General features: G+C 36.3%; 35 protein-coding genes (1 of these 35 running past the window's edge). 29 read left to right on the top strand and 6 right to left on the bottom strand.

Annotation, left to right across the window (positions count from 1 at the left end):
- From N3I35_09720 to N3I35_09690, 7 genes are all read left to right on the top strand, one after another.
- Positions 1–915: phenylacetate--CoA ligase (locus N3I35_09720; GenBank protein ID MCX8130363.1), on the top strand; the 915-nt coding region annotated here is incomplete at its 5' end.
- A gap of 102 nt (positions 916–1,017) precedes the next feature.
- Entirely contained in the window at positions 1,018–1,227 is a 210-nt protein-coding gene (locus tag N3I35_09715; protein ID MCX8130362.1) for a hypothetical protein, read from the top strand.
- 24 nt (positions 1,228–1,251) lie between these two features.
- Positions 1,252–3,003: an indolepyruvate ferredoxin oxidoreductase subunit alpha gene (iorA, locus tag N3I35_09710; protein MCX8130361.1), complete on the top strand. Its 1,752-nt coding sequence runs from the start codon at positions 1,252–1,254 to the stop codon at positions 3,001–3,003.
- Positions 2,990–3,562, top strand: a complete 573-nt coding sequence (locus N3I35_09705; protein ID MCX8130360.1) for an indolepyruvate oxidoreductase subunit beta — start codon at positions 2,990–2,992, stop codon at positions 3,560–3,562. The genes iorA and N3I35_09705 overlap by 14 nt, the downstream gene beginning before the upstream one ends.
- 175 nt (positions 3,563–3,737) lie before the next feature.
- On the top strand, positions 3,738–5,039 hold the full coding sequence (locus N3I35_09700) for a phenylacetate--CoA ligase (GenBank protein MCX8130359.1): 1,302 nt from the start codon (positions 3,738–3,740) through the stop codon (positions 5,037–5,039).
- 162 nt (positions 5,040–5,201) lie between these two features.
- Positions 5,202–5,633, top strand: a complete 432-nt coding sequence (locus N3I35_09695; GenBank protein ID MCX8130358.1) for an acetolactate synthase — start codon at positions 5,202–5,204, stop codon at positions 5,631–5,633.
- Between the two features lie 94 nt (positions 5,634–5,727).
- Positions 5,728–5,925, top strand: a complete 198-nt coding sequence (locus N3I35_09690; protein ID MCX8130357.1) for a PspC domain-containing protein — start codon at positions 5,728–5,730, stop codon at positions 5,923–5,925.
- A 65-nt stretch (positions 5,926–5,990) separates the two neighbouring features.
- Here the strand turns inward: N3I35_09690 and N3I35_09685 are convergent, their stop codons facing one another.
- The 4 genes from N3I35_09685 to N3I35_09670 all read right to left on the bottom strand — a co-directional run bounded on the left by N3I35_09685 (position 5,991) and on the right by N3I35_09670 (position 12,142).
- The gene (locus N3I35_09685; protein MCX8130356.1) at positions 5,991–8,606 is read right to left on the bottom strand and encodes a transglutaminase-like domain-containing protein; all 2,616 of its coding nucleotides are present in this window, start codon (positions 8,604–8,606) and stop codon (positions 5,991–5,993) included.
- A gap of 3 nt (positions 8,607–8,609) precedes the next feature.
- On the bottom strand, positions 8,610–9,809 hold the full coding sequence (locus N3I35_09680) for a DUF58 domain-containing protein (GenBank protein ID MCX8130355.1): 1,200 nt from the start codon (positions 9,807–9,809) through the stop codon (positions 8,610–8,612).
- 35 nt (positions 9,810–9,844) lie between these two features.
- The gene (locus N3I35_09675; protein ID MCX8130354.1) at positions 9,845–10,804 is read right to left on the bottom strand and encodes a MoxR family ATPase; all 960 of its coding nucleotides are present in this window, start codon (positions 10,802–10,804) and stop codon (positions 9,845–9,847) included.
- A gap of 387 nt (positions 10,805–11,191) precedes the next feature.
- Positions 11,192–12,142, bottom strand: coding sequence for an L-lactate dehydrogenase (locus N3I35_09670; protein MCX8130353.1), 951 nt, complete (start codon positions 12,140–12,142; stop codon positions 11,192–11,194).
- A 267-nt stretch (positions 12,143–12,409) separates the two neighbouring features.
- On the opposite strand from N3I35_09670, the gene N3I35_09665 reads away from it, so the two are divergent.
- The 4 genes from N3I35_09665 to N3I35_09650 all read left to right on the top strand — a co-directional run bounded on the left by N3I35_09665 (position 12,410) and on the right by N3I35_09650 (position 17,164).
- The gene (locus tag N3I35_09665) at positions 12,410–13,645 is read left to right on the top strand and encodes a competence/damage-inducible protein A (protein MCX8130352.1); all 1,236 of its coding nucleotides are present in this window, start codon (positions 12,410–12,412) and stop codon (positions 13,643–13,645) included.
- Between the two features lie 37 nt (positions 13,646–13,682).
- Positions 13,683–15,293: a murein biosynthesis integral membrane protein MurJ gene (gene murJ, locus N3I35_09660; GenBank protein ID MCX8130351.1), complete on the top strand. Its 1,611-nt coding sequence runs from the start codon at positions 13,683–13,685 to the stop codon at positions 15,291–15,293.
- Positions 15,294–15,387: 94 nt separating this feature from the next.
- Positions 15,388–16,437 (top strand): recombinase RecA, encoded by a 1,050-nt coding sequence (gene recA, locus N3I35_09655; protein MCX8130350.1) that lies wholly within the window; start codon positions 15,388–15,390, stop codon positions 16,435–16,437.
- 103 nt (positions 16,438–16,540) lie between these two features.
- Complete coding sequence (locus N3I35_09650; GenBank protein ID MCX8130349.1) at positions 16,541–17,164, top strand: RecX family transcriptional regulator; 624 nt, start codon at positions 16,541–16,543, stop codon at positions 17,162–17,164.
- Positions 17,165–17,224: 60 nt separating this feature from the next.
- Here the strand turns inward: N3I35_09650 and N3I35_09645 are convergent, their stop codons facing one another.
- Together N3I35_09645 and N3I35_09640 are read right to left on the bottom strand one after the other, a co-directional pair.
- On the bottom strand, positions 17,225–19,093 hold the full coding sequence (locus N3I35_09645; GenBank protein MCX8130348.1) for an LTA synthase family protein: 1,869 nt from the start codon (positions 19,091–19,093) through the stop codon (positions 17,225–17,227).
- 175 nt (positions 19,094–19,268) lie between these two features.
- On the bottom strand, positions 19,269–21,137 hold the full coding sequence (locus N3I35_09640) for an LTA synthase family protein (protein MCX8130347.1): 1,869 nt from the start codon (positions 21,135–21,137) through the stop codon (positions 19,269–19,271).
- Between the two features lie 251 nt (positions 21,138–21,388).
- Between N3I35_09640 and murA the strand changes: the two genes are divergently transcribed.
- The 18 genes from murA to flgB all read left to right on the top strand — a co-directional run.
- Complete coding sequence (gene murA / locus N3I35_09635) at positions 21,389–22,324, top strand: UDP-N-acetylglucosamine 1-carboxyvinyltransferase (protein ID MCX8130346.1); 936 nt, start codon at positions 21,389–21,391, stop codon at positions 22,322–22,324.
- A 38-nt stretch (positions 22,325–22,362) separates the two neighbouring features.
- Positions 22,363–23,205: an FtsQ-type POTRA domain-containing protein gene (locus N3I35_09630; protein MCX8130345.1), complete on the top strand. Its 843-nt coding sequence runs from the start codon at positions 22,363–22,365 to the stop codon at positions 23,203–23,205.
- Positions 23,206–23,390: 185 nt separating this feature from the next.
- Positions 23,391–23,747 (top strand): small basic family protein, encoded by a 357-nt coding sequence (locus tag N3I35_09625; protein ID MCX8130344.1) that lies wholly within the window; start codon positions 23,391–23,393, stop codon positions 23,745–23,747.
- Positions 23,748–23,807: 60 nt separating this feature from the next.
- Positions 23,808–25,043: a cell division protein FtsA gene (gene ftsA / locus N3I35_09620; GenBank protein MCX8130343.1), complete on the top strand. Its 1,236-nt coding sequence runs from the start codon at positions 23,808–23,810 to the stop codon at positions 25,041–25,043.
- 358 nt (positions 25,044–25,401) lie between these two features.
- Complete coding sequence (ftsZ, locus tag N3I35_09615; protein ID MCX8130342.1) at positions 25,402–26,499, top strand: cell division protein FtsZ; 1,098 nt, start codon at positions 25,402–25,404, stop codon at positions 26,497–26,499.
- A gap of 335 nt (positions 26,500–26,834) precedes the next feature.
- Complete coding sequence (gene spoIIGA, locus N3I35_09610) at positions 26,835–27,722, top strand: sigma-E processing peptidase SpoIIGA (protein MCX8130341.1); 888 nt, start codon at positions 26,835–26,837, stop codon at positions 27,720–27,722.
- Positions 27,723–27,806: 84 nt separating this feature from the next.
- Complete coding sequence (sigE, locus tag N3I35_09605) at positions 27,807–28,538, top strand: RNA polymerase sporulation sigma factor SigE (GenBank protein ID MCX8130340.1); 732 nt, start codon at positions 27,807–27,809, stop codon at positions 28,536–28,538.
- Positions 28,539–28,775: 237 nt separating this feature from the next.
- Positions 28,776–29,549, top strand: a complete 774-nt coding sequence (gene sigG, locus N3I35_09600) for an RNA polymerase sporulation sigma factor SigG (GenBank protein ID MCX8130339.1) — start codon at positions 28,776–28,778, stop codon at positions 29,547–29,549.
- Positions 29,550–29,734: 185 nt separating this feature from the next.
- The gene (locus N3I35_09595; GenBank protein MCX8130338.1) at positions 29,735–29,995 is read left to right on the top strand and encodes a YlmC/YmxH family sporulation protein; all 261 of its coding nucleotides are present in this window, start codon (positions 29,735–29,737) and stop codon (positions 29,993–29,995) included.
- 100 nt (positions 29,996–30,095) lie between these two features.
- A complete protein-coding gene (nrdR, locus tag N3I35_09590; GenBank protein MCX8130337.1) occupies positions 30,096–30,551 on the top strand; it encodes a transcriptional regulator NrdR in 456 nt (151 codons plus the stop codon).
- Between the two features lie 193 nt (positions 30,552–30,744).
- A complete protein-coding gene (locus N3I35_09585) occupies positions 30,745–32,601 on the top strand; it encodes a DUF115 domain-containing protein (GenBank protein MCX8130336.1) in 1,857 nt (618 codons plus the stop codon).
- A 188-nt stretch (positions 32,602–32,789) separates the two neighbouring features.
- Positions 32,790–34,325, top strand: coding sequence for a YifB family Mg chelatase-like AAA ATPase (locus tag N3I35_09580; protein ID MCX8130335.1), 1,536 nt, complete (start codon positions 32,790–32,792; stop codon positions 34,323–34,325).
- A gap of 153 nt (positions 34,326–34,478) precedes the next feature.
- Positions 34,479–34,928: a CrcB family protein gene (locus N3I35_09575; GenBank protein ID MCX8130334.1), complete on the top strand. Its 450-nt coding sequence runs from the start codon at positions 34,479–34,481 to the stop codon at positions 34,926–34,928.
- A gap of 3 nt (positions 34,929–34,931) precedes the next feature.
- On the top strand, positions 34,932–35,288 hold the full coding sequence (crcB, locus tag N3I35_09570) for a fluoride efflux transporter CrcB (GenBank protein MCX8130333.1): 357 nt from the start codon (positions 34,932–34,934) through the stop codon (positions 35,286–35,288).
- 79 nt (positions 35,289–35,367) lie between these two features.
- Complete coding sequence (dprA, locus tag N3I35_09565) at positions 35,368–36,489, top strand: DNA-processing protein DprA (GenBank protein ID MCX8130332.1); 1,122 nt, start codon at positions 35,368–35,370, stop codon at positions 36,487–36,489.
- A 169-nt stretch (positions 36,490–36,658) separates the two neighbouring features.
- Positions 36,659–38,737 carry a type I DNA topoisomerase gene (gene topA, locus N3I35_09560; GenBank protein ID MCX8130331.1) on the top strand — a complete coding sequence of 693 codons (2,079 nt, stop codon included), beginning with the start codon at positions 36,659–36,661 and terminating at the stop codon, positions 38,735–38,737.
- Positions 38,738–38,826: 89 nt separating this feature from the next.
- On the top strand, positions 38,827–40,134 hold the full coding sequence (gene trmFO, locus N3I35_09555) for a methylenetetrahydrofolate--tRNA-(uracil(54)-C(5))-methyltransferase (FADH(2)-oxidizing) TrmFO (GenBank protein ID MCX8130330.1): 1,308 nt from the start codon (positions 38,827–38,829) through the stop codon (positions 40,132–40,134).
- A 475-nt stretch (positions 40,135–40,609) separates the two neighbouring features.
- Positions 40,610–40,701, top strand: the beginning of a protein-coding gene (gene flgB, locus N3I35_09550) for a flagellar basal body rod protein FlgB (protein ID MCX8130329.1). 316 nt of this gene lie beyond the right edge of the window; the window shows 92 of its 408 coding nt (coding positions 1–92); it begins with the start codon at positions 40,610–40,612; the stop codon falls past the right edge of the window.

The raw sequence follows: 40,701 nt of genomic DNA, 5'->3' as shown, positions 1-40,701 counted from the left end.
GCTCAGGTTGTATTTGGCTATGGCCTCTTTACCGGTGGTTTTGGTCTTCATTATGGTCTTGAAAAAGTAGGCATAACTGTTGTACCAGCGTCCAGTGGAAATTCCGAAAGGCAAATGATGCTTATGCAGGATTTTGGTACTACCATATTGGTTGGCACACCATCCTATGCTCTCTATTTGGCAGAAATTGCGGAGGAAATGGGAATCAGAAAAGGAATGCATAAGCTTAGACTTGGTTTCTTTGGTGGGGAGGGTCATACTCCGGAAATGAGAGCGGAAATAGAAAAGAGATGGGGGATTCTTGCCACTGAAAATTATGGTTTGAGTGAGATTGTAGGTCCTGGAGTATCTGGAGAATGTTTCTGCCAATGTGGAATGCATATTAACGAGGATCTTTTCTATCCGGAAATAATAGAATCTGATTCAGGAAAAACTTTGGATTATGGAGAAAAAGGTGAATTGGTTCTTACAACTCTTACAAAAGAGGGAATACCAATGTTAAGATATAGAACAAAGGATATTACTATCCTTAATCCCGAGCCTTGCAAATGTGGAAGATCCAATGTGAGAATGAACAAGGTCCTTGGAAGAACAGACGATATGCTGATTATTAGAGGGGTAAATGTATTCCCTTCGCAGATTGAAAGTGTTCTCGTAGGTATGGAGCATATAGGACCACATTATCAGATAATTGTTACAAAGAAGGGGTATATGGACGAAATTGAAGTCCACGTAGAACTGATAGATGGTAAAGTGCTGGAAAAATTCAGCGAATTGGAAAAGATTGAAAAAACCATTAGACACCGCATAAAAACCATACTTCAAATAGATGCAAGAGTAAAACTGGTAGAACCAAAATCAATTGAGCGATCTCTTGGAAAAGCCAAAAGAGTTATTGACCTAAGAAATAAATAAATCGATTTACAATAAACTATTTATATTTTATAATTGTAATAATGAAAAAACCGTAAATTACGGTTTTTTTATTAATAATTTTAAAGGTGGACATTTTTTAGTATGCAAAGTAACATATTTAACAGTTTCTTCAGTTTCTATATGATTTTCAACTACTTCATACAACCGATATTTATGGTTATAGTAGTTGTTTTTCTGTACAGGATTGTTAAGCATCTAGGAAATATTGACAAACAGAATAAAGATGTTGCAGAAAAAATTCAAAAAGAAAAATCTGTAGATGAAGCAGAAGTAAACGACAATATTCAATAACCTTTATTTCAGGAGGGAAAGTAAATGAAAAAGTTAATGCTTGGTAACGAAGCTGTTGCCAGGGGGGCATATGAGGCGGGAGTGACAGTGGCTACTGCATATCCAGGTACTCCTAGTACGGAAATACCTGAAAACATAGCGAAATATGAGGAAATATATTCAGAATGGTCACCGAATGAAAAGGTATCATTGGAGGTTGCCATTGGTGCTTCGATTGCAGGAGCAAGGACTATATGTTCTATGAAGCATGTTGGCCTTAATGTAGCTGCTGATCCATTATTTACTGTATCATACTCAGGCGTAAATGGTGGACTTGTCATAATGGTTGCAGATGATCCGGGAATGCACAGCTCTCAGAACGAGCAGGACAGCAGGTTCTATGCAAGATTTTCAAAGGTTCCTATGTTGGAGCCGGCGGATAGTCAAGAATGCAAGGATTATGTCAAAAAGGCATTTGAAATTAGTGAAGAATTTGATACACCTGTACTAGTGAGGCTTTCTACAAGAATTGCACACTCTCAGAGTATAGTTGAAGAGGGTGAAAAGGTAGATTTCCAATTGAAGGATTACAATAAGGACTTCAGTAAATATGTAATGATGCCTGCTATGGCAAGAAAAAGACATGTTGAAGTAGAAAAAAGAATGGCTGCATTAAGGGATTATTCTAACTCAAGCAGTATTAATACCATTGAGTGGGGAAGTAAGGAAATAGGCGTAATAACAAGCGGTATTGCGTATCAATATGCAAGGGAAGCCTTCGGAAACGTATCCTACCTGAAGATCGGAATGGTACACCCGCTCCCCGAAAAGACCATTGAGAAGTTTGCAAAAGAGGTAAAAACTCTTTATGTAATAGAAGAACTCGAGCCATTTATGGAAAATCAGATAAAAAAAATGGGAATAAAAGTGATAGGAAAAGATGTCCTTCCGGTTATTGGTGAGTATAGCGCGGCTTTGATCAAAGAAAAGATATTATCCGAATCAGGTGAAACAAAAGCTATAATAAATGAAACTATCCCTGTAAGGCCTCCCGTCATGTGTCCAGGGTGTCCGCACAGAGGAATGTTTTATGTGCTTAAGAAACTAAAACTGGTTGTAAGTGGTGATATTGGATGCTATACGCTAGGGGCGTTACCTCCTACTGAAGCAATGGATGTGTGCATATGTATGGGTGCAAGTGTAGGTATGGCTCACGGTATGGAGAAAGCAAGGGGTATAGAATTCGGTAAAAAGACAGTAGCCGTTATCGGAGATTCAACTTTCATACATTCAGGTATTACCGGTTTAATAGATGTAGTATATAACAAAGGTAACTCAACCACTATTATACTGGATAACTCTATAACAGGAATGACAGGTCACCAGCATAATCCTACTACAGGGTATACTATAAAAGGTGAACCAACAAGGCAGGTTGATCTTGTAAAACTGGCTAATGCTGTAGGAATCGACAGAGTTAGAGTTGTTGATCCTTTCAATATTAAGGAATTTGAAAAGGTAGTTAAAGAAGAAATACAGGCTGAAGAGCCTTCAGTTATAATATCCCAGCGTCCTTGTGCTTTGCTGAAGAGTGTAAAATTTGAAGGAGCACTGAGGATTAACAATGAAAAATGCAAAAAGTGTAAGATGTGCCTGGCTATAGGCTGCCCTGCCATAGTTGACAAGGGTGAGTGTATAGAAGTAAACGAAGCACTTTGTGTAGGGTGTAAATTATGTACAAAGGTATGTAACTTTGATGCTTTCGAAAAGGCTGGTGATAATAATGGAAAAGCTTAATATAATGCTGGTAGGTGTCGGCGGTCAAGGATCTCTTCTTGCCAGTAGGGTTTTAGGTAATGTAGCAATGAAGATAGGCTTTGATGTGAAAGTTTCTGAAGTGCATGGAATGTCACAAAGAGGCGGAAGCGTAGTTACTTATGTAAAAATGGATAAAAAAGTATACTCACCCCTGGTTGATAAAGGTGAAGCTGACATAATAATTGCATTTGAGCAGCTTGAAGCAATGAGGTGGGTGGAATACCTTAAGAAAGACGGCAAAATGATAATCAGTGAGCAGAAGATTAATCCAATGCCTGTTATAATCGGAAGAGCAAAGTACCCAGAAAGTATAATAGAAAAAATCAAGAATGTATGCTCAAACATACTGGCTATAGATGCTCTTCATTTAGCAAAAGAATGTGGGAATATAAAAGCTACTAATATCGTATTACTAGGCTTGATGGCAAAATCTACGGGAATAGAAAAGGAAATATGGCTTGAAGCCATGAAGGAAGTTATTCCGCAGAAGCTGCTGGATGTAAATGTGAAAGCTTTTGAAGCAGGGTATGCCAGCTAAAAAAATATTTACCAAAATTATTTTTTGCCTATGTTTTGCTTTTGTGTGGGGCGGGGTGGCCCGTAATCCCTGGAAGTCCTCCCAGGTGGGAGAGATGGGCGCTTATGTAATTGAAAATGGACGATTATTCAAGTTCAATTGTCGACTGTCAATTAAATAACTGGGGGGATAAGAAATGCAGTATTGGAATCCGACATATGAGTGTATGTCTAGGGAAGAAATGGCGAGGGTGCAATCGGAAAGACTTGTAAATACGGTAAAAAGGATTTATCATAACGTACCGTTTTATAGGGAGAAAATGCAGAAAAAAGGAATTGAACCTGGCGATATCAAATCAGTTGAGGATTTGAAGAAGCTACCGTTTACCTATAAGCAGGATCTGAGGGATAATTATCCTTACGGATTGTTTGCTGTTCCTATGAGTGAAATAGTAAGAATACACGCATCATCCGGTACAACAGGCAAACAGACTGTTGTAGGCTATACAAGGAGAGATATTGATACATGGTCGGAAGTTATGGCCAGAACCCTTGTAAACGCAGGCGGAAGCAAAGAATCCATAATACAGGTTGCCTATGGTTATGGCCTTTTTACAGGTGGTTTGGGAGCTCATTATGGTGCTGAAAGAATAGGTGCGTCTGTTATTCCTATATCAGGAGGAAATACAAAAAGGCAGATTCAGATTATGAAGGATTTTGGCACAACTATGATTGCCTGTACGCCTTCATATGCTCTATATATGGCAGAAGAAATGGAAGAAATGGGTATAAAGAGGGGCGAACTGAAACTCAAATCAGGAGTATTCGGAGCTGAACCCTGGTCATACAAAATGAGAGAGGAAATTGAAGAGCGTCTTGGAATTATTGCAATAGACATATATGGTTTGAGCGAAATTATCGGACCTGGTGTTGCAAGCGAGTGTTCATGCAAATGTGGGCTTCATATCCAAGAAGATCATTTCATACCGGAGATAATTGATCCTGATACGGAGGAAGTTTTACCACCTGGCTCAAAGGGTGAGATAGTATTCTCTACCGTTACTAAAGAAGGCTTACCCTTACTGAGATATAGGACCAGGGATATATCCTCTTTAAGTTATGAAAAATGTGGATGCGGAAGAACAACGGTAAGAATGAACAAGGTAACAGGCAGAACGGATGACATGCTGATAATAAGAGGCGTAAATGTTTTTCCTTCACAGATAGAGAGTGTATTGCTGGAAATTGGTGAGACAGCTCCACATTATTTATTGATAGTGGATAGGGTTGATAACCTCGATACCCTTGAAGTCTGGGTTGAAATGACGCCTGCTTTATTTTCTGATGAAGTAAGGAAAATTGAAGATCTGGAAAGAAAAATAAGGCATGAAATAGAAGGAATCCTTGGCGTAAGTGCTAAGGTTAAGCTGGTAGAACCTAAGACTATAGAGAGAAGTGAAGGAAAGGCAAAGAGAGTAATCGATAAAAGAAAAATATAGAAGCTGTTTATAAGATTGTTATTTCATTATTATTTTAATTTTGAAATATTAATGAAATAACATAATTAAGAGTAATTAATTATGTTATAATAACTTATAATATATTAATTAGATTTGCAATTCCTATTATTATTCTGACAACTTAAATGGAGGTGTTTTCCTATGCTAGTAAAACAGATTTCAGTGTTTTTGGAAAACAAGTCAGGAAGGCTTGCTGAGGTAACGAAGGTTCTCGGGTCTAATGATATCGACATCAGTGCTTTGTCAATCGCTGATACTACTGATTTTGGAATCTTAAGACTTATCGTAAACAAACCTGAAAGAGCTGAAGAAATACTTAAAGACAGTGGTTTCACGGTAAGCTGTACGAGCGTAATTGCCATTGCAGTTGCAGATGAGCCGGGTGGTCTGGCTAAAGCTTTGGAAATACTGGACAATGAAGCAATAGGAATAGAATATATGTACGCTTTTGTTGGAAAGACATCAAATGAAGCCCTTGTAATTCTTAGAGTTGAAGAACCCGATAGAGCTATTAAGTCATTATCCGGTAAAGAAATCAAAGTGCTCCCATCGGATACGGTGTATAAGCTCTAAAAATTTTCTATATTTTCAGACATATTTGATCACTATCAGTATAATTAAAGTGAAAAGAAATTTATACAGACTGATAGTGAAAGAGGGGATTTAGATGAATAGAAGGATATACCTTTCTGATACAAATAAAAAAGTCGGTGGCGTATGCGGAGGAATAGGTGAGTATTTTGGGATTGATCCCACTCTTATAAGACTCCTCACAGTTGTATTGACATTTTTTACTGGTATTGTGGGTGGGGTAGTCGCCTATATAGTAGCATGGGCAATAATACCTCAAAGTCCAAAGTTTTAATTTTACACAAAAACTAAAAAACACACTGAAGATTCCTTCGGTGTGTTTTTGTGCTGCTTTTTAGTTTAAATCCTTCCAAGTAAGAATCGGTATACAAAGAATTTGTATTTTCCCATTTCATCCTTAGCATGCTTTATTATACTTTCGTAAAAGCTGTATACCAGCTGCTTATCTTTATCAGTAACCTTGTTGTCACTATATCTTGCCAGCATAAATTTTTCAGTTACAGCTTTAAAGGAGTCTTTTTTATTGAAAACGATAAAGGAGTCAATTCTTTGACTGAATTGTGCAGGAGTTTCTCCTGTTTTGATAGGGTAGCCAAGTACAGATAAAGCCTTGATATAGTATGCGTACATATCAAGTACACCATTTCTGGGTTCCTTCTTTTTAAGCTTGAATAACCTGTATTTGACTTTATATGCATTAGTTATTACCAGGAATAATAAAGTAAGTATCATAAGACCTATGACAACTAAAGCAATTATTATCACATATATCATTTTATCAGATTTCTTGGCATTTTTTAGTTCCTTAGGATCTAAATTTAGATTTATGTCTGTATTACCATAGCCTAGCAGACGCCTTAAGTATTCCTCATATGAGGAGTTTGCGGAAAAAGTATCACTGAGTATGGCTTTTGGCTGAGAAGCATTATAAAATACAGATTTGAAAGGAGCTGTTGGTTCAAAAGGTACCCAGCCGAATCCTTCAAAGTAAACTTCTACCCACGCATGTGCTTGTTCATTTGTTACACTATATATGTTTCCTGTAGTGGGTTGCGGAGGCAGGATATAGCCTTCCACATACCTCGCGGGAATACCGATGCTGCGTACCATTACAGCCATAGCTGTAGCAAAATAAGTACAATACCCTTCTTTTGACTCGAAAAGGAAATGGTCTACAAAATCCCTATTGCGTGGAGTAGGCTTTGGCGTAAGAGTATAGGCATATGTTTTTGATAAATAATTTTCTATGGCCTTAACCTTGTCATAATTACTTTTTTGTGAAGAAGTTATTGAAGTAGAAAGGTTTTTAATCCTTAAAGGCAGCTTCTCAGGCAATTGAATGTAATTTGCATAAATATTCTTTGATATTTCCGAAAGCTCACGGAGATCTTTACTGCTTAATAGGTTTACACTGCCCAGCACAGGGTCGGGTATCAGATTGTTTTGAATTATGTAATTATTTAGCAGGTCATTTCTTGAATTAATAATACTATCTACCCCGCCGGCATCATCAAGTAAAGTCTTGAGTTCATCAAACGACAGGTTATAAAACAAGCTCGTCTTATTTGCAGTCACTTTGTCTGAATCTGCAGAGGCTTCGGTATTACTGTTAGAAGATAAATATGCTTTTTCAACTATTGATTTATTAAGCATATCTATCTTGTTTATTATATCATCATATATACCTGGCTTGCTTTCCCTGAGAATATCCTGAAAAGCTTCATTATTCAGATCGATATTATAAGCTTTTGTTTTGTAAGTGAAATTTTTTACAGTTACATTCTTTGAGGTAATAATACTGTTCTGATCAACAAAGGCTTGAAAGTTTTTATTACTGGGAAAATCAAGATTAAAAGACTTTGCGGGCGTGAAGAGTGTTTTTAATAAAAGATTTTTATACGACACCTTAATCTCATAGGGTAAATAATATTTGTCCATATAATCTGCTTCGCTTGTAAGAACTTTCGGTCCGGATAACATTTCAAATAATCCATCGTCAGAGAAATCACCATTATCTATTATTTCGGATTGCTTTTTATCCAGGTTAGCCCACCTTGTGCCTGTATATACTTCACGGCTGCCACCTCTGAGATAGGCAATCTTTGGTGATTCTACCTTCATTACCAAAGTTTTGTTGAGCTTAACTTTGCCGCCCAATCTGCCGCCATCTTCACCAAAGCCTGTCGATTCTAGGGAGAAAAACTCATAAGATTTAAAATTGTTATATACATTTGTAAAATATTTGTATACAGAGTTTATTTTTTTATCCAACCAAGGGAACTGGATAGGGGTATTCTTAGTAGGAAAAACTAAGCATATGAGAATAACAATCAGGCTTATGGGAATCATCCAAAGTGAAAAAATTGATTTATTGACATAATCATTTGATTCTCTTAAACTATTCCTTTTATGGATGTATAAGAAGTAATACAATAGAATAACCGTTAGAAAGACATAAAAAGCAGCATAGCTAACAAAAATATTGTTTATCCACTGTATACAGAAAAGAATAATCCCCCCGGCAAGGATAACAATAAAGTTGAATTTCTTTAAAGTAAAGATATAAATCAATAAAGTAACTATTATTAGAATTATTAAAGTCAGATATGGCTGGTAGACTTTGTTAATCATATCATAGTCTTGTGAATAGTCTATTATCCAGGTAAAAAATGAAGACAAGGTCAATGCGAGCTTAATAAGATTGCCGGTAGCTGCCAGATATGTGGTTCCGGCAATAGTCAAAACTCCTAAAATAATACCCGATATCTTAAGTGAAAGCTTATTATAAAAAACTGCATACCATATAGTGGTTAATAGTAAACCGGCCAGAAAAAGCATATACGGCTTGTAATCAAATAACAGGGAAGTAGTTAATGCATATATGAGGCTGAAGCTCAAGAAAGCCGAAAAGGTAATTTCTATTAACTTAATAAATAACTTTTTTGCTTCAATCATAAATTAACGCTCCAGTACTTGTTTAATATTATCATTTATATTTACCTTGTATATATTTACACCGATTTCGGGAAGGAAAGACAAGACATTGTCGGCTTCTTCGTTTACTTCTCCGGTTAAATCCTGGGGAGAGACATAAATAAGGCTTATCTGGTATCCTGAGGAGTTTATCCGGTATAACTCATTATACAAATCATAATTGACATTGGAAGTAAAAATAACTATATTTGTCTTTTTGATATTATTTGCAAGGTGTATCTCTAACATATCTTTGAGTGCAATATTTTCAGTAAAGGAAATCTTTGAGAGGGTTTTGTATATATCTTCGAAATCGAGAGGGTTTTTTGCTTCCATATTTACTATACCTGAACTGTAATATACAAAGTCAAGAGGAATCCAGTTCATCAGGCAGTAGTATGTAACTGCTACGGCACACTCTATAACTTTGTCTTCCACAATAGTCTTGTAGTCAAAGGGCATATTGTTTTTTTTCAGGTCCAGATACATAATAGCATTGGTCTGTGAAGTGCTTTGAAAGTTTTTTACAAACAACTCATTCATTTTTGCGGAAATTTTCCAGTGAATTCTTTTGTATCCATCACCGTGTGTATACTTTCTTATGCTGGAAATAGTACTCATATCCTCTATATTATTGTTTAAAATAGTATGTGAATCAGACAAATAGTTAGCTTTCAGCAGGAATTTATCAAGGAAAACAATCTTTGGGTAAACTGTAATTTCCTTATTTTCATTAAAATTGTATGTAAGCTTGAAAATCCCCAGGAGATCTTCTATATCGAAGGATTTGATCCCTATTGGATACTGGCCTCTATAATTGCATTCCAGTTCAAATGCAAAAGTGGTCTTTTTAAAAGGTTTTAGAGAAAAACACTTTGAATGAAACTGGTTAGCAAAAAAGGTATCGGTCCCGTAAAAGTTAACTCTTATATATGGATATAGAAAAATATCTTCGTTAATAATATTTATAAGAAAATTTACTTTCTCTCCCTTTATTATTGTTTTCTTGTCAACTTCTTGAGTAAATTTGAAGCGCAGGAAAATAACTGTTGTATATAAAAGCGATACAAGCGGAAGAGTAAGCACTACAAAAAACAGCATATACGGAATTTTTCCACCATAAAAATAAATAAACAAAAATGAACTTATAAGAAGTGCTAAATATATTTTTCTGTTTCTATTCATCCTATCCTCCCATTAGCCCAATGTGTCCTTTGCTATTATGGCGATACTTCAAAGTAATCAACAACCGGAACATTGACTTTATTCAGTATAGAGAGAAGTATGTCGGACGAAGTAATCTTCTTAAGTTTTGCTTCCTGTTTAAGAATAATTCTATGGGATAATACAGGGATAACCATCTTTTTGATGTCGTCAGGTAGAACATAATCTCTTTCATTATAAAATGCCCATGCCTGAGCAGCTCTGAAGAGGGACATAGAACCTCTAGGGCTTGATCCCAAGGTAATGTCAGGATGCCTTCTGGTTTGGTTTACTATATCAACAATATAATTATTCAGGCTCTTATCCACGTGTATATTCTTGATCTGTTCCTGCAGAGACATAATATCTTTGCTGTCGGCAACCGGCTGGAGGCTTTCCAGTGGACTTGCATGCTGGAATCTTGATAACATATAGCTTTCTTCACCGGGTAGTGGATAGCTGAGAGAGATTTTCATAAAAAACCTATCGATCTGAGCTTCAGGAAGAGGGAATGTTCCAAGATATTCAATAGGGTTCTGAGTAGCTAAAACCATAAACGGGTTTGGTACTTTATATGTAATTCCATCTACTGTTACCTGACCCTCCTCCATTACTTCAAGAAGGCTGGCCTGTGTTTTTGGAGAAGTTCTGTTTATTTCATCAGCAAGTATTATTTGGCTCATTATAGCTCCGGGACGGTATTCGAATTCTCCGGATTTTTGGTTATAAATTGAAAAACCTGTTATGTCTGAAGGTAGTATATCAGGTGTGAATTGTATTCTTTTGAAAGAAGCATTCAGGGACTTCGCTATAGCAGAAACAAGACTGGTTTTTCCTACTCCGGGTACATCTTCAATAAGTATGTGGCCTTTACATATCAGTGCTATAAGGGCAAGTTCTATACAATTTCTTTTTCCGACTATAACTTTTTCTACATTGTCAGTAATTCTTTTAAGTACCTTTGCTGATTCACTCATAACATCCATCCTTTACATTCGATTTTTACATACTAATTGTATATGCGGGTAATCAATTTTATTTCCTATATGTTAATATTAACATTATGGTAATCTAAAAAAAAGTAGTTCTTTTTCGGTATAATAGTGTCTTTTTTTCGGAAAACGCAGTTAAGCTGCTTGACTCAGCCTGTAGTAACAGCAAACAGGAACGGTACATTGGATTTATTCTAAAAGCTCTAGGAGAAAATATTTATGTATACCATGACTGAATTGGTATCATATGTGAAATGGCACGAGAAATAAATATGTACAAATTATTTTTATGTTTTTTATGTTAACAATGTTCTTGCTAAAATAAAAGTTCTGACGTTGATTTCGGCAGAACTTTTATGGTGTTATTCTGGTTTATAAGTCAAGAGCATTTATCACTTCTTTTAAAGAATTACCTGATTTTTGCAGCAGCTCGATTTCTTTTTTATCCAGGGGAATATCAATAATTCTGTCTATACCGTTTCTGTTCACTACAGTCGGAAGACTGAGGCAAACATTTTCAAGTCCATAATGGCCATTCAGCAGGCTTGATACTGTCAGTATAGAATTTTCATCTCTTACGATTGCTTCAACAATTCTTCTTACAGCGAGTGCCACTGCATAATACGTCGCACCTTTTCTTTCTATAATATGATATGCGGCATTTTTTACATTCTCATATATATTAAATTTTGAAAGATTATCCTTACAATTCCCGCATTCCTCACAGTATCTGTCCATTGGGATTCCGGCAATATTGGTAAGACTCCAGGTGGGGACCTCGGTATCTCCATGTTCTCCGATTATGTATGCATGAACGTTGCGGGTATCGATACATACATGATCGCCCAGAAGATATCTGAAACGTGCTGTATCAAGTACAGTACCTGAACCGATGACCTTGTTTTTTGGAAATCCGGAAATTTTAGAGGTTACATATGTAAGAATATCAACCGGGTTAGTTACTACAAGAAGTATGCAATCATTATTATGTTTTACTATTTCACTTATGATATTCTTAAATATGGCTGTATTTTTTTGTACAAGATCTATTCTTGTTTCGCCGGGCTTCTGATTTGCACCTGCAGTTATTATGACAATATCCGAGCCTGTACAATCTTCATAACTTCCTGAATATATCTTAACCGGTCTTACAAAGGGCATACCGTGATTCATATCCATTACTTCACCTTCGGCTTTGCCTGCATTGACGTCAATTAAAACTATTTCCGAAATGAGACCGCTTAACATTAGTGTGTATGCAGTAGTTGAACCTACAAAGCCGGCACCCACGACAGTTACTTTACTTATGGATTTATTGGTCATTATTATTCCTCCTTTTCATATGTTACAGGGAGCATGTTTTGATAAAAGAGCAATATTTATCTGGTATATTCAATACTATTATACCTCATAAGTGAGAAGTCAAAACAAAATTCTTGGTTTATAAAGTTTATTGATTAATTATTTATTGAACTGATATAATATATTAGAATTATGTCATTGTAATTATGATATATTGATAACTTTGATGCTGATAGAAGTTCTTAACTAATATATTGTTGTTAATACTATTTTGATAGGAGATAAATTATGAATGCAGAAATTCTGGCAGTTGGGACTGAGCTGCTTATGGGGCAGATTGCCAATACTAACGCACAGTACATATCTTCAAGACTTCCGGATGTAGGTGTCGGTGTTTATTATCACAGCGTAGTCGGAGATAACCCGGGAAGACTCAAGGAGTGTCTTAATATCGCTCTAAATCGTTCTGATGTAGTCATTATGACAGGAGGCCTCGGTCCTACACAGGATGACCTGACAAAGGAGACTGTTGCGGAACTTTTCAATAAGAAGCTTGTATTGCATAATGAAAGTTTGGAAAAGATCCAACAGTTTTTTTACAGACTGAATCGTCCTATGAGTGATAATAATATCAAACAGGCGTATTTACCCGAAGGCTGCATTGTCATGGAAAACAATAACGGAACGGCTCCGGGCTGTATATTCGAGTCAGATGGGAAAACGGTAATAATGCTTCCAGGACCTCCTTCAGAGATGAAACCTATGTTTGAAGATACTGTTATCCCATATTTTAGAGAAAAAGCAAGTTATCTTCTGGTCTCAAAATATGTAAGAATATTTGGGATAGGGGAGTCTGCCATGGAGGAAAAAATTATCGACCTTATTACAAAGCAGACAAATCCTACAATAGCCCCATATGCCAAAGAGGGAGAGGTTACACTAAGGCTGACTGCAAAATGCAGCAATGAAGAAGAAGCGGAAAGCATAATAAATCCTGTAATAAATGAAATAAAGAAAAGACTTGGAAATACAGTATATTCAGCCGATAATAAGAGTATGGATGAAGTAACGGGTGAACTTCTTCTCAAGCATAATATCACCATAGCTTTTGCGGAATCCTGTACCGGTGGACTGGCAGCAGGAAGACTGACTTCCGTGCCGGGTATATCAAGAATATTCAGTAGAGGCATAGTATCGTATAGCAATGAATCCAAGGTTGAGAATCTGGGAGTAAAGCCAGAGACTCTCGATAAATACGGTGCGGTTAGCAGGGAGACAGCGATAGAGATGGCGGCAGGGGTAAGAAAACTTGCAGGTACTGATTTGGGATTATCGATTACTGGAATTGCCGGACCGGGCGGGGGTACTGAAGAAAAGCCGGTAGGACTTGTATATGTGGCACTTGCCAGTGATAAAAATGAAGAGTGTAAAGAATTGAGGCTGTGGGGTTCCCGTGAAAGAATACGTAACGTTACTATTCTGCACGCCTTTGATATGATAAGACAACACATTGTAAACAGATAACTGCACATAGTCAATTATACTTTTGGGAGGAACTACTTTGGGTAATACACAAAAGAAAAGAGTGGCAGGCGCAGCACTCATAGTGATGTCTGCTCTTGCTTTAAGCCGTGTGACGGGATTCTTAAGATCAACATTCATACCTAATCTTATAGCGGATAAACACCAGACAGATGCATTTTTTATGTCCTTCAGAATTACTGATTTTATGTACAATCTTTTACTGGGAGGCGCTATTTCGGCGGCACTCATTCCTGTCCTGACCGGGTATATTGCTAAAAAGGAAGAGGAAGATGGCTGGAAAGCAGTAGGTACATTTATTAACGTTACCTTTATCGGAATGACTATTATCAGTTTACTGGGTATTATTTTTTCTCCACAGATTGTAAATTTTATGGCTCCGAGATTTGATGCGCAGACAAAAGCGCTGACAGTAACATGTACAAGAATTCTTTTTCCTTCTGTTGCTTTTATCATGCTTGCAGGGTTAATGAACGGGGTGCTTAATTCATATCAGAGGTTTGCAGCAGCTGCTTATGGACCGTCACTATATAACGTAGGGAGCGCAATAAGCATTTTATTGCTGGGTAGATACGGAGTAGAAAAAGTTGTTACAGGGATAATGTGCAGTGCAGCCGTTTATTTCCTCTTTCAGTTATCCTTTGCTTTTAGAAACCTGAAATACTATAGATTTAGAATCCATATAAAACACTCCGGATTTATAAGATTATACAAGCTTGCCATACCGTCCTTTCTATCATCAGCAATATACCAGATAAATGTTCTTGTTTCCTCGTATTTTACGGCACTACTTACAGCAGGCAGTGTTTCTGCATATACTATGGCGAATGATGTATGGCAGATGCCTTTCGGTATATTTGCCGTAGGCATAGGGACGGCCTTACTTCCGTCACTTTCAGAAAAACTGGCTCTTAAAGATGTTGACGGGTATAAGAATCTCCTGGTAAAAGGACTTAAATCAGTATCCTTTTTCACCATTCCTTCAGCAGTCGGGATTGTAGCATTGAATAAACCTATTATAAATGCAATCTACAAGTGGACTGATGGGATTGACAGAGTATTGCTTTCAGAAACCGGCAAGATTCTTTTGTTTTTTTCTATAGCTGTTATATCACATTCAATGCTTGCCATAATCAACAGGGCATTTTATGCAAGCAATGATACAAAGACGCCTTTGTATGTGGGAGTAGGCACCATATTTCTAACAGCTGTTCTTAACTATACATTTATCAATATGACAAACCTGCATGCTGCAGGCATGTCCCTTTCGTACTCAATTGCAAGCATATTGAATGTTGTCATACTGACAAGCATTTTGAACAAAAGAATGAAAGGGTTAGGTTTGGATAAAGTTTTCACTTTTATGGGGAAAATTGCATTTGCTGCTATTATTATGGGTGTAGTCTTGTTTCTGATAAATAATGCATTGCCTGTCCAATATACCGGGAAAATCAGTACGTACGGAAAGTCAAAAGAACTGTTAATACTTTTTGGAGAAGTAACGCTGGGGGTGTTGACTTACTTCACAATGGTTACTGTAATGAGGATTGAGGAAGCTACCTACACCCTTAATAAAATAAAGGGAAAAGTGCATTCATTTTATAAAAAATTATTTGGCAGAGACAGGTAAAATAATACAAAAATATGTTGACTCAGGTATTAATATAATATATAATAAATAAGAACAGATGTTCGATTAACTCTTTAGGAGGTTAACATATATTATGATGGAAAGAAAAAAAGCTTTAGAAATGGCACTGGGCCAGATAGAAAAGCAGTTTGGTAAAGGTGCGGTTATGAAACTGGGAGAGAGTACACATATGAATGTGGAGGTTATCCCTACTGGCGCATTAGGCCTTGATATAGCTCTCGGTGTAGGTGGTGTTCCAAGAGGAAGGATAGTCGAAATATTTGGACCTGAGTCTTCTGGTAAAACGACAGTTGCTTTGCATATTGTAGCAGAAGCACAGAAAGCAGGCGGTGAAGCTGCATTTATTGATGCCGAACATGCGCTTGATCCTGTATATGCAAAGAAGCTTGGTGTGGATATAGAGAATTTAATCGTATCTCAGCCTGATACAGGTGAGCAGGCTCTAGAAATAGCAGAAGCTCTGGTAAGAAGCGGTGCTATAGATGTAATAGTTATTGACTCTGTTGCAGCACTTGTGCCGAAAGCTGAAATTGACGGCGAGATGGGTGATTCACATGTTGGGCTACAGGCAAGACTTATGTCTCAAGCCCTTAGAAAACTTGCAGGAGTTATAAATAAATCAAAAACTACAGCAATATTTATTAACCAGTTAAGAGAAAAGGTAGGAATAATGTTTGGAAATCCGGAAACAACTCCAGGAGGACGGGCATTAAAGTTCTATTCCTCAGTAAGGCTTGATGTAAGAAAAATTGAAACAATAAAACAGAACAATGAGATGGTAGGAAACAGAACAAAGGTAAAAGTAGTAAAGAATAAAGTAGCACCTCCGTTTAAAGAGGCTGAATTTGACATTATATACGGTGCAGGGATATCGAGGGAAGGAAATATTCTTGATGTAGCAGTGAATCTTGATATTGTTAATAAGAGCGGAGCATGGTTCTCATATAGTGGACAGAGGATCGGACAGGGAAGAGAGAATGTGAAGAACTTCCTCAAGGAAAACAAGGATATGACAAATGAAATAGAAGCTAAAATTAGAGAAAACTACAGTAAAGCCTTTCTACAAAGTATGGAAGCTCATACAGCAGATGACGATGAAGAGGATTTTGAACTGGAGGATTAAAATTCAAATTAAGGTATTCGCAAAAAGCCTATGGTATGATGATACTGTAGGCTTTAAATTATAAGCCGGCAATAAACAAACGAAGTAGTAAGGGTGTGAAGGTATGCAGATTACATCAGTAGAAAAGCAAAAGAATAAAGGCAGATATTCAGTTTATGTGGATGGCAGCTACTCATTTTCTATCTCTGAAGAAGAGTATTTCCGTTTGAATTTGTATGAGGAGAAAGAAATTTCACCTGAAGATATTGAGTATATAAAGCAGAATGTTAATTTTAACTCAGCTAAATTCGCGGCTATAAAATTTCTATCTTTGAAAATCAGAACAACAAAGGAAGTAGAGAGTAGACTGAGTGATAATGGTTTTGACATAGAAACAATAAACGGTGTAATCGAAGAGCTTAATTCAATGGGATATCTAAATGACAAGATTTATGCACAGAAATACATATATGATAGAAGTAAACTTAAACCCAAATCAAAAAAACTGCTGAAATCAGAACTGCAGAGCAAAGGTATTGAAGCGTGGGTAATAGATGAGATACTTGATAGCTGGGAGCTTGATGAATACAGTCTTGCAGAAGTACTGATAAGAAAGAAGTTTGGCAAGTATGATTTGAATGATGAGAAAATAACTAAAAAAGCGTATTCCTTTCTAATGCATAGGGGGTTTAGTCGCGGACTAATAGAGCAGGTAGTGAGAAAAGTAGCAAAAGGGGGAGATTATTAGCATCAGCCCCCTTTAATCAAATAGAATGTCTTAAACTTCACTAGTTCTTAAAAAGACCGATTACTTCTTTTTAAATGCATTCTTCTGTAATATGATATCCGATATTTCCAACTCCTGCTGATAGGAGCGAAATTCTTTTCTGTATTTTTCAGTATCCAGTAATTTGCCACTCTTAGAATCATACACTTTTGTTGTTTCACTCAAGTACATATATTCATCTGTTATTACAGATCCGTCTCTCAATACTGCGTAACCTTTGACAGAATTGAACAGATCCTTGCCCAGAGCATAAGGAACTTCAAACCCCATAAGATTTGCTATAGTAGGAAGGATATCAACCTGTCCACCGGTTATACCGAGAGTTTGTCCATTTTTCAGACCAGGGTAGTGAATTATTAACGGAACCTTTTGGAGTCTTGTCCATTCATAAGGTGTAAAGTTTTTCCCGGAAAAATCCATCAGTTGGCTGCCCGCTTCAAGTCTAGGTATTCCATAATGGTCACCATATATGACTAAAAGCGTATTATCATAGATTCCCCGGCTTTTTAGCTCATCGATAAGTATACCGATACAACTGTCTGCATAGTTTTCACCTTTCAGATAATTACCAAAGAATGTGTTTTCATATTTACCTACATTAAAATCAAAATCTTTAAAGAAATCAAAAGGGTAATGGCTCGAGAGTGTAACCATAAACGCATAGAATGGATCTTTGCCGCTGAGCTTATCCAAAGATTGTCTGAAAAATGATTTATCGCTAAGTCCCCAGCTGATAGTGTCATCATTGACAAAATCCTTTTTGCTAAAGAAATTATTGAAACCCAGAGAACGGTACATAACGGTTCTGTTCCAGAAGCCCGGGTCATATGCATGGAAAGCATATGATTTATAATTTTGGTTTTTCAGAATATTTGCCAGTGAGTAATAGTCATTGTTTGGGAACCTGATGTACGCAGTGCCTGTTTTTGCAGCGTAGAGGGAGTTGTTGGTTATGAATTCGGCATCGGCAGTTTTTCCGGTTGCAGACTGATAGTAAATATTATCAAAAAAAGCACTATCCTTTATTAACCTGTTTAGATTAGGAGTAATCTCTTTACCGTTTATTGTGGTGTTTATAAGGAAAGTTTGCAGTGCTTCTGATTGGATAACAATAATATTTTTACCTTTTGAAAGCTCATGAAAATTCTTTTCCTTATTATCTTTGGAAGCTTTATTTTTGAAGAAACTGTCAAATACTTTACTCTCACTGCTTGTGAGAGATTTCTTGGTAAATACGTTTTCTTTCAAAAATAATTTTATATCTTCAACATGGAAGGTCATAATGCCGCGTTGTTTAATCGTATAGTTCTGATCGAATCTGGACATGGTAGTGTTAATCTGCATAACAACAAGCTGATATAGTATAATGCCTGTCAAAGCTAAGGCAAAAGTGGAAATCAGCCTCTCTTTTACATTGATTTTCCTTACTCCGTTCTTCAAAATGAATATCAATCCTGCAATAAAAACTGGGATATCAATAATAAATACTGCATCCTTTTTATATACAAGATTCAATATACTTTCACCTAGTGAATCAAGAAATGTTGCCTGGTATAGCACTGGGATAGTGATAGCATTATTAAAATACCTGAAATAGAGCGTATCTGAAACCAAAATAAGGGTAAGAAACATATCAAGTATAAAAAGTGCTGCAAACCGGTATTTGCCGAAAAGCATTACAAATGATGATATGATAAGTAAAACAGCAAAAGAAACAGAAAGCATCTTTATATTGGCTATGTGTGAATAAGGTCTGATGCTGGCACCTGATGAAAACTGGAAGTAAAAAAACTTTACCATTATGCTGGATAAAAATAGAAAATAGTATGATAATTCTGCAAAGAAAAGTATTTTTTTACTATTGATATGGTTTATCTTAAAATTTATCATCAATGCAGGACCTCCATAATCCTATATACACTTGGTGATTTATATAAACTCTGCAAAAACATGGCGTATGACAGTTTTACATAAACTTAGCCAAAGTTAAGTTTATACTATCGGAGTAGACTTTTCAACAATAAATAAATGGCATAATGTGGGAATCGCTTTGAAGTATAAATAATCAAGGCAGGTTTTTAAAAGCATTCTTTTCCAGAACTATATCTGAGATTTTCAACTCTCTCTGGAAATGAAGTATTTCAGTTTTATATTTAAAGAAGTCAAGGAGATTTCCATTGTCAATATCATACACAGAAGAGTTTTCATTTAAAAAGAGATACCTGTCTGTGACTACAGATCCGTTCCTCAGAATTGCGTATCCGGTTTTTGCGTTTAGAAGATCCTTTCCAAAGACGTATGGTGCATTAACTCCTAGAAGATTTGCTACAGTAGGCAGGATATCGATTTGCCCTCCGGTAGTATCGACCACTTTTCCTGGATTCAATCCGGGACAGTGAATTATTAGCGGAACTTTTTGATTTTTGATCCATTCAAAATCATTATTATTAATGCCTAAAAAATTGATTAAGTCCTCAGCATGGCTTTTCGGAAACGAGTGGTGGTCACCGTAAATAACCAGAAGAGTATTATCATACAAGTTTTGTTTTTTTAGTTCTTCTATCATTACTTGAATGCTCTTATCTACATAATGTGCAGCTTTGAAATAATTACCCAGGTCAGTATTCTCATAGCGCCCGACATTAAATTCATAATATTTGAACGGTGCATAGGCATAGTGGCTTGACAAGGTTACAAAAAAACCATAAAAAGGTCTATTTCTTTCTATTTTTTTCAGTGACTGCCTGAAGAATGATATGTCGTTTAGGCCAAAACCGATTACTTGATCCGATTTATAGTCCTTGTCGCTTACAAAGGTATCAAAGCCAATAGTTTTATACATTACAGTCCTGTTCCAGAAACTGGGGTGGTATGCATGAAAAACATATGAGGAATAACCATTGTTTTTCAGTATTTTTGGCAGTGTATGGTATGTATTGACAGGATACCTGAAATAAACAGCCCCTTGTTCTGCCGGGTATTGAGATGTGTTACAGAGGAATTCCGCGTCGGAAGTATTGCCTCCTCCAACTTGATAATACAAGTTTTTAAAGTATATACTATCCTTTATAAGCCTGTTAAGATTGGGAGTGATTTCTGCGCCTTCAATCTTCCTGTTTATCAGGTATTCCTGCATGGCTTCCATCTGAATGATGATAACATTTTTTCCTTTTGCTACACCTCTATAGTTGCCAGCAGCGTTTATCCTGTTTTCAAAAAAACTATGAACTTCCTTTTTTTCATCTTCTGATAAAGCTTTATTCTCAAAAAGGTTTTCACTAATATAAGTCTTTGTATCATGAAAGTGAAAATAAAATATTCCAAGATCCTTTATTATGTGGTTCTTGTCATAATCAAACCATAGTGTGTTAATATTGTTAAGATTAATAATATAAATCGAAAAACCAAGTATTACGGTTACAAAAAAGCAGATCAACCTATAGGAAATGTTTAGTTTTCTTACTCCTTTAATTGTTAAGAAAATAAAACCCAAAACCATAAAAGGTAAATCTGAAAGAAAGATAAGATCGCTGCTTTTAAGTAGTCCTTTGATACTTTCCCCCAACGGACCAATAAGGCCTATTTGAAACAAAACAGGTACTGTGATGGCATTGTGATAGTATCTGAAATAAACAGTATCAGAAATAAGGATGAACGTCAGTAATATGTCGAGTATTAAGAGGGCTAAAAATCTTTTTTTATTAAAAAATAAAAAGACAATTGATATCAGTATCAGAATAATTGCAAAGGTGGAAACCATCATGTAAATATTCTGTGAAGAATTGAGAGGGAAGGAATTTAAGCCGATAGTTATTTGGAAATACAGACATTTTATAAAAAGCGATATGGTAAAAAACAGCCAAAAACATATTTCAATATACTTTACTATGTTTGTACCGAGTGTATTATTTCTTAATTTACTGAGTTCTATCAAAGATAATGCCCCCAATCAACTTTTATTATCAGTTTTTGATTTTGCTTTGCATCACGAACAGTTTCTGCCTGAGGCATTATTAATGATGATTATAGCATAAAAAACTGGATTACACATAGAGAATTTTCAGGAGGAAATTTCCCAATAAGTAGAAAATAATAATTTACAATTGATACAGGAAAAACGAAGTGGTAAAATTATAAAAGCATTTGAAAATGTATTATCGGCTGCTATTTTTATGAGCCAATGCTATAATACATCCAGGTGGATGTGAAATAGGACCAAGACCGATAGATTTACATTTAAAAGCCCTTAGAAAAATGGGGGCAAAGATACATGATGCACATAGAGGATTTATACACTGTGAGGTAGAAAAGTTCAAGGGTTGTGATATTCAGCTGGATTATCCAAGTGTCGGAGCAACTGAAAACATTATGCTGTCCGCTGTATTTGCCGAGGGGGAGACCTTCATAAAAAATGCAGCAAAAGAACCGGAAATCATAGATTTGCAAAATTTTCTTGTTGCGCTTGGAGTTAATGTATCGGGAGCAGGAACAAGTGTTGTCAGAATAGTAGGGAGCGAAAACAAGTTAAGGAATGTCGAACATAATGTCATTTCTGACAGGATTGTAGCAGGTACATATATGGTTGCATCAGCCATAACTGGGGGAGATGTATATCTTAAAAATATCATTCCGGAGCATCTTGGTTCGATTATTTCAAACCTAAGGGATAGTGGATGCAGAATAAACACTAAAAAAAGCTCCATACACGTATCGGGACCAGCAAGACCAAAGGCAGTCGATATAATCAGGACTTTACCTTATCCGGGTTTCCCAACTGACATGCAGGCACAGATGCTGGCTATGCTTACTATTGCAAGAGGAACAAGTATTATAGTAGAAACTGTGTTTGAGAGCAGGTATAAGCATGTAGACGAACTTATAAGGATGGGTGCAAACGTAAAGCTCGAGGGCAGGATAGCAGTTATAAAAGGAGTAAAGAAGCTTACAGGAGCAAGTGTGTATGCCAGAGATCTTAGAGGAGGCGCTGCTCTCGTACTTGCGGGCTTGATAGCAGAAGGCGATACCATAGTTAGCGGAACGAAATACATTGATAGAGGATATGAGTGCCTGGAAGATAAACTCAAACAACTTGGCGCATTGATTAAAAGAATAGAGGACTAAGAGTGAACCCTAGAACAACACGTATGGGGGAATAAGATTTGAAAACACAAGAGATAAATAATAATAAAGTTAATGAACATAAAAAAAATAAAAAAAGAAAAAAGAATTTTAAACGATTGTTCTTTTGGATAAAATTTATCTTGATTACTGCATTATTAGTGACCACTATAGTCTTGCTAGCGCTATCTCCATTGTTCAACATAACAAGAGTCGAAGTGAAAGGGAGTCAGCGCTATGAGCAAGGCGATATAATATCTACTTCTGGAGTAATTATCGGAAACAACGGCTTCAAAACAATAGGGAGTAATATTAAGAATTTCTTTACATTCAGGTATGGAAATGCAGAGGAAGAGATTCTGAAAACATATCCTTATATTAAGAGTGTAATAGTGAGATTTATTGTTCCAGGCAAGGTAAGAATAAGCATAACAGAGAGAAAACCTGAAGCAGTTGTAGAAAGTGTGACTTCCAATCTGATAATTGATAATGAAGCATATGTTTTGGAGACCATTGGGAAAAAAGTGATAAAAGGTATGCCTCTAATAAAAGGATTGAAATTCAGTAGCTTTGAAATTGGTAAAAGTTTAAATATTGCTGATTCCGGGGCGTATAAAGATGCTTTCAGATTAATAAATCAAGTAAAGGAGCTTGATAATAAAGGCGGCGAAAAGCTGTACAACCATATTTATTCTATAGATGTAGCAGACAGGCAAAAAATCCGAGCTTCCATCGATTCAAGAATAACTGTCAATTTTGGTAACCTGAACTTTCTTGAATATCGACTGGATTTCTGCAAACACATATTATTTACAAAATTAGGAAAAGAAGACAAAGGATATCTGGATATGACTACTGAGAAACCAAGCTTCACTCCGGGATAATTGCATGAAAAACAAAGACCCTATAGAATTTACATTATGTGCAGGAATAATAATAAAATAGCAGATATATAAATAAAGTTTACTCATACAATAAAAAAGACGTTTAGGAGCATTAAGATAAATGTATCTGACAATTTTGTCAGAATAAATTCACGATTAATTAATAGGATAGGCGGGGGACAAGCATGATACCTTTTTTTGGATTGATTATTGGTATAGTAATTGGAGTTTTTATACCCTATAACATTTCATATCAATACTCCAATTATGTTGCTGTAGCAATACTGGCGGCACTTGATTCTGTATTTGGCGGAATAGCAGCAACACTTCAAGGAAAATTTGATATGAAAGTATTCTTGTCAGGCTTTTTTGGGAATGCTCTTCTGGCAGCAGGACTAGCCTATATAGGCGATCAACTGGGGATTCAAATATATCTTGCTGCAATATTTGCGTTTGGAAACAGATTATTCTTAAATTTTGCAATAATTCGTAGATTTGTATTGAATAAATACACCAAAAAAGATAATATATTAGAGAAGTAATTCTATTATGTAAATGATGTTGTTTATATCGTTTGGATACTTTGTGGGAGGTTCAGGTAAGTGGATAATATTATAGTTGGTATTGATATAGGTACAAGCAAGGTTTGCACAGTTATAGGCAAAGTAGACAAAGATAACCAAATGGAAATATTGGGCAAGGGTATAGATGTTTGTAATGGAGTAAAGAAGGGTGTTATTGTTGATATAGATAGTACATCAAATTCTATAAAAAACTCTGTAGAGCAAGCAGAAAACACAGCAAATCTTAAGGTAGGTTCCGCATACGTAAATATTTTTGGAACTCATGTGTCAATTATTAACAACAGATGTATTGCCAGCATTTCAAATGAAGATAGGGAAATAACGGCAAAAGATGTTGAGAGAGCCTTGTATTCGGCAAAAAATGTAAATATTCCTGACGATAGAGAAATAATAGATATAATAACAAGACAGTATATTGTTGACGGTTATGATGAAATTATAGATCCCGTAGGAATGGTTGGGGTCAAACTTGAAGCTGACACGGATATTATTGCAGGAAAAATTACATCTGTTCAAAACATAGTAAAAAGCCTTGAGCGCGCAAATGTAAAAATTGATGGAATAGTGATAGAAGCTTTGGCAATCAGTGAGGTTGCACTGTCTGCGGATGAGAAAGATATGGGAGTTATTCTTATAGACATTGGCGGCGGTCTTACCGATATATCTGTGTTTAAAAGAAAAAATCTGATTTTTTATGATTCCATTCCTGTTGGAGGGGATCATATAACAAATGACATTTCAATTGGCTTAAAAATACCATATGCAGAAGCAGAAAGAATAAAAAAAGAATACGAACTGGCTCTTACATCGCTCATTAAAAATGACCAGGAAATAACAGTCAGTGATATAAACGGAAGTAATAAAAAAAGTGTCAGAGTATCGGAAGTAGTAGAAATAATAGAAGCCAGGGTTCATGAGATCTTCTCACTTTGCAGGGATATGTTAAGCGAAGCTGATCTGCATGAAAGTCTTGGAGCAGGTATAGTCCTTACAGGTGGTGGCATTTCATATGTAGATGGAGGAAAGGAGATTGCCGCTGAGGTGTTTGAAATACCTGTCAGACTTGCATCTTACAGACAGAACGGAATACCGAAACCCGAATATGCGACAGCAGCTGGAATAGTAAAGTATATTTCCAACCGTCATAAAGGAACTAGATTTGGAAGTGAAATAAAAATTCATAAACAGAAAGTTGCACAAAAGGAATCGAAAATATTAGGTAAGGTTTCAAAATTTTTTAAAAGTTTGTTCTAAAGCCTGAGATGTTGATGTATCCATTGTAACTGGCCTTAACGATGTAGATAGTATTTATTTTACAATATACAAGGCTTTAGTTTTTATTTATAATAATTATAAATATGAAAAAAGTATTCTTGCTTTAATTTAGATAATAGGGTATATTTATGTTTAGAGGTCAAAGAGCGTGATATAGTACAAGTATTTTCCTTATTTTAAACATAATGAGATTTTAAGTCTTTTTGACTAAGGTAGTGAATTGACAAATATATATGCCTTGAAATTAAGATACCGGATTTTGTATCAAAAAAATTTTCATAAAGATTAATTTGATATTACAAATGATAAGATCAAGTAATATAAAGGGGGACTAAAATTGCTGGAATTCGATATTGATATGGAACAATTCGCCCAGATAAAGGTCATAGGTGTTGGCGGTGGTGGTAATAATGCTGTTAACAGAATGATAACAGCTGGACTTCGTGGTGTTGAATTTATAGCAGTTAATACTGATAAACAAGCTTTATTTTTATCTAAAGCTAATACAAAAATCCAAATAGGGGATAAATTGACAAAAGGATTAGGTGCAGGAGCAAACCCTGAAATTGGTGAAAAAGCTGCAAATGAAAGTAGAGATGAGATTGCCCAATCAATAAAAGGTGCGGATATGGTATTTGTTACCGCTGGTATGGGTGGCGGAACCGGGACCGGAGCTGCTCCTGTAGTAGCCCAGGTAGCAAAAGAAATGGGGATTTTAACAGTTGGGGTTGTTACAAAACCTTTTATGTTTGAGGGAAGAAAAAGAATGCAGCATGCTGAAAGAGGTGTAGAAAACCTGAAAGCTGCTGTCGATACACTTGTTACTATTCCAAACGACAGGTTGTTACAGGTTGCTGAGAAAAAGACTTCTATGGTTGATGCTTTCAGAATTGCAGATGATGTTCTCAGACAGGGCGTTCAGGGTATATCCGACTTGATTGCGGTACCGGGACTTATAAACCTTGACTTTGCAGATGTCAGAACCATAATGTTCAATACAGGCCTTGCACACATGGGTATAGGTAGAGCTTCAGGTGAAAACAAGGCTGAAGAAGCAGCAAGACAGGCAATACATAGTCCATTGCTTGAGACTTCGATAGAAGGAGCCAGAGGAGTACTGGTAAATATTACTGGCGGTGTTGATTTAGGATTATTTGAAGCCAACACTGCAGTTGAAATGATTCAAAAATCAGCTGATCCGGATGCGAACATTATTTTTGGTGCTTCAATTGATGAAAATCTTAAGGATGAATTACTTATAACTGTTATTGCTACTGGATTTGATAAGGGGCCGATAATCAAAAAAACAGAGAAAGTTGTTGAGAAACCTGTTAACAATAATACACAGGTAGCCAGTGAAAAACAGCAAAGTAATGCATTTACAGGAGATGAGCTAGATATACCGACTTTCTTAAGAAGAAACAGATTTAAATAGTATAAATTTAAAAAACGCCAGGTTTGTTATCAAACCTGGCGTTTTTTTGTCATACGATTTTTCTTTTTCTACATTGACATTTGACAAAATAGTAGTTGTGAGAGCTATATAATAATGAAGAATCGTTGTAAACCGGATGAGGACAGGCAGTTTTTCAAAAACCCGTCATAAACTGAATATAATATGCATATATATACAAGCACCCGAATATAAATAATTAAGGCGTAACATTGCCACTAATTAACCGGTAAGTGGCGAGTCTGTCTGTCAAGGAAGTATGCATAAACCAGTAAGCTGTAAATAAAGATTGCGAGGTAATCTGGGTGGAAATATATTTGGATATTCTTTTTCTTGAGAATATCGTGATGAATTATTTGATTCTTTTAGTAACTGCAAAGTTTGCTAAAAGTAAAACAAACAGTCTCCGTTTATTTACCGCTTCTTTGATTGGAGCTGTTTATGTAGTTATATTAGTTTTGTTTCCCGGTATGAAAATGTATTATACAGCTTTTGCAAAGGTTATTCTTTCCTTATTAATAATAGCTGTTGCCTTTTCTCCGGAGAAGCTGGGGTTATTCTTTAAAACATTGGCTATATTCTATATCTCAACATTTATATTTGCGGGTGCAGGGTTTGCATTCATATACTTCAATCAAGGCGGCGGGTTTGTAAAAAACGGTATAGTATATGTATTCTGGCAATCAAAATGGACTTTGCTGTTTTTATCAATAATTACAGTTGCAATTATAGTCAGAATATTCTGGGAAGTAATACAATACAGGTTTGTTAAGGATAAGCTGCTTGTACCTCTGAAAATATCTTTTGAAAGCAAAATAATTGATATGGCCGCGTTAATTGATACCGGTAATTCTTTATATGATCCGCTTACAAATACTCCTGTCATCGTAGTTGAATTCAAAGCAATAAAAGAGATATTACCCAGAGAGATAAAAGACATATTTGAAGAATCGAAGGAAGATGATCTTAATTGTGTTACTAACATCGTATCTCACTCAACCTGGTTTTCCAGGTTTAGACTTATACCATTTACTTCACTTGGAAAGGAAAACGGCATGCTTATTGGGTTTAAACCTGATTATGTTGAGGTTGGTGAAGAACAGCAAAAAAAGGGGGTTAGTAATGTAATAGTAGGTATTTACAATCGGGCACTTTCCCATAATGAGAAATACAAAGCCTTACTTAATCCGGAATTGGTTGCATGAATACAAAAAACTGAGCTGTGTACTGTATTTTGTGTATGTTTCTTAATACAAAATACAGGAATAATTGTGAAAGGGGTTGAAGATTTGAATGCTATAAAGAAAGTAAAATTTGTTTTAAGAATAAAAGTAATAAATATATTAAGAATGCTGAATCTGTATAGGGAGCTTCCTGTTCATTATATCGGGGGGAGTGAAGCCCTTCCGCCTCCACTTAGCAATGATGAGGAGATTTACCTCTTAAATAAGCTTGAAAAAAGTGATTTTGGAGTAAAGACCATACTTATTGAAAGAAATCTCAGGTTAGTGGTGTATATTGCCAGGAAGTTTGAAAATACAGGGGTTGGAGTAGAAGATCTTATTTCAATAGGCACTATTGGGCTGATAAAGGCAATAAACACTTTCAACCCTACTAAAAATATCAAACTTGCAACATATGCCTCAAGATGTATAGAAAATGAAATACTCATGTATTTAAGAAGAAATAACAGGATAAAAACAGAAATATCTATAGATGAACCTCTAAATATCGATTGGGATGGAAATGAACTTCTTTTATCGGATATACTGGGGACAGAAAATGATCTGATATACAGAAGTATTGAAGATGAAGTAGACAAGGAATTGTTAGGCGTTGCGATGAAAAAACTCTCACTGAGAGAGAAGAAAATTATGGAGCTCAGGTTCGGACTTGTTAATGGAGTGGAGAGGACCCAGAAAGAAGTAGCTGACATGCTGGGTATTTCACAATCATATATCTCCAGACTTGAAAAGAGAATTATCAGCAGACTAAAAAAAGAAATCAACAGACTTATTTAGCAGAATCAATAAAAGAGTAAGCTTTTGCTAATAATAGCAGTAGTTTTTTTGCTAATAAAAAAGAGAAAAAACCGTTTGGCGCACGCTTTTTCATGAATGTGGAAAAACCCTGCGTTTCAGATGATATGCGGGTTGTCAAGGTGTAGGGTAAAATTTTTTTTATGTTTTTTTCAGTATAAAAATGACCTCCGTGGCAATAATGATATTGACCAAAATTAATTGCCGGGAGGTTAATATATGCTAGTCAACAAAGTAGAAATATGCGGAGTAAACACTTCTAAATTACCAGTATTAACAAATGAACAAAAAAAAGAGTTGTTTGAAAGAATGCATAAAGGTGATACCACGGCAAGAGAGGAATTTATCAGGGGTAATTTAAGGCTGGTATTAAGCGTTATACAAAGGTTTAATAACAGAGGGGAATATGTAGATGATTTGTTTCAGGTAGGGTGCATAGGATTGATAAAAGCAATAGATAATTTTGACGTTACGCAAAATGTAAAATTTTCTACATATGCTGTTCCTATGATTATCGGAGAAATAAGGCGGTATTTGAGAGATAACAACTCCATAAGAGTCAGCAGGTCATTAAGAGATATAGCATATAAAGCGTTACAAGCAAAAGAGAAGCTAACAAACAAAAATGCCAAGGAACCTACAATAACTGATATAGCCAAGGAATTAAGCATTCCCAAAGAAGATGTAGTTTTTGCACTGGATGCTATACAGGATCCGATATCATTATTCGAATCAGTTTACCACGACGGTGGAGATGCGATTTATGTTATGGATCAGGTAAGTGATGAAAAGAATATTGATGAAAACTGGCTCGAAGGTATATCCTTAAAGGAAGCTATGAGAAGGCTTAATGACAGAGAAAAACTTATACTAAATCTACGTTTTTTTGAGGGCAGGACACAAATGGAAGTTGCTGAGGAAATCGGGATATCACAGGCTCAGGTTTCCAGATTGGAAAAGACAGCGTTGATGCATATGAGAAAATATATATGAAAGTGACTTTATTACGGCTGTGGACAATAGAAAACGAAAAGAAAACACCTCTGGGTGTTTTTTTTCATATAAATAAAAAGTTGGCATATATTAGTAGAAAAGATAGCAGGCAATGGAATATAATAGTTTTGATAGGATATATCTATTGGCTCTAGCTCATTGTCTACCTTAAGGATGTGTTAGTTATGTGCCGTACTTCGGAATTCAGACAGAAAGAAGTAATTAATGTTTCTGATGGCAGGAGATTAGGATTTGTAAGTGATGTTGATGTAAATATGGACGACGGGAAACTAGATGCTATTATCTTACCTGGTTCAGGAAGACTTTTTGGTATTATTGGCAAGGATAGTGAAATTGTTATTCCTTGGGAGAGTATAAAAAAAATAGGTGAAGACATAATCCTTGTTGATATGGATGAACGCTTTATGCGTAAGTATTTTGACTAAAAAGATAGAAAATGTAAAGTATATTTAAAATATACCGATAAATGAAATATATACAAAAGAAGAAATCCACGTTTAGTGTGGGGGAAATGGGAGGCTGCAAATGAAGTGTCCGTATTGCGGTTATGTTGAGGATAAGGTCATAGATTCCAGACCTACAGATGAAGGTTCTGCTATAAGAAGAAGAAGAGAATGTTCGAAATGTGTAAAAAGGTTTACTACTTATGAGAAAGTTGAAAGTTTACCTCTGATGGTAATCAAAAAAGATAAGACCAGACAAAGCTTTGACAGGGAAAAACTGCTAAATGGATTGCTGCGGGCTTGTGAAAAAAGGCCTGTATCTGCAAATGACTTGGAAAAGCTTGTTGATGAAATTGAGAGCCAGGCTTATAACACACTTCAGAGGGAGATCACTTCTCAGGAAATCGGAGAAATGGTTATGGCTCGCCTTAAAGACATGGATGAAGTTGCATATGTAAGATTTGCATCGGTATACAGGCAGTTTAAGGACATAAACACATTTATGGATGAATTGAGGAAGCTGCTTAAAAATAAATAAATCAAAGCAGGCAAAGACTATTGATATATTGAAGGCAACAACAAAAACGGAGTGCTCCTCCGTTTTTTTGTTGTAACAATAATAAGTATTTGATAATATTGTGAGTAAACAATAAATTAAGTTTGAGTATAGGAAGCTAAACTTCAAAGATTTAGCCATTAAAGTAAATAAATTACAGGAGCATGGAGATAAAATGTCTATTGTATTTGAAAGAAACATGAAACTTCTGGAAAAGCATCAACCATTTGTTTTCAATAAGATAAACGCTTATCTGAACGGACACTATAAACCTTTAAACAGTAAAATAGAGCGGATACTGCTGGCAAATCATGGAGATATCATTATCAATATGCTTGTTATAAGTGATGGTAACGAATATTTGATATGCGACCACAATGATCCTATAAATCAAGCTTACAGCTGGATTGATAAATACATTGATCCTTCCAATAAGGCCGATATAGTTTTTGGTTTGGGTTTTGGCTATCATATTGAAGTTTTGCTTGCCAGCTTTAAAAACAGAAAAGTCATACTGGTTGAACCTAATATAGAACTTTTTTGTCAGATAATAAAAGTCAGGAACATGGAGTCTATTATCGAAAAGACTGAGATTTATGTTGATGACAGTATGGATACCATATTGCAGAGACTAAATGTGATGTTCTGGGATACGGAAAAAGGCGGGATACAATGCCAGCCTCTTGAAGTATATGGTGATATCTTCTGGCAGCAGTGGGATGAACTGAGAAGTAGATTCGTAAAGCAGGTTGAAAACTTTAATGTTGATATTGCAACAAAAAGGTTTTATGGCGGACTCTGGGTGCATAATAATATTAAGAATCTGAAGAAGATATATGGCGCTGCAAATGCAGCGGAGCTAATTGGAAAATTTACAGGGGTACCGGGAATTCTGGTATCGGCAGGTCCATCACTTGAGAAAAATATTCACTTACTGAAGGATTTAAGAGATAAATGTGTAATTATGGCAGCCGGAACCTCAGTAAACATTCTTGAAAACAAAGGTATAGTGCCTCATTTTATGGTAGGAATAGATGCGACAGAAAGTGAAGCAGAGATACACAGACAGGTAAAATCAAAGGAAATTTGTTTTATTTACTCAAATCAGATTGCGGAAGGATCATTAGACAGCTATGCAGGCCCAAAGCTTCTGATGAACTACTCTGCAGACATATATACTGACAATTTCCTAAAAATTACAGGAGTAAAAGCAAATATGTTCATTAGCGGGCCTTCTGTATCAAATACCTGTTTTGATTTACTGTATAAGATGGGGTGTAACCCAATAATCCTTGTTGGACAAGACCTGGCCTTTACCAATGAAAAGTTGTACGCAGGCGATGAAGCTGATCCGGTTTTAAAAAACAAAGAGGAGTTAATGAAGCAGGGGTATAGTACTTCTAAGGATATTTACGGGAAAGAAATACTTACAAGAAGTGATTTTGTTACAATGAAAAACTGGTTTGAAGGATATTTTGAAAAGGTAAAAGAAAAAGTGGAAATAATCAACGCAACTGAAGGCGGACTGAATATAGAACATGCCAGAAATGATGAACTTTCAAAAGTTATTTGCGGGTACAGCTTTCGTGAACAGCCTGTTTTAGAAAATATAAAGACACAGTTTTCGGACAGCAGGTTTGATAGCAGTTTACTAGAAAAGCTGAAGGAATATGAGAAAACTGTCTGCTTGGAAATTGAAAGGCTTGAGGCTTACACCAAAGATCAGGCTAGAATAACTGATCTGATAAAAAGAGAAATCTATCATCCTGCAAAGGATAAAAAGGCTTTTGACAGGGCTGTTGCTCAACTGAACAAACTTATGGAACTGGTAATGGGATCGCCGATTTACAATTCACTGTTAAAGAATCTGATTGAAATAGATTTTTATCTTATAAAGGCGGAAGTAGACCGTTCTACAAAAGAGTGCAGTTCCTATGGTGAGGCAAAACCCTTATATGTAAATGCTATGGAGCAGCAAAACAAAATATTGAAGAAGAATTTACAAAAATTAAGAGAGTATTATAACAATTAAACTGACTATATATGAAAAAGACTATTGCCTGTAGAGACAATAGTCTTTTTCATATATAGTAATGTTCAAAATATGTATGACTTAAACATAATAAACAAAAAATGACACAAATCCCTATATACAACTGGAAAATAATGTAGTATTATGTAGAAAGAGATTGAAAAATATCCATAAGTGAGGTCAAAAATATGATTTCCAGAGTAAATAGCTGCGGATTGGTTGGAATTGATGGCTATATTATTGAAGTTGAAACTGACATAAGCAGCGGTATACCGGGATTTGAGATTGTAGGCTTGGCGGATACTGCTGTAAAGGAATCGAAGGAGCGTGTAAGAGCAGCTATTAAGAACACAGGTTTAGAATTTCCTGTAAGAAAGATAACTGTAAACCTGGCTCCCGCAAACATGAAAAAAGAAGGGTCTGCATTTGATCTACCAATTGCTATAGGTATACTCGCAGCAACTGGACAACTGGAGAATAATGATATCAAAGCCTGTATGATGGTCGGTGAACTTGCGCTGGACGGGGAAGTCAGGCCTGTTGCAGGTGTGCTGCCGATGGCTATTTGTGCGTTGCAATCAGGTATTGAAAACATGATACTCCCGGCAGCTAATGCGGATGAAGCTGCAGTTGTAAAGGGATTGAACGTACTTCCAGTAAAAAACCTTTCCGAGGTATTTAGCCACTTAAGTGGTGAAAAGCAAGTCCCAAAGTATGGTATTGATATAGATGGATTGTTCAGTAATAATACGGAACATAGTCTGGATTTTGCAGATGTAAAAGGACAGGAAAATGTAAAGCGGGCTTTGGAAGTTGCTGCATCAGGAGCACACAATTGTCTGATGATAGGCTCACCGGGAGCAGGCAAGACTATGATTGCCAAAAGGCTTCCTACCATACTTCCTTCAATGACTTTTGAAGAAGCGTTGGAGGTTACAAAAATCTATAGCATTGCAGGTGTTCTTCCTCCAAAGACTTCCCTTATAACTTCCAGACCATTTAGAAGTCCTCATCATACTATATCAGCAGTCAGTTTGATAGGTGGTGGGAAATATCCGAAACCTGGTGAGATAAGCCTTGCTCACTATGGAGTTCTCTTTCTTGACGAGGTACCGGAGTTTAGTAAAGACGCTCTGGAAGTACTAAGGCAGCCTTTGGAAGATGGGATTGTTACTATTTCAAGAGTGAATGCGAGCCTGAGCTATCCATCAAAAACTACCGTGATAGCTGCCGCAAATCCATGTAAATGTGGCAATTTCCTTGATCAATCCAAGCAATGTACTTGTACTCCAAGACAGATACAGCAGTATCTTGGCCGCCTCTCAGGTCCGCTGCTGGATAGGTTGGATATTCATATAGAAGTAGCTTCAGTGAAGTATAGTGACCTGGACAGTGTGAAAGAGGAAGAAAAATCTGCAGCAATAAGAGAGCGGGTAAATAGAGCAAGAAAAATTCAACTTGATAGGTATAAAGGAATGAAAATATACTCTAATTCCCAGCTTCAACCTGCTCTGATTAACAGATTCTGTAAGCTTGATGAAAGCGGAAAGGGGCTATTGCAAAATGCTTTTGAAAAATTAGGCTTAAGTGCAAGAGCGCATAACAGAATACTTAAGGTTTCAAGAACAATAGCAGATATGGAAGGAAGTGAACATATCAAACCGGAACATCTGGCCGAAGCGATTCAGTACCGGAGTCTGGACAGAAAGTTCTGGAATGTGTAATATGTTATTTAGTAGATAACAGGAATTCAGTATGTTAAAATGAATGGACAATAAATTATGCCTAATAATAAAGAATAATCGATCATATATAGTCATTCATGCTTTAAAGAAATCTTGGTTTACTTGTAGTTTAGGATTTGGGAGAACTAATTAATGAAATCATATCTGTTTGTGGCTATAGGCGGATTTTTGGGAGCAATATGCCGGTTTGCACTAAAAAATATTCAATTTTTCAACTATAAAGGTGAATTTCCGGTCAATACATTAACAGTTAATGTTACCGGAGCATTTGCACTTGCCTTTTTTCTTGCACTGTCACTGGATGTGATTAAACTTGGGGATGAAGTGAGACAGGGTGTGGCAATAGGTTTCCTTGGTGCTTATACTACTTTCTCTACTCTTTGTAAGGAATTCATTACGTTACTCGATAGCTTCCGATATGCAGAATTATTTTTATATACGGTACTTTCAATTGCACTTGGGTTGTTAGCAGTTTATGCCGGCATGACATCAGCACAAGTGTTGCTTGCAATGACTTTAAAAAAAAAAAATGATATCAAAATGCAGATGAGGGAAGAAAGTAAGAAAAAAGACGGGGTGTAACAGATGGAGTACCTGTTTGTGGGGTTTGGTGGAATGATGGGTGGTCTTGTGAGATTTATTATCGGTAAAAAAATGGTAAACAGGAATTTTGGGGGGTTCCCTTTTTCTACGTATTTAGTTAATATCTCGGGAGCTGTACTTTTAGGGGTAGTAAATAGCCTGGATATTACAAGGAATGCATATTTGCTGCTTGCAGACGGTTTTTTGGGAGCATATACTACTTTTTCTACATTTATGTATGAAGGATTTAACTTTATATCGAATAAAAAAATGCTAAATGCGTGTATATATATTGTGGGTACTTTGGTTAGCGGATTAATAGGTTTTATTTTTGGAGATATGATCGGTAAACTGTTTTAGAAAATATAAAAAGTTGTTTTGGATATTTGTGATGTTTTGAAGTGAATCAATAATTTGGTTAATTTACAGTGAGGTTAGAATGCAGGAAAGTGATATAAAATACTGGGTATGGTTAAGTATCATACCAAGAATGCGTTATAAAAAGCGTATTCAGTTAATTGAACATTTCGGAAGCCCAAAAACTTTATGGGAAATGTCTGAAAGAGATCTCATAAGAGAGCTTCATATGGATATCTCCACTGTCAAAATGCTTATGGATTCAAAGCACAGGGACGAAATTGAATCACATATGGAAAAAATCGAGAAAAATGGTATACAGGTAATTTCATATAAAAGCTTGTCCTATCCTGAACATTTAAAAAACATACATGACCCCCCTTTAGTAATATATATGAAAGGTAATAATATCAATAATGATAAAACTGTTGCAGTTGTTGGTTCCAGAAAGGCAAGCAACTATGGTTTGGAAATGGCTGCCACGCTTTCATATGAACTATCCAGATGCGGAATAACGGTGATAAGCGGAATGGCTCGCGGAGTGGATACGTATGCCCACACCGGTGCCCTAAAGGCAGGGGGGAACACGATAGCGGTTCTTGGTTGTGGGGTTGATATCGCATATCCCATAGAAAACAAGAAGCTTATGGAAGAAATAATCCATCGTGGCGCTGTAATATCCGAGTATTTGCCCGGAGAAAAACCCTTTCCGGCATACTTCCCGGCGCGAAACAGAATTATAAGCGGAATGTCTCTGGGAGTTGTTGTAATAGAGGCAGGAGAAAAAAGCGGTTCGCTGATAACAGCGGACTTTGCTCTGGAGCAGGGAAGAGAAGTATTCGCAGTTCCGGGAAATATTACAAGCCATAATAGCAGAGGAACAAACGGATTAATCAGGGAAGGAGCAAAAATTGTCACATGTATTGAGGATATTTTAGAAGAACTGAATATGATGATAGTAAAAGGTGAAAGCAGACCATCAAAAAACATGATGGACAATGTTGATATACGGCTTGGTGCTTTGAGCAGTGAAGAACTTGGGATTGTCAAAACAATTGAAAATGAAGCCTTACATATTGATATAATTGCTCATAAAACCGGGTTTAGCATTCAGACAGTTAACTCTTTACTGGTAATGATGGAACTCAAGGGAATAATTGAACAATTTCCGGGAAAAGTATATAAACTGAGAAGCTTAATATAGGTATATGCTAGAAAACTAAAATATTTATGTGCAAAAAATGTTAGCTATAGACTTTATAAAAAAATGTGTTAATATATTTATGTGCCTCTGGCACAGTAAAGATTATTAGGCAGTAGGTCAAGCACCTTATAATAAATGGGCATGCCTGCTGAATTTTTGGAGGAATCAGATGGCAGAGTATTTGGTAATTGTCGAGTCTCCGGCTAAAGCTAAGACTATAGGCAAGTTTTTGGGAAAAGGATATAAGATCGAAGCTTCAATGGGGCATATTAGGGATTTACCTAAAAGTCAGATTGGAGTTGATGTAGAAAAAGACTTTGAACCTAAATATATTACCATAAGAGGAAAAGGCGATCTATTAAGCAAGCTGAAAAAGGAAGCAAAAAACGCACAAAAAGTTTTTCTTGCAACCGACCCTGACCGTGAAGGCGAAGCTATATCATGGCATCTGGCAAATCTTCTAAACATAGATGAAAATGCAAAATGCAGAATTACGTTTAATGAAATTACAAAAAATGCAGTTAAAAATGCAATAAAATCTCCCAGACAAATTGATATGGATCTTGTTGATGCACAGCAGGCCAGAAGGGTGCTGGACAGAATAGTCGGTTACAAAATAAGCCCCATTCTCTGGAGAAAGGTTAGGAAAGGCTTAAGTGCAGGAAGAGTCCAATCTGTGGCTACAAGGTTGATTTGTGACAGGGAGGAAGAAATAGAAAAATTTGTGCCTGAGGAATATTGGAGTTTAATAGCAAAGCTTTCAAAGAAAAGCCAAAAGTCTGCTTTTGAGGCAAAATTTTACGGACTTGAAAATGAAAAAATCGAACTTAAGAACGAAGAACAGGTAAATAAAATATTAAAGGAACTTGAAGGAAGCATTTATACCATAAAAAAAGTTAAGACCGGGGAAAAGAAAAAAGCTCCATCACCGCCTTTTACTACAAGTACTCTACAGCAGGAAGCATCAAGAAAGCTGGGGTATACTACAAAAAAGACTATGATGGTAGCTCAACAACTGTACGAAGGTATAGACGTTAAAAATGTCGGAGCAGTGGGTTTGGTAACATATATACGTACGGATTCATTGAGGATTTCTAATGAAGCCCAGCAGGAAACGCGCGAGTATATTAAAAGCAAATATGGAGAGAAATATATACCTGAAGAAATAAGGAACTATAAAAACAAGTCTGCATCACAGGATGCCCATGAAGCGATCAGACCGACTCATATTAACATGGACCCTGATTCCATAAAAGAATCCTTGACAAATGATCAATACAAACTTTATAAGCTAATATGGGAAAGATTTGTTGCAAGTCAGATGGCGTCAGCGGTTTATGATACTTTATCTGTAGATATTACTGCAAATAAGTATATCTTTAGGTCAAATGGTTCCAAAGTAAGATTTGCCGGGTATATGGTGCTATACATTGAAGGCAGGGATGAAGAAGTGGAAGATGACGAAGTCAGTATTCCGGATTTGAAAGAGGGAGAAAATGTAGACCTCAAGAAACTGGAACCGAAGCAACACTTTACCCAACCGCCTCAAAGATATACAGAAGCAACATTGGTTAAGGCTCTTGAAGAGAAGGGGATAGGTCGTCCAAGTACTTATGCACCAACTATTACTACCATCCTGGCAAGAGGATATGTAGAAAAAGAAAAAAAGCTGCTGATACCTACAGAACTTGGCAAGATTGTGACTGATATAATGAAAAACCATTTCAAAGATATTGTAGATGTACAGTTTACAGCTCAAATGGAAAAGAAGCTGGATGATGTCGAAGAAGGAGATAAAAAATGGGTAGAAATAATGAAGGATTTTTATACCCAGTTTATTGATGAGCTGAAGAAAGCAGACGACCAGATCGGACATGTAACAATTCAGGATGAAGTTACAGATATTGTTTGTGAAAAGTGTGGAAGAAATATGGTCATAAAGCATGGAAGATTCGGTAAGTTTCTTGCATGTCCCGGATTTCCAGAGTGCAGGAATGCAAGACCGATACTCGAAGAAGCAGGGGTAAACTGCCCTAAATGTGAGGGAAAGATACTTGTTAAGAAATCAAAAAGAGGGAAAAAATATTTCGGATGCGAAAACAATCCTAAATGTACTTTTATGACATGGGATAAACCGGTTAATGAGAATTGTCCTAAGTGTGGAAACTTCCTTCTGAAGAAATTTTCGGGGAAAAAGGCAAATCTGAAATGCAGTAACGAAGGTTGTGATTTTGTAAAACAAGAGTAGGAAGTTTAAAGGCCTTTTATATTAATATTTTTGTGGGGGCGGACCAGTGTGTCCGCCTTTTGAACAGTTAGTACGAAAGAGGAGTGAATATGACTGAATATATAAATGTAATCGGAGCAGGGCTGGCGGGATGTGAGGCTGCATGGCAAATAGCCAGGAGAGGCATAAAAGTAAGATTGTATGAAATGAAGCCGAAAATGTTTACTCCTGCGCATCATCTGAAGACCTTTGCTGAACTGGTGTGCAGTAATTCTCTGCGATCAGACCAGATTGAAAATGCAGTAGGCCTGCTTAAAGAAGAACTTCGGATACTTGATTCCCTGATTATGAAGTGCGCGGATGCAACAAGGGTGCCGGCTGGCGGGGCATTGGCAGTAGACAGGGAAGGCTTTTCGAAAATGGTAACGGACCAAATAAAGAATAATGAAAATATATCTATCATTAGCGAAGAGGTATGCAATATTCCGGAGGATGCAATTACGATAATCGCGACAGGACCATTGACATCCGACTGTATGTCAGGGGTAATAAGCGGACTTACTGGAGAGGAGTACATGTATTTTTTTGATGCAGCAGCACCAATTGTTACATATGATTCCATAGATATGAACAAAGCGTATAAAGCTGCCAGGTATGGAAGGGGCACAGAGGATTATATAAATTGTTCCATGACAAAGGAAGAATACGAGTTGTTTTGGAATGAACTGGTGAATGCAGAAGAAGCAGAAGTGAAGGGTTTTGAAAAAAATATGGTCTTTGAAGGATGTATGCCTGTTGAAAGTATGGCTAAGAGGGGCAAGGACACATTGCGGTTCGGACCGCTAAAACCTGTAGGATTGACGGATCCATCCACAGGCAAGGAAGCTTATGCGGTAGTGCAGCTTAGACAGGATAACAGTGAGGGGACACTTTATAATATAGTCGGCTTCCAAACACATTTAAAATGGCCGGAACAAAAGAGAGTATTCAGTTTGATTCCTGGGCTTGAAAATGCCGAGTATGTAAGATATGGGGTCATGCATAGAAATACATATATTAACTCACCCAAGCTTCTTGATTCTACTTATAGGTTCAAGAATAAGGAAGGGTTGTATTTTGCTGGACAGATAACAGGAGTTGAAGGATATGTCGAATCAACCTCCTCAGGTCTGGTAGCCGGCATTAATGCGGCGATGAAGTTTCTGGACAAGGCTGAAATAATTTTCCCGAATACGACTGCAACAGGTGGCTTGAGTAATTACATATCTGACAGCAGTATCAAGAATTTCCAGCCTATGAATATAAATTTCGGAATTATGCAGGGATTGGATGTAAGAATCAGGGACAAGAGGAAAAAGAACTTTGAAATCTCGCAAAGAGCTATTGGAATAATAAAAGAAATTGCAGACAGGATATAGAGTACTGAGGGCTTACAAAACTCTTACCCAAAATGTGAAATAAAGCACTTTTTAGGCTTAAAGACAATGCGTCATTAAAATTTATTTATGTTTAGCTAAAACTATCAATACAACATATTGATAGTTTTAGTATTTATAATACCCTATATTGTTGTATTTTCAGACAAAATATGTTAATATAGTTTTTAATAATGGCGTTTTATGAACAGAAAATAAGAAAGTATTAAGCATAGTCAATACACCAAAACACGGGCAGGCTTGCATTCAATCACCGGTATACAGGTATTCCGGTATCTACAGGAGAATTAATGCAGATTTTATGGAGTAAATTAACAGATTAAATTTGTTAAAGTATAAAGGAAACAATGATAATCTGTCGAAATATATATTAAGTATAGTTGTGTTTATGAAGTAGAAGCAAATAGTCTGAATAATGAAAATATCTGTCAAATGTAGATTTTAGGGGGTATACCCGATGCTGGAAAAAATATTCAGTGGCGCAAAAACGAGAGAAAAGGCATTAAATGCGGCATTACTCAGGAATGAAGCTATATCTGATAATATCGC

It is taken from the genome of Clostridia bacterium, assembly GCA_026414765.1.
GTDB lineage: Bacteria > Bacillota > Clostridia > Acetivibrionales > DSM-27016 > SKW86.
This window is presented reverse-complemented; position numbering and strand designations above follow the sequence as displayed.

Coding starts and splice junctions, on each gene's coding strand:
- N3I35_09700 (MCX8130359.1), top strand. CDS start 3,738: ATGCAGTATTGGAATCCGACATATGAGTGTATGTCTAGGGAAGAAATG.
- N3I35_09650 (MCX8130349.1), top strand. CDS start 16,541: ATGCAGATTACATCAGTAGAAAAGCAAAAGAATAAAGGCAGATATTCA.
- N3I35_09690 (MCX8130357.1), top strand. CDS start 5,728: ATGAATAGAAGGATATACCTTTCTGATACAAATAAAAAAGTCGGTGGC.
- crcB (MCX8130333.1), top strand. CDS start 34,932: ATGGAGTACCTGTTTGTGGGGTTTGGTGGAATGATGGGTGGTCTTGTG.
- recA (MCX8130350.1), top strand. CDS start 15,388: ATGATGGAAAGAAAAAAAGCTTTAGAAATGGCACTGGGCCAGATAGAA.
- N3I35_09705 (MCX8130360.1), top strand. CDS start 2,990: ATGGAAAAGCTTAATATAATGCTGGTAGGTGTCGGCGGTCAAGGATCT.
- N3I35_09625 (MCX8130344.1), top strand. CDS start 23,391: ATGATACCTTTTTTTGGATTGATTATTGGTATAGTAATTGGAGTTTTT.
- N3I35_09685 (MCX8130356.1), bottom strand. CDS start 8,606: ATGATTGAAGCAAAAAAGTTATTTATTAAGTTAATAGAAATTACCTTT.
- topA (MCX8130331.1), top strand. CDS start 36,659: ATGGCAGAGTATTTGGTAATTGTCGAGTCTCCGGCTAAAGCTAAGACT.
- N3I35_09645 (MCX8130348.1), bottom strand. CDS start 19,093: ATGATAAATTTTAAGATAAACCATATCAATAGTAAAAAAATACTTTTC.
- N3I35_09670 (MCX8130353.1), bottom strand. CDS start 12,142: ATGACCAATAAATCCATAAGTAAAGTAACTGTCGTGGGTGCCGGCTTT.
- N3I35_09595 (MCX8130338.1), top strand. CDS start 29,735: ATGTGCCGTACTTCGGAATTCAGACAGAAAGAAGTAATTAATGTTTCT.
- nrdR (MCX8130337.1), top strand. CDS start 30,096: ATGAAGTGTCCGTATTGCGGTTATGTTGAGGATAAGGTCATAGATTCC.
- N3I35_09680 (MCX8130355.1), bottom strand. CDS start 9,809: ATGAATAGAAACAGAAAAATATATTTAGCACTTCTTATAAGTTCATTT.
- trmFO (MCX8130330.1), top strand. CDS start 38,827: ATGACTGAATATATAAATGTAATCGGAGCAGGGCTGGCGGGATGTGAG.
- N3I35_09675 (MCX8130354.1), bottom strand. CDS start 10,804: ATGAGTGAATCAGCAAAGGTACTTAAAAGAATTACTGACAATGTAGAA.
- N3I35_09575 (MCX8130334.1), top strand. CDS start 34,479: ATGAAATCATATCTGTTTGTGGCTATAGGCGGATTTTTGGGAGCAATA.
- iorA (MCX8130361.1), top strand. CDS start 1,252: ATGAAAAAGTTAATGCTTGGTAACGAAGCTGTTGCCAGGGGGGCATAT.
- N3I35_09715 (MCX8130362.1), top strand. CDS start 1,018: ATGCAAAGTAACATATTTAACAGTTTCTTCAGTTTCTATATGATTTTC.
- sigG (MCX8130339.1), top strand. CDS start 28,776: ATGCTAGTCAACAAAGTAGAAATATGCGGAGTAAACACTTCTAAATTA.
- N3I35_09695 (MCX8130358.1), top strand. CDS start 5,202: ATGCTAGTAAAACAGATTTCAGTGTTTTTGGAAAACAAGTCAGGAAGG.
- dprA (MCX8130332.1), top strand. CDS start 35,368: ATGCAGGAAAGTGATATAAAATACTGGGTATGGTTAAGTATCATACCA.
- N3I35_09580 (MCX8130335.1), top strand. CDS start 32,790: ATGATTTCCAGAGTAAATAGCTGCGGATTGGTTGGAATTGATGGCTAT.
- N3I35_09585 (MCX8130336.1), top strand. CDS start 30,745: ATGTCTATTGTATTTGAAAGAAACATGAAACTTCTGGAAAAGCATCAA.
- N3I35_09665 (MCX8130352.1), top strand. CDS start 12,410: ATGAATGCAGAAATTCTGGCAGTTGGGACTGAGCTGCTTATGGGGCAG.